Origin of the sequence: Glutamicibacter sp. 0426, assembly GCF_001906485.1 — a bacterium.
GTDB lineage: Bacteria > Actinomycetota > Actinomycetes > Actinomycetales > Micrococcaceae > Glutamicibacter > Glutamicibacter nicotianae.
On the sequence record NZ_MPBI01000003.1, the window covers coordinates 397,550 to 454,052 of the forward strand.

Annotated in this window: 57 protein-coding genes and 1 riboswitch (2 of these 58 cut by a window edge); of the genes, 17 read left to right on the forward strand and 40 right to left on the reverse strand. The window is 62.8% G+C overall.

Annotated features, from left to right (window positions below):
- Positions 1-237, reverse strand: partial view of a TetR family transcriptional regulator gene (locus BKX98_RS10155; protein WP_073707134.1) — the 5' end (the start) only. The gene continues 369 nt to the left of window position 1, outside the view; only the first 237 of its 606 coding nucleotides appear in the window; the start codon lies at positions 235-237; the stop codon falls past the left edge of the window.
- A gap of 193 nt (positions 238-430) precedes the next feature.
- Here BKX98_RS10155 and BKX98_RS10160 point away from each other — a divergent pair, with 193 nt between their 5' ends.
- Positions 431-1,459, forward strand: a complete 1,029-nt coding sequence (locus tag BKX98_RS10160; protein WP_073707135.1) for an aldo/keto reductase — start codon at positions 431-433, stop codon at positions 1,457-1,459.
- A 75-nt stretch (positions 1,460-1,534) separates the two neighbouring features.
- Positions 1,535-2,329 (forward strand): carbon-nitrogen hydrolase family protein, encoded by a 795-nt coding sequence (locus BKX98_RS10165; protein WP_073707136.1) that lies wholly within the window; start codon positions 1,535-1,537, stop codon positions 2,327-2,329.
- 13 nt (positions 2,330-2,342) lie between these two features.
- On the opposite strand, the gene BKX98_RS10170 is transcribed toward BKX98_RS10165, so the two are convergent.
- From BKX98_RS10170 to BKX98_RS10180, 3 genes are all read right to left on the reverse strand, one after another.
- The gene (locus BKX98_RS10170; protein WP_073707137.1) at positions 2,343-3,218 is read right to left on the reverse strand and encodes a serine aminopeptidase domain-containing protein; all 876 of its coding nucleotides are present in this window, start codon (positions 3,216-3,218) and stop codon (positions 2,343-2,345) included.
- A 58-nt stretch (positions 3,219-3,276) separates the two neighbouring features.
- Positions 3,277-4,638, reverse strand: coding sequence for an APC family permease (locus BKX98_RS10175; protein WP_073707138.1), 1,362 nt, complete (start codon positions 4,636-4,638; stop codon positions 3,277-3,279).
- Positions 4,639-4,983: 345 nt separating this feature from the next.
- Positions 4,984-5,649 (reverse strand): TetR family transcriptional regulator, encoded by a 666-nt coding sequence (locus tag BKX98_RS10180; protein WP_158024687.1) that lies wholly within the window; start codon positions 5,647-5,649, stop codon positions 4,984-4,986.
- Positions 5,650-5,760: 111 nt separating this feature from the next.
- Here BKX98_RS10180 and BKX98_RS10185 point away from each other — a divergent pair, with 111 nt between their 5' ends.
- Both BKX98_RS10185 and BKX98_RS10190 read left to right on the forward strand, forming a co-directional pair.
- Entirely contained in the window at positions 5,761-7,404 is a 1,644-nt protein-coding gene (locus BKX98_RS10185; RefSeq protein ID WP_073707266.1) for an amidohydrolase, read from the forward strand.
- 107 nt (positions 7,405-7,511) lie between these two features.
- Positions 7,512-8,540: a Gfo/Idh/MocA family protein gene (locus BKX98_RS10190; protein WP_073707140.1), complete on the forward strand. Its 1,029-nt coding sequence runs from the start codon at positions 7,512-7,514 to the stop codon at positions 8,538-8,540.
- Here BKX98_RS10190 and galE read toward each other — a convergent pair whose 3' ends face one another.
- From galE to BKX98_RS10245, 11 genes are all read right to left on the reverse strand, one after another.
- Positions 8,541-9,503, reverse strand: a complete 963-nt coding sequence (galE, locus tag BKX98_RS10195; RefSeq protein WP_073707141.1) for a UDP-glucose 4-epimerase GalE — start codon at positions 9,501-9,503, stop codon at positions 8,541-8,543.
- Positions 9,500-10,696 carry a galactokinase gene (gene galK, locus BKX98_RS10200; RefSeq protein WP_073707142.1) on the reverse strand — a complete coding sequence of 399 codons (1,197 nt, stop codon included), beginning with the start codon at positions 10,694-10,696 and terminating at the stop codon, positions 9,500-9,502. Before galK ends, galE begins: the two co-directional genes overlap by 4 nt.
- Positions 10,693-11,802 carry a galactose-1-phosphate uridylyltransferase gene (galT, locus tag BKX98_RS10205; RefSeq protein ID WP_198934361.1) on the reverse strand — a complete coding sequence of 370 codons (1,110 nt, stop codon included), beginning with the start codon at positions 11,800-11,802 and terminating at the stop codon, positions 10,693-10,695. Before galT ends, galK begins: the two co-directional genes overlap by 4 nt.
- Positions 11,803-11,868: 66 nt before the next feature.
- The gene (locus tag BKX98_RS10210; protein ID WP_158024688.1) at positions 11,869-12,813 is read right to left on the reverse strand and encodes an aldose 1-epimerase family protein; all 945 of its coding nucleotides are present in this window, start codon (positions 12,811-12,813) and stop codon (positions 11,869-11,871) included.
- Between the two features lie 93 nt (positions 12,814-12,906).
- Positions 12,907-14,088: a multiple monosaccharide ABC transporter permease gene (gene mmsB / locus BKX98_RS10215; protein ID WP_073707145.1), complete on the reverse strand. Its 1,182-nt coding sequence runs from the start codon at positions 14,086-14,088 to the stop codon at positions 12,907-12,909.
- Positions 14,085-15,623: a multiple monosaccharide ABC transporter ATP-binding protein gene (gene mmsA / locus BKX98_RS10220; RefSeq protein WP_038992820.1), complete on the reverse strand. Its 1,539-nt coding sequence runs from the start codon at positions 15,621-15,623 to the stop codon at positions 14,085-14,087. Before mmsA ends, mmsB begins: the two co-directional genes overlap by 4 nt.
- A 93-nt stretch (positions 15,624-15,716) precedes the next feature.
- Positions 15,717-16,886: a multiple monosaccharide ABC transporter substrate-binding protein gene (gene chvE / locus BKX98_RS10225; RefSeq protein ID WP_052253952.1), complete on the reverse strand. Its 1,170-nt coding sequence runs from the start codon at positions 16,884-16,886 to the stop codon at positions 15,717-15,719.
- A gap of 176 nt (positions 16,887-17,062) precedes the next feature.
- Positions 17,063-18,574 carry an L-arabinose isomerase gene (gene araA / locus BKX98_RS10230; RefSeq protein ID WP_073707146.1) on the reverse strand — a complete coding sequence of 504 codons (1,512 nt, stop codon included), beginning with the start codon at positions 18,572-18,574 and terminating at the stop codon, positions 17,063-17,065.
- A gap of 7 nt (positions 18,575-18,581) precedes the next feature.
- Positions 18,582-19,298 (reverse strand): L-ribulose-5-phosphate 4-epimerase, encoded by a 717-nt coding sequence (locus tag BKX98_RS10235; protein WP_073707147.1) that lies wholly within the window; start codon positions 19,296-19,298, stop codon positions 18,582-18,584.
- A 25-nt stretch (positions 19,299-19,323) separates the two neighbouring features.
- Positions 19,324-20,937 (reverse strand): xylulokinase, encoded by a 1,614-nt coding sequence (locus BKX98_RS10240; protein WP_073707148.1) that lies wholly within the window; start codon positions 20,935-20,937, stop codon positions 19,324-19,326.
- 163 nt (positions 20,938-21,100) lie between these two features.
- Positions 21,101-22,102, reverse strand: coding sequence for a substrate-binding domain-containing protein (locus tag BKX98_RS10245; RefSeq protein ID WP_233125341.1), 1,002 nt, complete (start codon positions 22,100-22,102; stop codon positions 21,101-21,103).
- A gap of 447 nt (positions 22,103-22,549) precedes the next feature.
- On the opposite strand from BKX98_RS10245, the gene BKX98_RS16850 reads away from it, so the two are divergent.
- Positions 22,550-23,089 (forward strand): hypothetical protein, encoded by a 540-nt coding sequence (locus BKX98_RS16850; protein WP_143181089.1) that lies wholly within the window; start codon positions 22,550-22,552, stop codon positions 23,087-23,089.
- Positions 23,090-24,356: 1,267 nt separating this feature from the next.
- Here the strand turns inward: BKX98_RS16850 and BKX98_RS10255 are convergent.
- The 4 genes from BKX98_RS10255 to uraD form a co-directional block, all read right to left on the reverse strand.
- A complete protein-coding gene (locus BKX98_RS10255) occupies positions 24,357-25,892 on the reverse strand; it encodes a nucleobase:cation symporter-2 family protein (protein ID WP_073707150.1) in 1,536 nt (511 codons plus the stop codon).
- Positions 25,893-25,967: 75 nt separating this feature from the next.
- On the reverse strand, positions 25,968-26,891 hold the full coding sequence (pucL, locus tag BKX98_RS10260) for a factor-independent urate hydroxylase (protein ID WP_073707151.1): 924 nt from the start codon (positions 26,889-26,891) through the stop codon (positions 25,968-25,970).
- 4 nt (positions 26,892-26,895) lie between these two features.
- A complete protein-coding gene (gene uraH, locus BKX98_RS10265; protein ID WP_038993376.1) occupies positions 26,896-27,252 on the reverse strand; it encodes a hydroxyisourate hydrolase in 357 nt (118 codons plus the stop codon).
- Positions 27,253-27,321: 69 nt separating this feature from the next.
- The gene (gene uraD, locus BKX98_RS10270) at positions 27,322-27,816 is read right to left on the reverse strand and encodes a 2-oxo-4-hydroxy-4-carboxy-5-ureidoimidazoline decarboxylase (RefSeq protein ID WP_073707152.1); all 495 of its coding nucleotides are present in this window, start codon (positions 27,814-27,816) and stop codon (positions 27,322-27,324) included.
- A 322-nt stretch (positions 27,817-28,138) separates the two neighbouring features.
- Here uraD and BKX98_RS10275 point away from each other — a divergent pair, with 322 nt between their 5' ends.
- A complete protein-coding gene (locus tag BKX98_RS10275; RefSeq protein WP_066142901.1) occupies positions 28,139-28,333 on the forward strand; it encodes a hypothetical protein in 195 nt (64 codons plus the stop codon).
- A 108-nt stretch (positions 28,334-28,441) separates the two neighbouring features.
- Here BKX98_RS10275 and BKX98_RS10280 read toward each other — a convergent pair whose 3' ends face one another.
- Positions 28,442-29,095, reverse strand: a complete 654-nt coding sequence (locus tag BKX98_RS10280; RefSeq protein ID WP_073707267.1) for a TetR/AcrR family transcriptional regulator — start codon at positions 29,093-29,095, stop codon at positions 28,442-28,444.
- 172 nt (positions 29,096-29,267) lie between these two features.
- On the opposite strand from BKX98_RS10280, the gene BKX98_RS10285 reads away from it, so the two are divergent.
- Positions 29,268-31,541 (forward strand): DUF3533 domain-containing protein, encoded by a 2,274-nt coding sequence (locus BKX98_RS10285; protein WP_073707153.1) that lies wholly within the window; start codon positions 29,268-29,270, stop codon positions 31,539-31,541.
- Positions 31,542-31,609: 68 nt separating this feature from the next.
- On the opposite strand, the gene BKX98_RS10290 is transcribed toward BKX98_RS10285, so the two are convergent.
- Together BKX98_RS10290 and BKX98_RS10295 are read right to left on the reverse strand one after the other, a co-directional pair.
- Entirely contained in the window at positions 31,610-31,945 is a 336-nt protein-coding gene (locus tag BKX98_RS10290) for a LuxR family transcriptional regulator (protein ID WP_038992804.1), read from the reverse strand.
- A gap of 106 nt (positions 31,946-32,051) precedes the next feature.
- On the reverse strand, positions 32,052-33,068 hold the full coding sequence (locus BKX98_RS10295; protein ID WP_073707154.1) for an AEC family transporter: 1,017 nt from the start codon (positions 33,066-33,068) through the stop codon (positions 32,052-32,054).
- Positions 33,069-33,267: 199 nt separating this feature from the next.
- Here BKX98_RS10295 and BKX98_RS10300 point away from each other — a divergent pair, with 199 nt between their 5' ends.
- Both BKX98_RS10300 and BKX98_RS10305 read left to right on the forward strand, forming a co-directional pair.
- Positions 33,268-34,032 (forward strand): SDR family oxidoreductase, encoded by a 765-nt coding sequence (locus BKX98_RS10300; protein WP_038992802.1) that lies wholly within the window; start codon positions 33,268-33,270, stop codon positions 34,030-34,032.
- Between the two features lie 29 nt (positions 34,033-34,061).
- Positions 34,062-34,445 (forward strand): nuclear transport factor 2 family protein, encoded by a 384-nt coding sequence (locus BKX98_RS10305; protein WP_073707155.1) that lies wholly within the window; start codon positions 34,062-34,064, stop codon positions 34,443-34,445.
- 3 nt (positions 34,446-34,448) lie between these two features.
- Here BKX98_RS10305 and BKX98_RS10310 read toward each other — a convergent pair whose 3' ends face one another.
- The 3 genes from BKX98_RS10310 to BKX98_RS10320 form a co-directional block, all read right to left on the reverse strand.
- Positions 34,449-34,898: an SRPBCC domain-containing protein gene (locus tag BKX98_RS10310; RefSeq protein WP_038992801.1), complete on the reverse strand. Its 450-nt coding sequence runs from the start codon at positions 34,896-34,898 to the stop codon at positions 34,449-34,451.
- A 45-nt stretch (positions 34,899-34,943) separates the two neighbouring features.
- Entirely contained in the window at positions 34,944-35,201 is a 258-nt protein-coding gene (locus BKX98_RS10315) for a hypothetical protein (protein WP_052253948.1), read from the reverse strand.
- An 85-nt stretch (positions 35,202-35,286) separates the two neighbouring features.
- The gene (locus BKX98_RS10320) at positions 35,287-35,748 is read right to left on the reverse strand and encodes a MarR family winged helix-turn-helix transcriptional regulator (protein WP_073707156.1); all 462 of its coding nucleotides are present in this window, start codon (positions 35,746-35,748) and stop codon (positions 35,287-35,289) included.
- A 169-nt stretch (positions 35,749-35,917) separates the two neighbouring features.
- Here BKX98_RS10320 and BKX98_RS10325 point away from each other — a divergent pair, with 169 nt between their 5' ends.
- Together BKX98_RS10325 and BKX98_RS10330 are read left to right on the forward strand one after the other, a co-directional pair.
- Entirely contained in the window at positions 35,918-36,919 is a 1,002-nt protein-coding gene (locus BKX98_RS10325) for a pirin family protein (RefSeq protein ID WP_038992798.1), read from the forward strand.
- A 17-nt stretch (positions 36,920-36,936) separates the two neighbouring features.
- Positions 36,937-37,269, forward strand: a complete 333-nt coding sequence (locus BKX98_RS10330; RefSeq protein WP_073707157.1) for a GNAT family N-acetyltransferase — start codon at positions 36,937-36,939, stop codon at positions 37,267-37,269.
- Positions 37,270-37,279: 10 nt separating this feature from the next.
- Here the strand turns inward: BKX98_RS10330 and BKX98_RS10335 are convergent, their stop codons facing one another.
- The 8 genes from BKX98_RS10335 to BKX98_RS10365 all read right to left on the reverse strand — a co-directional run bounded on the left by BKX98_RS10335 (position 37,280) and on the right by BKX98_RS10365 (position 45,981).
- Entirely contained in the window at positions 37,280-37,468 is a 189-nt protein-coding gene (locus BKX98_RS10335; protein ID WP_073707268.1) for a hypothetical protein, read from the reverse strand.
- Between the two features lie 13 nt (positions 37,469-37,481).
- A complete protein-coding gene (locus BKX98_RS10340) occupies positions 37,482-38,864 on the reverse strand; it encodes an MFS transporter (protein WP_073707158.1) in 1,383 nt (460 codons plus the stop codon).
- 23 nt (positions 38,865-38,887) lie between these two features.
- A complete protein-coding gene (locus BKX98_RS10345; protein WP_073707269.1) occupies positions 38,888-39,625 on the reverse strand; it encodes a ZIP family metal transporter in 738 nt (245 codons plus the stop codon).
- A 61-nt stretch (positions 39,626-39,686) separates the two neighbouring features.
- Positions 39,687-41,042: a replicative DNA helicase gene (gene dnaB / locus BKX98_RS10350; RefSeq protein ID WP_038992790.1), complete on the reverse strand. Its 1,356-nt coding sequence runs from the start codon at positions 41,040-41,042 to the stop codon at positions 39,687-39,689.
- 856 nt (positions 41,043-41,898) lie between these two features.
- Positions 41,899-42,399 carry a flavin reductase family protein gene (locus BKX98_RS10355; protein ID WP_073707159.1) on the reverse strand — a complete coding sequence of 167 codons (501 nt, stop codon included), beginning with the start codon at positions 42,397-42,399 and terminating at the stop codon, positions 41,899-41,901.
- A 94-nt stretch (positions 42,400-42,493) separates the two neighbouring features.
- Positions 42,494-42,611, reverse strand: a riboswitch (SAM riboswitch).
- Positions 42,612-42,898: 287 nt separating this feature from the next.
- Entirely contained in the window at positions 42,899-44,695 is a 1,797-nt protein-coding gene (locus tag BKX98_RS10360; protein ID WP_369826778.1) for an NAD(P)-binding domain-containing protein, read from the reverse strand.
- A 112-nt stretch (positions 44,696-44,807) separates the two neighbouring features.
- Positions 44,808-45,038: a helix-turn-helix domain-containing protein gene (locus BKX98_RS17265; protein WP_233125342.1), complete on the reverse strand. Its 231-nt coding sequence runs from the start codon at positions 45,036-45,038 to the stop codon at positions 44,808-44,810.
- A gap of 13 nt (positions 45,039-45,051) precedes the next feature.
- Positions 45,052-45,981, reverse strand: a complete 930-nt coding sequence (locus BKX98_RS10365; protein WP_233125343.1) for a hypothetical protein — start codon at positions 45,979-45,981, stop codon at positions 45,052-45,054.
- Between the two features lie 237 nt (positions 45,982-46,218).
- Here BKX98_RS10365 and BKX98_RS10370 point away from each other — a divergent pair, with 237 nt between their 5' ends.
- The 5 genes from BKX98_RS10370 to BKX98_RS10390 all read left to right on the forward strand — a co-directional run bounded on the left by BKX98_RS10370 (position 46,219) and on the right by BKX98_RS10390 (position 50,406).
- On the forward strand, positions 46,219-47,826 hold the full coding sequence (locus tag BKX98_RS10370) for an AMP-binding protein (RefSeq protein ID WP_038992786.1): 1,608 nt from the start codon (positions 46,219-46,221) through the stop codon (positions 47,824-47,826).
- 15 nt (positions 47,827-47,841) lie between these two features.
- Positions 47,842-48,258, forward strand: coding sequence for a PaaI family thioesterase (locus BKX98_RS10375; protein ID WP_083586744.1), 417 nt, complete (start codon positions 47,842-47,844; stop codon positions 48,256-48,258).
- 172 nt (positions 48,259-48,430) lie between these two features.
- Positions 48,431-48,655, forward strand: coding sequence for a hypothetical protein (locus tag BKX98_RS10380; RefSeq protein ID WP_233125344.1), 225 nt, complete (start codon positions 48,431-48,433; stop codon positions 48,653-48,655).
- Positions 48,656-48,749: 94 nt separating this feature from the next.
- Positions 48,750-49,340, forward strand: a complete 591-nt coding sequence (locus BKX98_RS10385; RefSeq protein WP_073707162.1) for a dihydrofolate reductase family protein — start codon at positions 48,750-48,752, stop codon at positions 49,338-49,340.
- A gap of 7 nt (positions 49,341-49,347) precedes the next feature.
- The gene (locus BKX98_RS10390) at positions 49,348-50,406 is read left to right on the forward strand and encodes a sorbosone dehydrogenase family protein (protein ID WP_073707163.1); all 1,059 of its coding nucleotides are present in this window, start codon (positions 49,348-49,350) and stop codon (positions 50,404-50,406) included.
- Between the two features lie 93 nt (positions 50,407-50,499).
- On the opposite strand, the gene BKX98_RS10395 is transcribed toward BKX98_RS10390, so the two are convergent.
- Positions 50,500-52,017, reverse strand: coding sequence for an acetyl-CoA hydrolase/transferase family protein (locus tag BKX98_RS10395; RefSeq protein ID WP_198934362.1), 1,518 nt, complete (start codon positions 52,015-52,017; stop codon positions 50,500-50,502).
- A gap of 205 nt (positions 52,018-52,222) precedes the next feature.
- Positions 52,223-52,528 (reverse strand): helix-turn-helix transcriptional regulator, encoded by a 306-nt coding sequence (locus BKX98_RS10400; RefSeq protein ID WP_073707164.1) that lies wholly within the window; start codon positions 52,526-52,528, stop codon positions 52,223-52,225.
- A gap of 307 nt (positions 52,529-52,835) precedes the next feature.
- Between BKX98_RS10400 and BKX98_RS10405 the strand changes: the two genes are divergently transcribed.
- Positions 52,836-53,201 (forward strand): SPW repeat protein, encoded by a 366-nt coding sequence (locus BKX98_RS10405; protein WP_073707165.1) that lies wholly within the window; start codon positions 52,836-52,838, stop codon positions 53,199-53,201.
- 180 nt (positions 53,202-53,381) lie between these two features.
- Here BKX98_RS10405 and rplI read toward each other — a convergent pair whose 3' ends face one another.
- The 5 genes from rplI to BKX98_RS10430 all read right to left on the reverse strand — a co-directional run.
- Complete coding sequence (rplI, locus tag BKX98_RS10410; protein ID WP_038992777.1) at positions 53,382-53,840, reverse strand: 50S ribosomal protein L9; 459 nt, start codon at positions 53,838-53,840, stop codon at positions 53,382-53,384.
- Between the two features lie 17 nt (positions 53,841-53,857).
- Positions 53,858-54,097, reverse strand: coding sequence for a 30S ribosomal protein S18 (gene rpsR, locus BKX98_RS10415; RefSeq protein ID WP_013350683.1), 240 nt, complete (start codon positions 54,095-54,097; stop codon positions 53,858-53,860).
- Between the two features lie 62 nt (positions 54,098-54,159).
- Positions 54,160-54,729: a single-stranded DNA-binding protein gene (locus BKX98_RS10420; RefSeq protein WP_013350684.1), complete on the reverse strand. Its 570-nt coding sequence runs from the start codon at positions 54,727-54,729 to the stop codon at positions 54,160-54,162.
- Positions 54,730-54,784: 55 nt separating this feature from the next.
- A complete protein-coding gene (rpsF, locus tag BKX98_RS10425) occupies positions 54,785-55,081 on the reverse strand; it encodes a 30S ribosomal protein S6 (protein ID WP_038992775.1) in 297 nt (98 codons plus the stop codon).
- 170 nt (positions 55,082-55,251) lie between these two features.
- Positions 55,252-56,503, reverse strand: the 3' portion of a protein-coding gene (locus tag BKX98_RS10430; protein WP_233125345.1) for an acyltransferase family protein. The gene runs 845 nt beyond the window's last position; the window shows 1,252 of its 2,097 coding nt (coding positions 846-2,097); the start codon falls outside the window, past its right edge; the stop codon is at positions 55,252-55,254.

Here is a 56,503-nt window from a genome sequence, read left to right on the forward strand (position 1 = left end):
CGACATGGACGTAGCCACATCGGAGAAGTGCCCGGTCGTGGAACGCAGCGCGGTAACGACCGCGTCCTCTTTCGAGGAGAAGTAGCGGAAGAACGTCGCGCGGGAAATTCCGATGGCTTGGGCTGCCTGCTGGACGGTGACACTCTCCACGCCTCGTTCAGCGAAAACGGCATAGGCCCGTTCCGCCAACTCGGCTTTCATCTTCTCGCGAACCCGATCGCGAACCACGCTCCCCATGGCAAGAATTTTACTCTGAGATCAATTCACGAAAGTGAGACTCAGTCTCTTTATACAGGTCAAAACGAGATCTTCAGGGGTGTGTCGCAGCGGAATCGGTTCACGGGGCTCAATATTTCCTCGAGCATGAGGCCATGCCGTTTCCGCTTCGCTAGGCTCGGGTACAGAAAACCGACTATTGATGAGGACAAGCATGGCACAGCAGATTCCAAACCGCATCGACCTCGGCCAAGGACTGGAAACCACTGCGCAGGGTTTTGGCTGCATGTCGCTGAGCGGGCCCTACGGCGCGGCCGACGATGCCGAATCCTTGCGCACACTGAACCACGTCATTGATCGCGGCGTGACGTTCCTGGATACCGCCAACATCTACGGCGATGGGCACAACGAAGCCCTGCTGTCCCAGGTGCTGAAAACCCGACGGGACGAAGTCACGCTGGCAACCAAGGCGGGTATCGTCCGCCCGAAGAACCCGGGAGATCCACGCGCCAACGGCGACCCCGCCTTCATCAAGAAATGCATGGACGAGAGCCTGCAGCGCCTGGGCGTGGACCACGTGGACCTGTACTACTACCATCGCGTGGATTCCCGGGTCCCGATTGAGGAGACGGTCGGCGCCTACAAGGAGCTGGTCGAAACGGGGAAAATCCGGTACATCGGATTATCCGAGGTGACCTCCCAGGAGCTGCGCCGAGCCCACGCGGTGCATCCGATTGCCGCGATCCAGATGGAGTATTCGATTTTCAGCCGCGACATCGAGCGCTGGCTGCTGCCCACCGCCAGCGACCTGGGCGTGGGCCTGGTGACCTACGCGTCGCTGGGCCGCGGATACTTCACCGGAGAAGTGGATTCACTGGAACAGCTGGAGGCCGGGGACATCCGCCGCAACTTCCCGCGCTTCGAGGCATCCCGCATGGAGCACAACCAGCCGCTGCGCCAAGTCATCAATGATGTGGCCGAACGCGAGAACATCTCCACTGCCCAGGTGTCGCTGGCCTGGGTCTATGAAAAGGCGCGGGCACTCGATGTGGCCGTATCCCCGATACCGGGAACGCGCTTCAGCGCGCACTTCGATGACAACCTGCAGGCACTGGATGTCCGCTTGTCCGCGGAATCCCTGTCGGCACTGGATGCCTTGGCCGCCCAAGTGGACGGCGAGCGCCAGAAGGACGTGATGTCGGTGTCCAAGGGCCGCGAAGAGGTCCAGATGGCCCAGATGTAGCTTCGCTGATCGCTACTGCGTAGAGTCGTGAGCGTAGCGCATCGCCACCCGTTCGCCACAGGAAAGGACTATCCCATGAGAATCGCTTTGGCGCAGGTGCTGAGCACCGCTGATCCCCAGCGCAATCTGGTGACGGTGCGCGATCATGCCCGCCAGGCGAAGGAGGCAGGGGCAACGCTGGTGGTCTTTCCCGAGGCGATGCAGGTGTCTTTCGGCCATGATCTCGCCAAATACGCGCAGGCTCTGGATGGCCCCTGGGCTACGCTGATTCGCCAGCAGGCGCGGGAGATCGGCATCACCATCGCCGCGGGCATGTTCACCCCTGGCGAGGGCGGACGGGTACGCAACACCTTGCTGGTCGCCGGCGACGGGGTTGATACCCACTACGACAAGATCCATCTCTATGATGCCTTCGGCTATGCGGAGTCGGATTCGGTGACGCCCGGTCAGTCCCCTGTGCAGTTCAAGCATGAGGGCACGATCATCGGGTTGGCCACCTGCTATGACCTGCGGTTCCCGCGCTTGTTCACCCGCCATGCGCAGGCTGGCGCGTTGATCTGCATTGTCAGCGCTTCGTGGGGCCAGGGCGAAGGGAAGGCCGAGCAGTGGACCACTCTGGCTCAGGCCCGTGCCCTGGATTCGACGACCTTCGTGGTGGCGGTGGACCAGGCTGATCCGCAAAGTGTTGGCCGCACGGTCACCGGCACGGCGCCTTTGGGCGTCGGGCACTCGCTCGTGGTTGATTCGCTGGGCCGTGTAATCGCCCGGGCCGGCGCGGAACCCGAACTGCTGGTCGTGGACCTGGACCTCGATCAGGTCGAAGTCGCGCGCCAGCAGCTGCCGGTGCTGGCCAACGCGGTCGACCTGTAGCCAGGCGGCTGGCTCAGCAGTTCCGGCTCTCCAGCCACTGCAGCATGTCCGGCCAGGCGGCATCCCCGACCCCGCGCCGCATCAGCCCGTGATGCCCGATAGCTGGCACCCCGAGCTCATCTGGCGTGCAGGTCCGGCGCTGTACCGGGGCCGAGACCAGGTGCCCGGTCAGCTGGTCCATCTGCCGCGGCGTTGCCCACAGGTCATCACTGGCACCGACGGCCAGGATGGGAATCCGGGTTCGGGCTGCACGCGTCCGGGCCTGCATGCTCGGGTCATCGAAGAAGTAGTTGGGTTTCCGGATCCAGCGGCTCCATTCGAGCAAGGCAGCTGCCGGGATATCTTCGCCCAATCCGAGTTTCTGCCCGGGCATGTACCCCATGGCCCGGCTGAGCACCGGGCCCAGGACGTTCAGTATTGCGGTGACCCGGGCCCGTTCCTGCCACGGGGTGATGGTCCGCGAAGCGGCCACATGGCTGGCGACGATAACCGCTGCCGACAGCGCTTCGGTGCCGTAATCCAGGATCAGCCCATGCCCTCCGATGCTGTGGCCCACTGCGTAGTGCGGGAGGTCGGGGTAGCTCTCGGCCGCCCACCGCGCGACGGCTGGGATATCCTGCTGGATCCAGTCGCGCATCCGCAGGCTGCTGTGTTCCTTGGGCGAGCCGGACAGCCCGGTGCCGCGATAGTCGTAGGTCACGGCAATCATTGAGGAGCGCGTCGCCATTTCAGCCAAGGCGCGATAGAAGCGCTGCGGGGTGGCGGTCGCCGGATGAATCACCAGCACGCCGCGCGGGTCTCCGGCTGGCTTGAACACCGTGGCCTGGACACTGTCCTTGGCTGTGACGAGAATGCGCACTGCTTCGCTGATGATGCTCTGGGGTTGCATACCGCCATCCTAGCCACATGTTACTCACCAGTAAACGGGCTTTTTGCGGCACAGGATACTAATCAGCAAGATCCAGCATTGGTGCTTTACGCTTGAATCCACCAGTCACGTAGGCGAGATACACCAGGCCCAGCCCGATCCAGGCCAAGCCGATCACCAGCGAGAGAGCACTGAGGCTCGTCCATAGCCAGATTGTCAGCGCCAGGCCAATCAGCGGAAGCACCAGATAATTGACCGTAGCCGCCATTCCGCGTTGGCGGTGGGCCAAGAAGAAGTACTTGATCACGGCGAGGTTCACTGCAGAGAAGGCGACAAGTGCGCCGAAGCTGATCATCGCGGAGACCATTTCCAGGCTCGCGAACAGGGCGGTCAGCGAAATCAGGGAAACAATGATGATCACGAACGTCGGCGTCTTGAAGCGGGGGTGCAGGTACCCGAAGACCCGTCGGGGAAGGACGCCGTCGCGTCCCATGCTGTAAAGGATTCGCGACACAGATGACTGCGAGACTAGTGCCGATCCCATTGCGCCGCAGATGAATCCAGCGGTGAAGAAGATGGAGAGGAATTGGCCGCCCGCTGTGAAGACCACATCGATGGAGGCCGAATCCGCGTTCGCGAATTCATGGCTCGGGTAAACCAAATGCGAGAGGTAGGCCAGGGCCACGAACAGGAAACCGCAGATCAAGGTCGTGAGCAAGATGGCGCGCGGCAAATCGCGCTTCGGATTGCGGGCTTCCTCGGCGAATGTCGTGATCGAGTCGAAGCCGAGGAAGGAAAGGCAGAGGATCGCGGCGCCCGCGGCCAGTGAAGCGAATCCGCCCGCCTCCCCGGAACCGCGCAATGGCGCGAAGAGATCAACGGTGGCCTGCCCGCGGAGGTAGGCAATGGAGAAGCCGACGAACAGGATGATGAACAGGAACTGGAAGCCGATAATAACGATGTTCGTTCTGGCCACAGATACAATGCCAACGATATTAAGGACTGTCACCAGCACCATCCCAGCCAGCATGAAGGCCCAGGGCGGAATCGCCGGGAAGAACTCGTTGAGGTAGATCCCCAAGAGCAGGTAGTTGATCATGGGCAGGAAGAGGTAATCCAACAGAAGCGCCCAGCCCGCCATGAAACCGATGTTCGACCCGAAAGAGCGCTGGGTGTAAACGTAGGCCGATCCGCCTACCGGGAAAGCCTGCGACATCAAGCCGTACGATCGTGCCGTGAAAAGCATCGCGACCAAGGTGATCGCGTAAGCTACCGGAAGCCGGCCGCCGGTAATTTCGGTGACAATGCCGTAGGTGCTGAAGATGGTCAGCGGCACCATGTACACCATGCCGAAAAGCACCAGGTTAGGCAGCCCGAGCACCCTGTTCATCTGCGCGGGTGCTTCCGCTGCGCTTCGCACGCCTTGCTGGACCTGCTTCATCGTGGCTCCTTCTGTGCAATTGCCCCATCGCCACTCCATGACGAGTCAGACGTTCCAGGGCATCCGCACTCACTGCCCTAAATAATGAATATCGTTCACTTAATGTAGTGACATAGCTCACCGAAAACAAGGGGGATCTGCCCGCAAGGCGATGTTTCGGGCAGGTGAACCGGGGCGAATATTTGCCGTGGAACCCGCACGGGCAAGGCGGATCACTTGCATGACTTGGAGCTTGTTGATCACGGCATGCGGTGGAGGCATCCCGCTTCGGAAACGACGGCAGACCAAAATAAATTTATATTATTAATTTCAGGGAAACATCCGCCTGCAGAAATCAACGGGCCGCTAGGACTGGGAGACTTCCCGCTCGACCGCGGAAATGATCGCCCGGAGCCCGAACTCAAATGACTGGTAGCTGACGCTGGTGCGAGCCTGCCGCGCATAGGCCTCACCCAGATCCATCACCTCGCCGTGGCTGCTGCGGACAGTTCCCCGGTCGTCTGCCGGCACGGTGGCAACATGGGCCCCCGGGGCGACGATATCCAGGGCAGCCCCGACAATCAGCGACTCGATCGCCACCATGACCATGAGAATGCGCGGCACGGCCACGCCGGCGCGGCGCAGGATCCGGCCCATTTCCTCATAGATGACACCGGATTCCGATTCCTCGGAAATGGGCGTGGCGACAATCAGTTCCACTGCCGCGGGAACCCGGAGCAACGCTTCGCGGAAGAGCACCGCGAAATGGAACAGCGCTTCGGTCCACGGCAAATCAGCCAGCATGTTCCGCTCAATGGATCGCACCATGTCGCGGCGCATCAGGTTCACCAGGTGCTGGCGGTTGTCCACGTGGTTGTAGAGCGCAGGCGTACGCACACCCAAGGAGCGCGCCAGGCGCCCCATGGAGAACTCCTCTGGCCCGGCTTCTTCAAGCAGGGCAAAGGCCGCATCGACAATGCCCTGCTGGGTCAGGATCGGCGTAGCCGGCCGGCCGGCGACTCTTTGCGACATGAAAACCATCCTGCGTCGTGGGTTAATCCGCTTCCATCCAACCATGGACAGCTGGCTCGGCTCCGTTTAGACTCAAAAATAATTAACGCTATTAATTTAAGGAGACGAATGATGACCGGTCCGCAGACTGTGCTTTACGCAAGGACCATCCACACACTGGCCCAGGAGCACCCTGCCAGCGCCTTGGGGATCACCGATGGCCGTATCTCGCATGTAGGCACCAGGGAGCAGGCCCAAGGCTGGATCGCAGACGGAACGACGGTCATCGACTATGGCGAAGCCGCGATTACCCCGGGGCTAGTAGATGCGCACATCCATCCGGTCTTCGGGCAGTCGGTGGCCCGAGGCGTGTTTCTCGGCGATGCCAGGACGCTCGATGAAGCCAAACGCCTCATCGCAGGGCATGCGCAGGCCTGTGCTCCCGGGGATGTGGTGCTCGGCCATGGACTGAACGTGGCGATCTTCGGCACCGCGGAGCCCAGCGGGCAGTTCCTCGACGAGGCCGCCCCGGGGCGGGCCAGCTATGCCACCTGCTTCGATGCGCATTCAGCCGTGGCCTCCTCGGCGATGCTCCAGCGCGCGGGCATCGACGGCACCGAGAGCTTCGCCGACGGCTCCAGCGTCGTAGTGGACTCCGATGGCCGGCCCACGGGCTTCCTCCGGGAATTCGCGGCCATGGCGCTAGCCGAAAAGGCCCTGCCGGTGCTGGGCATCGACGACAAGGTGGAAGCCGTCTATCGGCTGCTGCGGGACATGGCGGCCAGCGGGCTGACCGGCGGGGAAATGCTGGATCTGGCCGATCCTGATTCATTGGAGATCTTCCGGCGCCTGGAGCTGCGCGGCGAATTGCCCATCAAGCTGCGCATCGCCCCGTGGATCATGGCCAGCGATCCGGCAGAAACCCTCGACCAGGTCATCGCGCTGCAGGCAGAACGCGGACGGCGCTGGCAGGTGCGCGGCGCCAAGCTGATGATCGACGGCACCGTGGACAACGGCACGGCGTGGCTCTACGAGCCAGACACCGAAGGCGAATCCACCGAATCCCTTTACCTGGATCCAAGCCGCTATGTGGCCAATCTGCGCACCCTTGCCCAGGCAGGCGTAACCACCACGACCCATGCCATCGGCGACCAGGGCATAGGTTTCGTCATTTCCGCCATCGCATCGCTGCCCCGCAATGGGCTTCGCCACCGGATCGAGCATCTCGAAGAACTCAACGACGAGGATTTCGCCCGGCTCAAGGCTTCCGGGGCCACCATCAGCATGCAGCCCACGCATTGCACGCACTTTGTCCGCGCCGACGGATCTGATGCCTGGTCCCGGCGGCTGGGCCAGCATCGCGCAAGCTTCGCCTACCGCCTGCGTGATGTCAAGGATGCCGGCATGGTGCTGGCGCTGGGCTCCGACTGGCCCATTGCCCCCTTCGATCCGCGGCTGATCATGGCGGACGCGCAGACCCGCAGGCGCACCGAAGTGCCCGGCAGCGACAGCGTGCAGCCACGACATCGCTTGTCGGCTCGCGAAGCGCTGGAAGGCTACACCGTGAACGTCTACGAAAGCACCGGTGCCACCGGCGGCCGCTTGGAAACCGGGATGCCCGCGGACCTGACCATCTTCGCAGCAGATCCGCTGTCGGTATCCCCGGAAGAGCTAGGCACCCTGGCCGTGCTGGGCACCTATGTCGATGGCCGGCTGGTGGATCTGGGAGCCGAGCTTCGGTCCGTCGACGCGCAGCCGGCGAGCGCGGGCCAGTAGCGGGGCAGACGCCTGCTGCCTGGCAGCTGGCATGGCTCTTCCACCAGGGCCATCCTCCGCTTAGGGTAGAAACAGCCATCTGACCTTGCCTGCCATCGGAGCCTGACGTGCCACTAGCCCTGCCCGAATCCACACTGCCCCATCCCTCCTCCGCTCCCGCGCTGAATTGGGGCATTCTCGGGCCGGGGTGGATCGCCTCGCAGTTTGCCCAGTCGCTGAACAACTTGACCTCCAGCCGGATCGGAGCCGTCGGTTCGCGCACCTTGGCCCGCTCCGAGCAGTTCGCGCGCACCTACGGGGATGGGCGAACCCGGGCCTGCGGCTCCTACGATGCGGTACTCGACGACCCTGCGGTGGATGCCATCTATATCGCTGTCCCGCACAGCGGCCACGCGGACCTGGCGCTCAAGGCCATCGCCGCTGGCAAGCATGTCCTGGTGGAGAAGCCGATGAGCCTGGATGCCCGGCAAACCTCCCGGATCATCGAGGCGGCCAGGGCTGCCGGGGTGTTCGCCATGGAAGCAATGTGGTCGCGGTTCCTGCCGATCGGCAATGTGCTGTCGCAGGTCATCGAGTCCGGAATGCTCGGGCAGGTGATCACCATCCAGGCTGATTTCGGCGCCAGGTTCGAGGTCGACTACGGCTCGCGCATCTTCGATCCGGCACTGGGCGGCGGGGCCCTTCTGGATGTCGGCGTCTATCCCATCGCCTTCAGCGCCATGGTCTCCCCTGCCAAGCAGCTTCTGCACGCTTCGGGACGCATGGCCCCCACCGGTGTCGATGCGTCCTTCACCGCGGTGCTCGCCAATGAGGACGGCTCCACGGCAACGGTCTTCAGCAGCATCGAAACCGATTCGCCGCAGGGCGCGTGGATTGCCGGCACCGAAGGCACCCTGGAGCTGCAGCGCCCGATTTGCTGCGGTTCCGCGCTGGTGCTGCGCAGTGCCGACGGCAGGATCGCCGACAGCCGCGAGTTCGCCGAAACCTCGCCGGCTGCCGGCTTGGGCTTCGAAGCGGCCCACGTAGCCCGGTGCATCGCCGATGGATTGACCGAGTCGCCGGTCATGCCGCTGGACGAGTCGCTGGCGATTGCCCAGACCATGGACGCGATCGCCGCAAAACTGCGCACCGGCTAGTCAGCGGCGCTGCGCCGAGGCCTCCCAGGCGCTGTGCACCATCTGCGCCAGGCTGTGGCGCATCCTCCAGTCCAGGTCGCGGGCGGCCAGCTTGCCGTCGGCAACGATGCGCGCCGGATCGCCCGGACGGCGGGCTTCCTCAATAGCGGTGAAGCCGATGCCGGTCACCTCGGCGACCGCGTCCATGATCTGCCGCACCGAGACGCCATCACCTGAACCCAGGTTGTAGACCGGCTCCAACGCCTCGCCCGCCTCCAGCTTCCTGGCCGCTTCCACATGCGCCAGCGCGAGGTCGGCGACATGCACATAGTCGCGCACGCAGGTGCCATCGGGGGTGCCGTAGTCGGTGCCGAAGACCTTCGGGGACTTGCCGGCATTCAACGCCTGGAACACCAGCGGGAACAGGTTGTGCGGGCTCGCGTCATAGAGTTCTTCGCTGCCCGATCCAACCACGTTGAAGTAGCGCAGCGAAGTGTGCTTCAGCCCGGCGGCCACCGCCTGGTCGCGGATCAGCCACTCCCCCACGAGCTTGCTCTGGCCATACGGGGATTCGGGGAAGGTGCCGGTGGCTTCGGTGACCACATCTTCGGACGGGGTGCCGTAGACGGCGGCCGATGAGGAGAAGACCATATTGTGCACGCGGGCTGTTGCCATGGCATCGAGCAGGTGCGCGGTGCCGGTGGCATTCTGCTCGAAGGCCAGCAGCGGGTGCTTCACCGATTCGCCGGCGTACTTGTAGCCGGCCAGGTGGATGACCCCGGTAACCTCGTGGCGCTTCATGATTTCCACGAGCTTCTCGGTCTGCAGGATGCTCAACTGGTAGAACGGCACCTGCTCGGGAACGAAGGAGCGCACCCCGCTGGACATCGAGTCCACGACGACCGGTTCGAACCCCGCCGCCTGCAGCGAACGCACCACGTGCGATCCGATATACCCGGCTCCGCCGGTCACTAGCCAACTCATGCCCGGCCTGCTCCTTCATCTGCAATGACGGTGAAAATGGCCGGCTCGACATAGCCGGCGTGGTCAAAGGCCTCGCGGACGGCCTGGCTGACCGGCTCGATCCGCTCGCGCTTGACCAGGGCAATGGCGCTGCCGCCAAAACCGCCACCGGTCATGCGGGCGCCGATGGCTCGGGCCGCCATGGCCGCCTCCACGGCGGCGTCCAGTTCCTCGCTGGAAATCTCGTAGTCGTCGCGCATGGATTCGTGGGACTGGCACAGCAGCTTGCCTACCGCATCCAGGTCCGAGGCGCGCAGCGCTGCGACGGCATCGAGCACCCGCTGGTTCTCGGTCACGATGTGCTTGGCGCGGCGCCGGGCCACCGGGTCGGCGATGGCCTCCAATTCCGCGACGCTGTGCACTTCCCGCAAGGATTCCACCCCCAGTGCCGCGGCGGCCTGCTCGCAGCTGGCACGGCGGGCGGCATAGCCGCCATCCACATGCGAATGCTCGACGCGGGTATCGATGACCAGCACCACCGCGTCGTGCTGCGCCAACGGCAACGGCACTGCCTGGGTTTCCATGGAACGGCAATCCAGGAAGAGCGCGTGCTGCGCATGGGACATCAGCGAGGCGCTCTGGTCCATGATTCCGGTCGGGGCGCCCACGAACTCGTTCTCGGCCCGCTGGGTCAGCTGGGCCATCTGCACCTTGGACAACCCAAGGCCGTAGAGGTCATCCAGCGCCACGGCAGTCGCCACTTCCAGGGCATGCGAGGAGGACAGCCCGGAACCCACCGGGACATCGGAGTCGACCATCAGCTCCAGCCCGCCAATTTGCACGCCATCGAGCTGGTTCAATGCCCACAGCACGGCGGCCGGGTAGGCAGCCCAGCCGGGCACCGCCCGGGGCACCAGCTCATCGACGGTGATCGAGGTGATCGGCGGCTCGTCGCCTGCCCCGTAGGTGGAGGCGAAGTCCAGCACCTGGCTGCCCGGCTCCAGCTGCGACTTGCGGCGCACGGCCACCAGCGCGTTCTTGTCGATGGCGAAGGGCAGCACATAGCCCAAGTTGTAGTCGGTATGCTCGCCAATCAGGTTCACCCGTCCCGGGGCGCGCCAGATGCCTTCGGGCCGGTGGCCGTAGGCTTTGCCGAACTTCTCGCGCAGGGCATTGACCCGTGCCGCGGTTTCCCCGCTTCCGCTGCGGCTCATGGCATGACCTCGCGCAGCCGGGCGGCGGCCTGCTCGGCCGGAACGTCGTTGATGAAGGCGCCCATGGCGGCTTCCGAACCGGCCAGGTACTTCAATTTGCCAGCTGCCCGGCGCGGGCTGGTCAGCTGCAGGTGCAGCCGTGCCGCCGCACGGGCTTCCGGTTCCAACGGAGCCTGGTGCCAAGCGGCAATATAGGGTGTGGGGGTGTCGTACAGCGCGTCGACTCCGCGCAGCAGATCCCGGTACATCACTGCCAGTTCGGCTTTCTCGCCGTCGTTGAGCGCTGCGAGATCCGGCACGTGGCGGTGCGGGACCAGATGGGCTTCCAGCGGCCACCGGGCGGCATAGGGCACGAACACGGAGAAGTGCTCGCCTTGGCGCACCATGCGCGTGCCTTCATTGCGCTCGAAGTCCAGGATGTCTTGCACCAGGGGGCGTCCGGTGTTCGCCAGGTGCGCCACCGCCTGGCCCGCCATCTTGGCTGCGGTCGGGGCCAGGTACGGGTAGGCGTAGATCTGCCCGTGCGGGTGGTGCAGGGTCACGCCGATGTCCTGGCCGCGGTTCTCGAAGACGAAGACCTGCTCGATGCCTTCCATCGCGGATAATGCGGCGGTGCGCTGCGCCCAGGCCTCGATGACGGTGCGTGCCCGGGCGTCATCCAGCGAGGCGAAGGAGCCGGTGTGCTCGGGGGTGAACACCACGACTTCGCAGCGCCCGTAGGCCGGGGCTGGAACCTGCACCGGTGCGGCGGATGGAATCGAACCCAGTGCCGGGCCGAGCGACGGGAAGCGGTTCTCGAAGACCACCACGTTGAAGTCCTCGGCGGGGATTTCGCTCATGCGCCCGTGCGCGCTGGGGCATAGCGGGCATTCTTCCTTGGGCGGCAGGTAGGTGCGCGACTGGCGGTGGGCCGCTACGGCCACCCAGTCTCCGGTCAGCCGGTCGTAGCGCAGCTCGCCGGGTTCCCCGCGCGGATCCAGCGGCCGGGTATCGGCCGCCGGTTCGGGCACGGCGGCGTTGGCATCGGCGAAGAAGATCGCTTCGCGGCCATCGGCCAGGTGATGCACCCGGTGGGCTGCTTCATATGCTGCGGAGCCTTGCGGCATGGCCATCTCTCCAATGGGCTAGTGGTGGTGCAAATATGTAGGCGGCGCGGCGGGCGCGCCTGCGGGTTAGCTCGGCTGGACCGGGCCGATCAGCCAGCTGGCTTCATGGCTGGCGCCCGGGGCCAGCGCGATGACGTCTTGGCCGGAGTTGAAGCCGCCGGGCGGGCAGGTCATCGGCTCGATGGCCAGCCCGGTGCGGTCAAGCGCCGGGTCATCACGGTCTGCCGTGTGGATCTGGACCCACGGGCAGGCTTCGTCCCAGGTGATCTGCGACCCGAGGCCCTTGGTGTCGGTGATCGATGCGCTGAACAAGCCGTCCGCGCCGGCGGCCAGGGAAGTGTAGGCATGATCGATGAAGAGGTCCCCGATCGGCTTCGGGGTGCGGAAATCCAGCTCGGTGCCAGCCACCTGAACCACCTCCTGCGGCAGCAGGCGCGCGCCGTCGGTGAGCTGCACCTTGCCGGCTGGCAGGGTGAAAGTCCATTCATCCGCCTTCTTGCCCGGTGCGACCAGGTAGGCGTGCGAACCCCAGGCGAAGGGCGCGGTGCCCTGCCCGAGGTTGGTGGCGGTGGCGATGGTGCGCAGCCCGCCGGCTTCCAGCCGGTAGTCGATCACCAGCTGCACCTCATAGGGGTAGCCGGGGTTCGGCGCGATCACGGTGCGCAGCTGGGCGGAGCTGCCGCTGCGCCCGGTGATCTCGAAGCTGGTATCGGCCACCAGGCCGTGCAGCGCGTGGCCGCGCTCCGGCTCGGTGATCGGCAACTGCAACTCCATGCCTTCCCAGTGGTAGGCCCCGTCGATCACCCGGTTGGGCCAGGGAGCCAGGATCGCTCCGGAGAACACCGGGCGCTCACCGCGCGGATCGAAGGCGCGCACCAGCGGGCGGCCGTCATATTCCAGGGACACCAGGGTGGCGCCCACCGTGGCCAGCTGCGCGGTGAAGCCGTGGGCTTGCAGCGTGAGCACCGTTCCGTTGGCGGTGTCCTGCTGCGGCATTGATTGGCAATCCATTTCGTCATCCTTCGTGCTGTGCTGGGAAACCATCGGGCATGGGCGGGCCCTCCCGCCATCGCGTGCGGGAGGGCCGTGGCAGCAAGCCGCAGCCTAGTTGCCGGCGCCTGCGCGGCGCTTGTTGTAGATGTCGAAGGCCACTGCCAGCAGCAGCACCACGCCCTTGACGATCTGCTGGGTGGAGGCGCCGACGCCCATCAGCTGCATGCCATTGGAGAGCACCGCCATCACCAGTCCGCCGACGATCGCGCCGGTCACCCGGCCTACGCCGCCGGTGGTCGAGGCCCCGCCGATGAAGCAGGCGGCGATCGCATCCAGCTCGAACATGTTGCCGGCACCTGGCTGGGCGCCGTTGGAGCGCGAGGAGAAGACCACGCCGGCCACGCCTGCCAGCAAGCCCATGTTGATGAAGATCCACATGTTGATCTTCTTCACGTTCACGCCCGAGAGCTTCGCGGCGGAGAGGTTGCCGCCGATGGCGTAGACGTGGCGGCCGAAGACGGTCTTGGTGGTCAGCACGTGGTAGCCCAGGATCAGGGCGGCCAGGATGATCAGCACGATCGGCATGCCGCGGCTGGTGGCGATCTGCCAGAAGAACCAGAGGATGATGGCGCCGGAAATGATGTTCTTGGCCAGGAACATGGCCATCGACTCGACACTCTGGCCGTACTTTGCCCGGCCTGCGCGATTGCGCCACTGCGAGTAGAACAGGCCCACGACGGCGATCACGCCGATGATCACGGTGAACAGGTCGAAGCCGTTGCCGCCAAGCAGGCCGTTGAGGAAGCCGCCGGCGATCTGGCCGTATTCGCCGGGGAACGGCGAGAGCGAAACGTTGTTGAGCACTTCGTAGGTCAGGCCGCGGAAGAGCAGCATGCCGGCCAGCGTCACGATGAACGCGGGAATGCCCACGTACGCGACCCAGAAACCCTGCCACACACCGCACAACCCGCCGACCGCGATGCCGGCGAGCATGCCTGCCCACCATGGCATGTCGTTCTTGATCACCAGCACCGCGGAGACCGCGCCGGTCAGGGCGACCAGTGAACCGACGGAAAGGTCGATGTGCCCGGCCACGATCACGATGATCATTCCCAGTGCGAGGATCAGCACGTAGGAGTACTGCAGGATGATGTTGGTGATGTTGATCGGGCTGAGCAGCAGGCCGTTGGTCAGGATGGTGAACAGCACCACGATGAGCACGAAGGCAATGTAGATGCCCGAGGTGCGCAAGTTCTTGGTGAAGATATCCTTCAGCTCGTTTGTGATGGTCATCGGGTGCTTTCCTTCTCGATGGTCATGAGTTCCATGAGGCGTTCCTGGGTGGCTTCGCTGCGCGGCAGCTGGCCGGTCATCCGGCCGTAGGCCAGGGTGTAGATGCGGTCGCAGATGCCCAGCAGCTCGGGCAGTTCGGAGGAGATCACCAGCACTGCCTTGCCGGCCGCGGCCAGCTCGTTGATGATCGTGTAGATCTCGTATTTGGCGCCGACGTCGATGCCGCGGGTGGGCTCGTCGAGGATCAGCAGCTCGGGGGCGGTGTGCAGCCACTTGCCCAGCACGACCTTCTGCTGGTTGCCGCCCGAGAGGTTGCCGACCTTCGCCATGACGTTGGGGGTCTTGATGCGCATGGACTTGCGGTAGTGCTCGGCGATCTGGATTTCCCTGTTGCCGTCCACGAAGCCCTTCGAGGAGATCTTGCCCAGTCCGGCCGCGGTGGTGTTCACGCGGATGTCCTCGATGAGGTTCAGCCCGAACTTCTTGCGGTCCTCCGAGACGTAGGCGATGCCGGCGCCAATGGCCTTGCCCACCGTGGAGGTGTCCACCGGCTTGCCGCCCATCAGCACGGTGCCGGTGATGTTCCGGCCGTAGCTGTGGCCGAAGATGCTCATCGCCAGTTCGGTGCGCCCGGCGCCCATGAGCCCGGCAATGCCGACGATTTCGCCGGCGCGCACGTCGAGGCTTGCGTGCTCCACCACGGTGCGGTCCTGCTGGACCGGATGCTGGACCGACCAGTCGCGCACCTCGAAGACCACGTCGCCGATCTGCGGCTCGCGCTGCGGGTAGCGGGCGGAGAGCTCGCGGCCGACCATGCCGCGGATGATGCGGTTCTGGTTGGAGGCGGGGTCAGCCATGTCCAGGGCTTCGATGGACTGGCCGTCGCGGATGATGGTGGTGGTGTTGGCGATGTCCTCGATCTCGCCGAGCTTGTGCGAGATGATGATCGAGGTGATGCCCTGCTCGCGCAGTTCGCGCAGCAGGTTCAGCAGGTGCTCGGAGTCGTCGTCGTTCAGCGCGGCGGTCGGTTCGTCCAGGATCAGCAGCTTCACGTTCTTGCTCAGCGCCTTGGCGATTTCCACCAGCTGCTGCTTGCCGACACCGAGCTGGCCGACCGGGGTGACCGGCTGCTCGTGCAGGCCCACGCGGGCCAGCAGGTCGGCGGCGCGATGGTTGGTTTCGTTCCAGTCGATGAAGCCGCCACGGGAGGTCTCGTTGCCGAGGAAGATGTTCTCCGCCACCGAGAGGTAGGGCACCAGGGCCAGCTCCTGGTGGATGATCACGATGCCCTGGGCCTCGGAATCCTTGATGTTCGAGGCCTTGAGTTCCTCGCCCTCGAAAATGATCTTGCCCTCGTAGCTGCCGTGCGGGTAGACCCCGGAGAGCACCTTCATGAGGGTGGATTTTCCGGCGCCGTTCTCTCCGCAGATGGCGTGGATTTCGCCCTTGCGAACCGATAGGTTGACGCCGTCCAGCGCCTTGACTCCGGGAAAAGTCTTGGTGATGTCCTGCATGTGCAGGATCGTGGTGTCCATAGTGCAGACGTCCTTGGTGTGTGCTGTGAGCGGTGAACCGCGGCGGCGGGAGCGCAGGTTGTCCTCCCGCCACCGCGGTTGCTGCCTGCGCGGCTACTTGGCCTGTCCGGCCTTGACTTCCTCGGCGGTGTAGTACCCGGAGTCGACCAGCAGCGAGGTGATGTTGTCCTTGACCACGATGTCCGAATTCAGCAGGTACGAGGGAACGACCTTCTTGCCGTTGTCGTAGCTTTCGGTGTCGTTGGCTTCCGGCTCGCCGCCGCCGGCGTAGGCTTTCACTGCCTCGACAGCCTGGGTGGCCAGCTTGCGGGTGTCCTTGAAGATGGTTGCGTACTGCACGCCGTCGTCGATCAGCTTCACCGAGGCGATTTCGGCGTCCTGGCCGGAGATGATCGGCAGGCCGTCCTTGATGGACTTGCCGTAGCCGGCGTTGGACAGCGCGGTGATGATGCCGCGGGAAATGCCATCGAATGGCGAGAGGATGCCGTCGATCTTGGTCTTGCCGCCCTGGTAGTGGGCGGTGATCAGGTCTTCCATGCGCGATTGGGCTTCTTCCTGGCTCCAGCGCAGGGTGGCTGCCTGCTCGATCTTGGTCTGGCCGGACTTGACCGTCAGCGTGCCGTCGTCGAGGTATGGCTTGAGGGTGTCCATGGCGCCCTTCCAGAAGAAGTGCGCGTTGTTGTCGTCGATCGAACCGGCGAAGAGCTCGATGTTGAACTTGCCCTTCTTGTCGGTGCGCTTGCCCTGGTCATCGGCCAGGCCCATGCCGGCCAGCAGCGAGGTGGCCTGCTGGACGCCGACGTTGTAGTTGTCGAAGGTGACGTAGAAGTCGACGTTCTCGGTGCCGTTGATCAGGCGGTCGTAGGAGATGATCGGGATGTTCTGGTCCGCGGCGGCCTGCAGCTGGGTGGACAGCGCGGTACCGTCGATGGAGGCGACCACCAGGATGTCGCTGCCCTTGGTGATCATCTGGTCGATCTGCTGCTGCTGGGTGGGGATGTCGTCATTCGCGAACTGCAGGTCGACTTCGAAGCCGGCTTCTTCCAGCTGGGACTTGACCGCTTCACCGTCGGCAATCCAGCGTTCGGACGTCTCGGTTGGCATTGCGACGCCCACCTGGATGTCCTCGGGGGCGGTCGATTCCCCGCCGCCAGCCCCGGCTCCGCCTCCGGCGCCGCTGCCGCTGCAGGCTGCCAAAGCGCCGACCAGCGCGAGCGATCCCATGGTCGCTACGGCTTTGCGGGTCCAATTATTCCATGCCATCTTTTCCTCCTTGAAAGGTTGCCATATCTGCGAATGAGACTGGACTCACACTATGTTAGCGCTAACACAGTGACTTCGACCACCCTCTGATGAAAATAAATTAAGATCCCTTACCCAGTGGCCTTGCGCGCCCAGCACAGGGCGCGCAGGGTCCATTAAAGGGGCCCGCCTGGCTGCTAGAAGCCCTGCGCCAAGCGGTAGTAGCTCTGGTTGACGCGGATCTGCTGCGCGAAGTTCCGGCGCGTGGTCTCCTCGTCGATGACCAGCAGTTCGGCACCGGCGATCTCCGCGAAGATCTCGAAAGCCTCGATGCCTGCGGCGGTGGACATCACCGTGTGGTGCGCCCCGCCGGCGGCAAGCCAGGACTCGGCAGAGATATTGAAATCAGGCCGCGGGCTCCAGACCGCGCGGGCCACCGGCAAGTTCGGCAGGTCAGCCGGCGGGGTCACCACGTCCACCACATTGGCGGTCAGCCGGAAGCGCTCGCGCATATCGGCCATGGAGACGACCACCGCGCCCTCGGCGGCATCCGCACTGAACACCATGCGCACCGGATCCTCGCGGCCGCCAATGCCCAGCGGGTGGATTTCCACCCGCGGCTTCGAGGTGGTCAGCGACGGGCAGACCTCGAGCATGTGGGCACCGAGGATCAGCTCCTTGCCGGGGGTCAGGTCGTAGGTGTAGTCCTCCATCAGCGAGGCTCCGCCCGGCAGGCCCTCGCCCATCACCTTGGCGGCGCGCACCAGCACCGCGGTCTTCCAGTCGCCCTCGGCGCCGAAGCCGTAGCCCTTGCCCATCAGGCGCTGCACGGCCAGGCCCGGCAGCTGCTTGAGCCCGCCGAGGTCCTCGAAGTTGGTGGTGAAGGCCATGGCGCCGGCCTTGGACAGGAACGCTTCCAGCGCGATTTCCTGGGCGGCGGCATAGCGCAGCGACTCGTGGCGGGCACCGCCGGCACGCAGTTCGGGAACCACGTCGTACTCGCGCTCGTACTCGCCGACCAGCGCATCGATGTCGGCCTCGGCCACGGCCTTCACGGCCTCGACCAGGTCATTGACGGCCCAGGTGTTCACCGAGACCCCGAAGCGGATCTCGGCTTCGGTCTTGTCGCCCTCGGTCACCGCGACATTGCGCATGTTGTCGCCGAAGCGGACCAGCTTCAGGTTCTGCACGGCGTTGAAACCGGCAGCGCCGCGGATCCAGGTGCCCACGCGGCGGGTGACCGCGGGATTGGAGACGTGGCCGACCACCGTGGTGCGCGCGGCGCCCAGGCGGGTGGCCAGGTAGGCGTATTCGCGGTCGCCGTGCGCTGCCTGGTTCAGGTTCATGAAGTCGAAGTCGATCGTATCCCACGGCAGTTCGACATTGGCCTGGGTGTGCAGGTGCAGCAGCGGCTTCTGCAGGGCTTTCAGGCCGTTGATCCACATCTTCGCCGGGCTGAAGGTGTGCATCCAGGTGATGACGCCCAGCACGTTCTCATCCGAGTTCGCTTCCAGCATCGCGCGGCGGATCGATTCGGAGTCCTTCAGCACCGGCTTCCAGATGATCTTTGCCGGAACGTCGGCGGACGCATCCAGGGCCTGCGCCACCTCGGTGGACTGCTGCGCCACCTGGCGCAGGGTGTCTTCGCCGTACAGGTCCTGGCTGCCGGTGAAGAACCAGATTTCCTTGTCACTATATGCCTTGGCCATGATGTCCTTACTGTCCGTAAACGTTCTGGTAGCGCTCGTAGAGCGAGTCGATTTTCGCGGGGTCGATGGGCTGCGGATCCCCGAGCTGCTGGGCGATATGCACGGTGCGCGCCACTTCCTCGCACATCACCGCGGCCTTGACTGCCGCACGGGCGTCCTTGCCGATGGTGAACGGCCCGTGGTTGGCCATGAGCACCGCAGGGCTGCGGGACTCGCTCAAGGTCGAGACAATGCCGCGGCCAATCGAGTCGTCGCCGATGATGGCGAGGGGACCCACCGGGATTGGTCCGCCGAATTCGTCGGCCATCATGGTCAGCACGCAGGGGATTTCCTCGCCGCGCGCCGCCCAGGCGGTGGCGTAGGTGGAGTGGGTGTGCACCACGCCGCCGACCTCCGGCATGTGCTCGTAGGTGTAGGCGTGGGCGGCGGTATCCGAGGACGGCGCATGCTCGCCCTCAAGCAGCTTGCCGTCGATGGTGCACACCACCATCGATTCAGGGGTCAAGTCGTCATAGGAAACCCCCGACGGCTTGATCACGAACAGATCTGCGCTGCCATCGGTGATCTGGGGATGGCGCACGCGCTGGGAGACGTTGCCTGCGGTCCAGACCACCAGCTCGTAGCGCGGCAATTCGGCGTGCAGGCTGGCAACTGCCTGCCGGACCGCGGCCACCTCGTCTTGCATCGATTGCGGATAATCCGCCAGCGACTTGAGCTCACTCATGTTTTCTTGGCTTTCTGCTGGGAACTTAAAGGGCGGCGATGGCCGCACGCTGGATGGCCAATCCGGATTCATAGTTCTGCAGCCAGGCGTTGTAGCCGACCACATCTTCAGGCAATGGGGCCGCGCCCTTGGTCTTGGCCTCGGCGAAGACCAGCTCGTCCAGATAGGAATCCAAGCTGGCCTGCGGGTTGGCTTCGATGAACTGGCGGAAGCTTGCCAGCACCGCGATGCCCCACGGCCCGCCGTGGCCAGCAGTTTCCGAGACGCTCACTTCGGTGTCCAGCGCGGCGGCCAGGAAGCGCTGGGCCACCCCGGCGGTGCGGAAGATGCCGCCATGGGCATTGAGCTTTTCCACCCGCACGCCCTGCGCGGCCAGCACCTTCATGCCCAGGCTCAGGGTGGCGAACATACCGTAGACCTGGGCGCGCATCAGGTTGGCCAGGGTCAATGCGGAGTCCGGGGTGCGGATGACCAGCGGCCGCCCTTGCTCCAGGCCGGTGACCGGCTCGCCGGACAGGTTGTTATAGGCCAGCAGGCCCGCCCCATCGGCCTGGCCGTCCAGCGCCGAGCCGAGCAGCGCCTCGAAGATACGGTCGCTGGAGGCATCCACGCCCAGCGCCTTGGCGAACTCGCCGAACACGGCGGCCCAGACGCCGATCTCGCTTGCGCCGTTATTGCAGTGGACCATGGCGACGCTGTCGCCGGCCGGGGTGGTGACCACATCGATTTCGTGGTGCACTCCGGCCAGCGGCCGCTCCAGCACCAGCATCGCGAAGATCGAGGTGCCGGCCGAGACGTTGCCGGTGCGCACGGCCACCGAGTTGGTGGCCACCATACCGGTTCCGGCATCGCCTTCGGGCGGGCAGAACGGGGTGCCGGGCTGCAGCTGGCCGGTGGGATCGAGCAGGCGGGCGCCGGCTTCGCTCAGGTTTCCTGCCGCCGCGCCGGCTGGCATGACTGCCGGCAGCAGCTCGGCCAGGGTGCATGTGGCCTGGTAGGACGCTGAGATCTCGTCGAAGGCGTCGAGCATCGCGGCGTCGTAGGTGCCGGTCGCGGTGTCGATGGGGAACATGCCCGAGGCATCACCGATCCCCAGCACCTTCTCGCCGGTGAGCAGCGTGTGGACATAGCCAGCCAAGGTGGTAAAGTGCCGGACCTGCGGCACATGCTCCTCGCCATCGATCATGGCCTGGAAGTAGTGGGCAACGGACCAGCGCAGCGGGATGTTGACACGGAAGGCTCCGGTCAGCCGCTCGGCGGCCACCCGTGTGTTGGTGTTGCGCCAGGTGCGGAAGGGAACCAGCAGTTCGCCGTCTTGGCCAAAGGCCAGGTAGCCGTGCATCATGGCCGAGACGCCCATCGAGGCGAAGCTGCTGGGCGCAACGCCGTAGCGCTGGCGGCAGTCGGCAAGCACGGCGGCGAAGCACTGCTGCAGGCCGGTGCGGATGGCATCCAGCGAGTAGGTCCACAGCTGGTCTTCGAACTGGTTGTCCCACTGGTGGCTTCCGCTGGCCAGCTGCTGGAAGTCCGGGCCGATCAAGCTGGCCTTGATGTTGGTGGAGCCCAGTTCGATGCCGAGCACGGCTTGGCCGCTGGTGATGAGCTGGGCAGCAGTTGCATCCTGGGGCGCGGTGGCCATGAACTCTCCGTCCTGAGGCCCAGCTTGTGGGCAGCGTCTTCGCATCGCCAGCAGCACTCCGAGGTATTCGGAATATTGCCGGCAGGAACTTCGAAGTAATGTTAGCGCTAACATTTCGTGATGCGCAACACCCGCTGTCGAGATGCGGGCAACTAGAACAGAATTACTGGGACTTCAGCGGGGCCGTGCTCGCCCGCATGACCAGCGTTGGAGCGATCACCTTTGGAGATTTATCCGCGGTGTCGCCTTCGAGCAATTCCGTGAGTGCCGCATGCCCGACGTCCCTGAATGGCTGCCGAACGGTGGTCAGCGATGGAATGAGGAAATTCGAAATCTGCAGATCGTCGAAACCGATCACCGAGACATCGGTTGGCACATCCAGCCCGGCTTCCCAGAAGGCGCGCAGGATGCCAGTGGCGAGATAGTCATTCGCGGCGAAGACTGCCGTCACTTCCCCGACGCGCACCGAGTCAACCAGTCTCTTGCCCGCCTCGTACCCGCTGGGCGCCAGCCATGATTCGGCGGGCACTTCAATAATCGGCGCCTTGGCTTCGAGCATTTTTTCCTGCCAGCCGATTTGGCGCTCGGTGGCGTCGAACCAGCCGGTTGGCCCGGAGACATGGGCAATTTTGCGATGACCTAAAGCTAGGAGGTGTCCGGTAGCCAGGCGTGCGCCTTCGCGCTGGTCTACATAGACGTAGCGAGCCGGATCCGAGACGGGAACGCTGGTGCGGGCGGCGACAACTACCACTGGGATCGTGAGCGCCGCATCATCCAGGGCGTCAATGACCTTTTCGAACGGCGCGACCATCACCACGCCGTCAACTCCTTGGTCAACCAGGTGGTTCAAGGCTTCGGTTGCACTGTGAGCGTCGTAGCGATCCAATGCGGTCACGCTGACGAAATAGCCTTGCGCGCGGGCTGCTGCTTCGATGGCCAGCACAGTTGACTGCGGTCCGAAGAACTCGCTGCCGATGGTCAGAATCCCAATGGTGCTGGAGTGCGATGTCGCCAAAGCACGGGCAGCTCGATTGCGGCGATACCCGAGTTTGCGGATTGCTTCCATGACCTGGTCACGCGTTCCGGACCGGACATTGGGGTGGTTGTTGAGCACTCGCGACACAGTCTGGTGCGACACCCCTGCCATGGCCGCTACATCCGCCATTGACGGAGGCCTTTTATTCGGGTGCCCTTCACCGGGCTGAGCAATGTTCACAACGGTCATTATTGCAAAGATGACTGGAAGCACCAGAAAGAACCCACATCTCCGCCCGCACACCAACAGAAGGTCGCGAAGTCGTGGAATTTGACAAACTGTCATCGATTACCCGCGTCAAGCTTCAGCAGGCCGTCGTTGGCAACTACGAAAAATCCACTAGCTCAGGCATCACAGAATCCCCACGAATCACACATGAGATAAATTATTAATTTACATGACTGGTCTATAGGTACTGCACAAATTACTAATTTGACATGCCCTTATACGCGTAAATAGATTCAATACAAGTATTGCATTTATTTCAAAACCTCGATCAACACGACAGGAAACTTGTTGAGTAAAACTATATCTTCAGCACTAGTTCTAGCTGCACTCGGGAGCCTAACTCTCGGCTTGACGGTACCGGCATCTGCTGCCGAACTAAGAAACGATCTACATGAGAATCAGGTCTCAGATGCCTACGCTTCTCTGGCTTCCCTTGCTGCCCACAATCGCATCGATGCTTCAAGTGCCGCTCTTCCAACCGTGGCAACCGACGGCACATCATCGGAGCTTCAGAACGGCTCCGTCGGACTAAAGACTGAAACCGGCGGCACTTCATACACTGATAACAGCATTGCGACCACATCAGACTCTCACCAGATTGTTTATCAGGCGTTATCTAATGGTGACGCTCGGGCAGTGATTCACATCGATTCGCCGGAATCCCCAAGGGGATACCCCTTTGAATTGACGGGAAACTTTGACCGCATCGTTAAGAAACACGATGGAGGTATCGAGGCATTAGACAAACATGAAAATATTGTTGCTTCTATTGACCGCCCCTGGGCCTATGATGCTGATGGGACCGCAGTACCTACACACTTTGAGGTTCATGGAAAACAATTACGCAAGTCGTCGAGCATATTGAGTCCTTTAAATACGGGATCGTAGCAGACCCAACACTCCGCGAACACAATAAGAAAGTAATAGCGGGCTGCCTAGGGATTCAGCCAGGAACGTTCACCGTATGGGGTGTCTTGGAAGCAACTTTCTCGAGCTGGGACAAAGCGGTCAAATTCTTAGTTCGCCGAATCGGCGTCCTTGCCGCAGTCACGTGCCTCGGTGGCATCGTGTATCAATACCTATAAACCCGGAAGGAGTGGAACCATGTTCACTTGGCTCGGAATCAAAAACTCAGGCAAGCGAAGCCCAAATACGCAATTCTTCGGTCTTGCCTCGCGCCGTAGCATCACAATTGTGTTGCTCACGTCGATCGCCGTGTTTTCAATCGTGAGGTTTACTCTCGCTTATCTTATGCCTTCGGAATATGACAAGGACATTTTCCTTTCAGTACTACCTTCAACGTTCGGTTTAATCGTGACGTTGCTATACATCACTGTTCTGGAACGTATTATTCGAGATAGAAATTTGCGCCAAAAGTGACACCTCTTGCGTGTATTTCAGGTGACAATGCCTAAGAGACCACGAAACTCAGGCGAATATTAGTGGCCCAGAATTTCCATTGGAGGTAGCGTGCGAGCACCAAGCTCAACATGTCGATGAGATGTATGAATATAACCTCAACGAACATTCAGGCACTATCTAAACTGAAGTTTCGCTAGGGAAAATGCTTGGATCTTCGGAACCACGTGGATCCAAGCATTTCATCAATGCCTCAGACACTCAATTCCCCGCGTTCACCCCTTACCTGCCTCCGTCATCGAGCACAACAGGCCTCAGACTTATCTCCGGGCTCCCAACCCGAAGTGATTCCGTGGCAGGTACTATGGCCTCCGCTGACTTCTGTCCCATTGTTCCCGCCCTCACGGACAAGATCGCTTCATCAACACAACTGGGGACACACTAGGACAGACCTCACTAAATAAGAACATCAATTTTTACCCTGTCTCTGCCACTTTTACGCATCTTCCGATTGTCGATGGAATAAAACGGGTTGGACTGGCTTCTCCATCTCTTGCTGTCTTACCCCGGCAGAAATACCTTCTATGTGATTCGTGTTCCACAGTGCAGAGTTTGCCTCAGCTTCCTTCCCGCCCCACCTCACGGTGACGCAGTTACCAGTGGCTAGGAGCTAAGCCGCCCATGCTGGGAGTACAAAGAACTACCCGCAAACCTTGGTTTACGGGTAGTTCCTTAGAGTTACTTCGTCTCGTCATCTGCTTCTTCGACGGCGTCGGCTTCTGGCGCCGTCGCCGAGTCAGTGTTCAGATGACCCGGCAAGCCTGGGTACAGGCATCTCGATGGCCCCTGTCTGGATCTGCTCGAACTCATCGGGCGTGACTACAGGAATCTCGTAGCCTTCCTTGTCGATGAGCTTGCCGCCCACGTAGTGGTCGCCCTCGAGCAGTCCGCAGATCTCCTCGGTCTTGACCATCCGCGGCGGAGCTGCCGAGAAGACTGATGCATTCTTCGTGTTTCCGAACTTGAGCTCGTTGAACAGCAGGTTCAGCAGCACGGCCATCACGGCTGCCGAGGAAATTCCGGAGTGGAAGATCGTCTCGAACCAGGTGGGGAATCCTGCATAGAAGTCGGGCTTCACGATCGGGATGCAGCCGAAGGCAATCGAGGCGGCGACAATCACCAGGTTCATGCCGTCGTACTTCACCTTGGACAGGGTCCGGATTCCGGAGGCGGCAACGGTGCCGAAGAGCACGATGCCAGCACCGCCGAGCACCGGGGTGGGGATGGCCGCGACCACGCGGCCAAGGATCGGCAGCAAGCCGAGCACCACGAGGATGCCACCGCCGGCAGCGACCACGAAGCGGCTGGTGATTCCGGTGATGGCCACCAAGCCGACGTTCTGCGCGAAGGCCGACTGGGTGAAGGTGTTGAAGATCGGGGCTACCGCGGAGGAAGCCATGTCGGCGCGCAGGCCGTCGGCGATGCGCTTGGAATCCACCTTCGAGCCGGCAATCTCGCCCACCGCGAGGATGTCAGCGGTGGTTTCGGTGAGGATCACCAGCACCACGATGGTCATCGAGATGATGCCGCCGATTTCGAAGACCGGCATGCCGAAGGCCAGCGGCTGCGGGAAGGCGAAGATGGCGCCGTGGCCGACCTGCGAGAAATCTGCCATGCCCAGCAGTGCCGCGGCGACCGTGCCCAGCACGATGGCCAGCAGGATCGACATGCGGGAGATCGCGGCATTGCCGACCTTGGAGAGCAGCAGCACCACCAGCAGCGTTCCGGCGGCCAGGCCGATGTTGGCCAGCGACCCATAGCCCTCGGCCTTGGCGTCCCCGCCCATGGCCCAGTTGGCCGCGACCGGGGTCAGCGAGATGCCGATCATCGTGATGACTACGCCGGTCACTACCGGCGGGAAGAATCTGATGATGCGGGCGAAGAACGGCGCGATGAGGAAGCCGATCAGCGCAGCGACGAGCACGGCGCCGAAGACCGCCTGGATGCCGCCGCCGCCATTGACGATGGCCACCATGGTGGCCACGGAGGCGAAGGAGGTGCCCTGGACCAGCGGCAGCTGCGCACCGAAGAACGGGATGCCCACGGTTTGCAGGATGGTGGCCAGCCCGCCGACAAACAGGCAGCAGGCGACCAGCAGGCCGATTTCGTCCGGAGCCAGCCCTGCGGCGTTGCCGATGATCAGCGGCGGGGCGATGATTCCCCCGTACATCGTCAGGACATGCTGCAAGCCATAGGCAAAGGACTTCCCCAGCGGAAGCTTGGCGTCCTCGGGACGATTGCCTTTGATAGATTCATCTTGTGTAGCGCTCAAGGCTGACCTCCTACGTCAGTCGCTGCCAAAGGTGTGCCGGTGTGCCAGCACCGGCACACCTTCAACGCTGTTCGTTTAGATAAATGCCGGAATATTTGCCCAGATCGGGTGATTCGCCTCGGTGCCTTCTCGGGTGACCGTCGCTTCGATCAGTCCGTACGGGCGGTCAGCCGCGAAGAAGACCTCATTCGGGTTGTCCTGGCCGAAGACCTCGAGGTCCACCAGGAAGTGGTGCTTGTTCGGCAGCGACATCTTGATCTCGGCGATTTCCGGATGCGCTTCGAGCACTGCCTGCCCCATCTGGAACATGGTCTGCTGCAGCGCGTACGAGTGGGTGTCGGCGAAGCGGGTCAGCAGCAGCTGGCGCACCGAGGTGTAGACCGCGTCGAAGTCGATGCCCTCGGCGATGGCCTGCTCGGTGTAGCGCCAGCGCGCGGTCACGTCGGTGGCCAGGATGCGGTCGGTGGTTTCCTTCAGTGTCGTGTACTTGTCCCGCGGGAAGCCGTGGAATTCGCTGCCCGTGGACTTCAGCACGGTGAGGTCTTCCAGGCCTGCAACGATCGATTTCTTGCCGTCGGCGCCGATTTCCAGCACGGCGGTGCGGATCTCGGACTTGTTCTGCGAGAAGGCGTGGTCGTGGTCGTTGATGCGGTCCCAGAAGAACTGCTGGGCTGCCCAGCGGCCACCGGTGATCCAATCGAATTCCCCGGTGAAGTGCTCGCCAAGCTGCACCAGGAACTCCTCGATGGCACCCACGCCGTTGCGGGCCAAGCCATAGACGGTGTTCTTCTGGGTGTCGGTGGCGACAACGCGGCCATTGTCGCCATCCTGGTGCGCGGCGGTGAAGTCGCCGTGCAGCTGGCTGGTGACGTTCAGATCCTGGATCTGGTGGCGAACCGTGTCGCGGGTGATCTTGACCAGGCGGACTTCGGCCTTGCCGTACTGGTTGGAGCCCAGCACGATCTTGGTGTCTGCCGGGGCGGTGATTTCGGTAGTCATGGTTCTAACTCCCTCGGTACGTGGAATATGCAAACGGGCTGATAAGAAGAGGTACGTGGTAGTGCTCGTCGACGTCATTGACGAAGAAATCGATGCTTACCGCGGGGAAGAAGCTTTCCGTTCCCTGCTTCCCGAAGTAGCCGCCGGTTTCAAAGGAAATCCGGTAGCGGCCGGCTTCAACCTGTACCGGTCCGAGGTTCTTGATGCGGCCATCGGCATCCGTGGAACCTGAACCGATTTCTTGCCAGCCGGATGCCGTCTTGGCTTCCAGCGTGGCCTTGACACCGGAGGCAGGCCTCCCGGTCCCGGTGTCGAGTATGTGGGTGGTGATGTGGCTGCGTTCGCCGTTGCCATCTGCCATGTTCATCTCCTGGCTGTCGGAGGGATAAGGGGTCGGTAAATGCGCGGGGTGTGCACCCCGGGCATTGGCTTAGTTGTCCACCGCGTTCCTCAGCCGCAGCAGCGCGATCTGGCGCAGCTGCTCGGCAACCTCAAGAAGTTCTTCCTGCTCGCCATTGGCCAGCCGGCGTTCGCATTCGGCGAGGATTTCTTCGGAGCTGCGGCCAGCGGCGCGGATGAGGAAGACCCGGTTGAAGCGCTGCTCGTAGGCCTTGTTGGCCGCGGCCAGGCGTGAGGTGACATCGCCATCAAAGTCCAGGCCTGCCTGTTCGCCACGCGAGAGGTCGGCTTCCTTGCTGCTGCCCTGCGCTTGTTCGCCGATGCGCGGGTGGTGCGCCAGGGCGGCGGCGATTTCCTCGCGGTTGAAGGGGGCGACGTCCTGCAGCGCATAGCTGGAAAGCTCATCGAAGCTGTTGAAAGGACGGGCGGAAACAAGTGCATCGATCCAGCGCTCGACATCCACGCAGGGGCGCAGGACATCTGCCGCCTCGGCTGCGGGCAATTGATTGAATACGTCTAGTCGCATCGGGTGATCAGCTCTTTTCTAACGGTCGTTCTTTCCACGGACCTTGGCTGAACACCCTTACCACCGAAGGAGACTTCGGCTTCGACTCGATGCTGGTTTCGTGGAACCTTGTGCCACCACTGTAATCCACCTCACAGCGTCGCCGTCAAGTCAAAGCCGGAAAATCTTTAACAAGTGTGATTTATGAAAGTTTTCCGCATTGCGGATAGAAAATTTTGCGCCCAGCTATTGCCAACAATCCACCATGATGCACATAATGGTTTCGCAAGGCAAAACATAATTTCCATATTATGGAAATAGAGAATCGCGAAGGAGGGTCGCAATGACCGCTATCAACACTGGCAAGATCAACTGCTCACCGGAGGGCCAGCGCCTCGTTGCCACCACCGACGCGTTGCGCACCGGGCTGTTCCAGCCAATCGAAGGCCTGGATCCCGATATCGCCCGCCAGCCGCGGATCACCCGCGAGGTCCCCTCGCTGTTCAGCCGCCTGTTCGGCCAGCACCAAGGGCGCTAGGCGCTCCTCAAGACCACGCAGAGGCCAACCCCTGAGGCGTCGGGACCTGGCCTCTGCGTTTTTTAATTCAGCTTTCCGATCCGGAGAGCGGCCACGCACCAGCTTCCGCTAGTCATCGCCGAACGCCATGAAGTCGGCTGGTGCAGTGCTCGGCGCCGCCAGCATGCCCACCATGGAATCGACCAGGAAGTAGCCCACCGATTCCCAGTTGCCCCGCTGCCTGCCGTCGTTGACCGTGCGCTCGTACTGCGCGCACAACCCCAGGAACATCGGACCGAGAATCAATGCACGCGACTTGACCACCACTTCGGGAATGCCCTCGAACTCCCTGATCGCCCGGCCCTGGGCCGCGGCGTCCAGCACCTCTGCACGCAGGCTGTCGCCGACGATCGATGGCAGCTCCGGATGCAGGCGGGCCTGATAGAGGAATTGCGCCCGCCAGGAAGGGTGATCCAACGCGTCGAAGGAATACACCCAGGGAAGCGCCTGCACGGTAACCAGTTCGCGCAGGCTTGCCTCGGGCCCGCCTGCCGCCGACGGGAGCGACGCGCGGCAGCGGCGCATGCCATCCAGCGCCCGCTGCAGCATGGCTTCCAGCAAATCCTGCCGGCTCCCGAAATGGTACTTGATCGCCGAGTGGTTGGCCGTGCCGGCATGTTCGGCAATTTTCCGATTCGATACGGCGTCGATTCCATAGCGCGCGAAAAGCTCTTCTGCCGCATCAAGCAGAATCTCCCGCGCCTTTTCGCCATGTCGACTCACCGTCTCCACCCTTCGCTCGCATTACGCACCAGTTGCCCAGGTAGTGAACCTCGGCACAGTTATAGATAATTTTACGCCATGTGGCGTAAATTGGTTGCCAGTATTCAACTAATAATCTTGCCGGGGTGCCGAGCATCCCGCCGCTGACCGAGAATCCAAGGAGCATGCGTAGTTGAGCAACGACGCCGCAGTCACTGAAAACCCGCCGCCCTCCCGCAGGGCCAAGCACGAGAAGCAACCGCTCTCCGAGCAGGAAACGGCCGCCAAACGCGCCAAGGCCGAGAAAATCGGTAGGACTGTCGCAGTCTTCATCATGCCATTGATGATCGTGGGCATGATGATCTGGGGCTACCTCGGCGCCATGCACCAGCAGGAAGCCAAGAACATGCCGGTGGCCATTTCCGCCACCAGCACTGAGAAGGCAGAGGACTTCGTCCGCACGCTCGAAGCTGGCAACGGGGATGCAGTCGACCTGCGCATTGTCGATTCGCCGCGCGAAGCCCGCGAGCTGGTCTATGACCGCGAAGTGACCGCCGCCGTTGACCTCGACGGCAAGACCGCCACCATGTACACCGCAAGCGGTGCAGGCGTCTCAGCATCCTCGGCCATCAAGGCAGTGCTCACGCCGGTGATCCTGGAAGACGGGCTGAAGCTGGCGGCAGAGGACCTGAAGCCGCTCCCGGCGGATGATTCCATGGGCATGGGCGCCATGCTGCTGGCCACCGCGATGATCACCGCCGGCTACATGCCGTGGTCCCTGGCCTACTCCAACTCCCCCGAGCTGCTGCGGCGCCGCAGGGCGCTGCCGCTGCTGGGCGGATGGTCGATCCTCCTCTCGGGACTGGGCATCCTGGTCGGCGGCCCGATCCTCGGCGTGCTCCCCGCAGCCACCATCCTGCCAGCGTGGGGCACCTTGGCCCTGGGTGTCTTCGCCGTGGGCGCAGGCCAGCTGCTGCTGACCCGCATCTTCGGTGCCATGGCTGTCATCCCGGGCATGTTCCTGTTCATGGTGCTGGGCCAGCCGGCCTCCAATATGGGAATGTCGGTCTACATGCTGCCGAAGATCTTCCCGTTCCTGCACCAGTTCCTGCCGATGCCGGCCCTGGGCGAAGCCATGCGTTCGGTGCTGTACTTCGATGGAGACGGCGCGGGCGTGCATATCCTGATCCTTGCCGGCGGGGCCGTGGCAGCGCTGCTGCTAGTCGCCCTGATCGATGCGCTGCGCACCGCCAAGGGCAAGAGCGATATCCCGACCCAGATCAATGTCCCTTCCCTGCATGGCGGCCCGCGCCCGAAGAACAAGGCATGGCGCTACATCACCCTGGGCGCGGTGCCTTTCGCCATGATCGCCATCATGCTCAGCTCCATGCTTGGCTCCATGCAGACCCCGGCTCCGCGCGAGATGCCGGTAGCGGTCGTGGGTTCCTCCATGGAGCAGGCCCAGCAGACGGTGGATTCGCTGAAGGAATCCATGGAGGACAAGTTCACCTTCACCGTCATGGACAACGCCGGCGACGCCCGCTATCTGGTCGAATCCCGGGAACTGGCCGGAGCGTTCGTGCTGCCATCGAAGCAGGATCCCGAGGCAACCATTTACACCGCCCAGGCTTCCGGCAACGCCGCCTCGCAGGTAGTTGTGCAGGTATTCACCCAGATCAGCCAGGCCCAGGACATGTCCGTGGACCACCGGGAACTGGCGCCGCTTCCGGAGCACGACAATATGGGCACCGTGGTCATGTATCTGGGCATGGGTTGGGTGATGGCAGGCTTCATGGTCATCATGGTTGCTTCCACCGCGGCACCGCACCTGCGCCCGCTGCAGAAGCTGATCCCGCTGGTGGCGGTGTACTCGGCCTTCATGTCAGCCGTGCTCTACCTGATCGCCGGACCGTTCACCGGTGCTGTCGAAGGCCACTTCTGGCAGCTGTTCGGCACCGGCGTGCTGGCGATCTTCTCGGTCGCCATGCTGACCACGGTATTCAACCGCCTGATGGGCATGGTCTGCCTGCTCCCGACCATGCTGGTCGTGATGTTCCTGGGCGTCCCGGCCTCCAACGGCGCACTGTCCATCTACATGGAACCGCGCATCTTCGCCATCCTGCACGACATCTTGCCGATGCCTGCGGCCGTTGAAGCGATCCGCGCGATCATCTACTTCGACGGGGCCGGCCTCTCGTCCCATCTGGTGGTCCTGGGCATCTGGGCCCTGGCCAGCCTGGCGCTGACCCTGGTCATCGACCAGCTCAAGCCGGTGCATGCCGAAGCCCACCCGGTGTCCGCCGAAGAGCTCGCGGCCCTGCAGGGCCGCCAGCGCGACGCCAAGGCGAGCGAAGCCGCTGCATCGGCCAATGGCATCGATGCCGAAGCCGGGGAACTGGCTGACGCGCAGGCCGCGGCCGGCGCAAGCGCCAACGAAGACCGGGAGAAGGACGCGGTCAGTGTCTAGCCAGTCCTCCTCCCCCGGCAAATGCGGGCCAGTCCATTGATGTGGACTAGCCCGCAGTTCGCTTCCGCCTAGCGATCGGTCTTGGCCACCGTGAGCAGCACGCTGGAATCCTCGGTAGCGCTGATTTTCAGCCGCCCTTCGGGCAGCACGATCAGATCCTGACTGCGCCCCTCCCACTGGTTGCCCATCGATGAGACGGTGACCCTTCCGTCGAGGACCAGCAGTGTCGCTTCGCCGGGGTTCGCATGCTCCTGCAGCTCGGTGCCGGCCTTGATCCCGATGACAGTTTGGCGCAGCGTGTGCTCATGGCCTCCGAACACCGTGCTGGCGGCGCGGCCATTGCCGGCGTTCTCGGCATCGCGCAGCTGGGCCCGGGCGATGGCGGTCAGCGAAAACTTCTTCATTTAATCCCTGCATCTCATCTCTGCGGCTGGAAGCTCCTCGCCGGTTGGCATGTGGTGCTACCAGCCTGTCCCCGGTCGGGGCAAAGGTCAAGGACTGCGCGGAAGGCTACTTCAGCGCCAGCTGCGCCAGCACCGGCAATGCTATGACCGACAGGACGCAGGTGATGACGATGGCTACCGCGGTCGGTTCGCCATCCCCGGTGTCGTTTTGCGCCATGATGTAGGCGGTCGCGCTCACCGGCATGGCCGCCATGAGCACCGCCGAATTGAACCAGATGCGGTCCAGCTCAGGGGCGAAGGCAAGCAGCATGGCCACCACCAGCACGGGGAATGCCACGAGCTTGCCCACGACCATGGTGGCGATGGAAATTTTCGCCCAACGGGCTGCTGGCGCGGTACCGTCCGCGGCCGCCGGCGCCCGGCGCCTGGAACGTGCTCGGTCAATGGTCCGCTTCAGCGACATGCCGATGACGAAGAGCGCGCCCGGAGCAGCCGCGGCGGCCACCAGGTCGATGGTGTCGTCCACCGGCTGCGGCACCGGCACTGCGAAGATTGCTACCGCCCCGCCGACGAGCATCGCCCAGGTGACCGGGCTGCAGACCAGGGCGTTGCGCACGGTTCGGGCAATGCGCGCAGCACTGGCCTTGTGCTCTCCTCCGCCTACGTGGGGCAGGACGATTTGGGCGAGGATGGGGAACCCGACCATGAAGATGATGTTGTGGACCAGTTGCCCCATGCCCGCCGCGAAACCGGCTTCGGTTCCCATCACGCCCAGGACGATCGGGATGCCCAGATACGAGACGTTGCCAAAGCTGGTGGCCAGCATGCCGGCGAGCGCCCGCGCCCGGTCTGCGCGCAGCAGATAGCGGAAAGCCAGCCAGCTGATTAGCGCGAACACGAGTGCCGAGACGATGCTGATCCACAGGAATGCGAACGGCACGCCGTCGCTGATGTCCGCCCGGGCCACCACCTTGTAGAGCAGGGCCGGCAGGGCCACATAGAAGACGAATACGTTCAGTGCTGGTTCCACGTTGGCCGGGAACTTGGGAGCATGGCTGGCGGCGTAGCCGATGAGCATGACGAAGAACAGCGGCAGCACGCCATAAAGCACGTCGAGGAACACAAGACTCCTTCGGGGATATTCGGCCCGGATTGCGCGAACCGGCCACTTCAAGGTTAGTAGCCGGCCAGGCTGATCCGGGAAACGCGGCCGGGGATGCGACGCAACATGCAGAAGAAAACTGGGGTTTCGCGGCCCGAATTCCTAGGATGGGACCACGCGCCTCACCCTAATGCCGTTGAGATTTCCGCAAGGAGAATTGATGTCCCAAGCATCTAACGCCCCGCACGCCCCGCGCACCATCGTCATCACCGGTGCAGGATCAGGCATCGGCCGCACCACCGCCCGCCTGCTGCTGGAGCAGGGATGGAATGTGGTGCTCGCCGGGCGCACCGCGCAGAAGCTGCACGAGACGGCGCAAGGACATGGCTCCGCCCTGGTGGTCCCCACCGATGTCAGTGATCCGCAGGCCGTGGATCAGCTGTTTGCCGCAGCCGCCGAGCGTTTCGGATCGGTCGACGTGCTGTTCAATAATGCAGGGATCTTCGGTCCCCCGGCAGCCATCGACGAGCTGGACCCTGCCCAGTGGGATGAGGTGTGCCGGATCAACCTCACCGGAGCCATCAACGCCGCCCGGGCGGCGTTCACCCACTTCAAGGCGCACGGCGGGGGACGCATCATCAACAACGGGTCGATTTCGGCGCAGGTGCCGCGCGTGAACTCCGTTGCCTATACCGTCACCAAGCACGGCATCGCCGGCCTGACCAAATGCCTTGAACTCGATGGGCGCGAGCACCGGATCAGGGCCACCCAGATCGATATCGGCAACACCGCCAGCGACCTGCTCGATGATTTTGGCGCCACCGAGGGAGCCTTGCAGCCCAGCGGACATCGGCTCGTCGAGCCGACCTTCCCGCTGGCCGAAGCCGCTGAAGCCGTTGCGTACATCGCCGGGGTTCCATTGGGCACGTCCATCAACCAATTCACCATCACCGCTGGCGGCATGCCCTACATCGGGCGAGGCTAGGCCGCCGGCATCATCGAGGAGGACCGGGCATGGAAATTGAGACCCCGGCGACCTGCGGCAACGCCCCGCGCCATCAGATCATCATGGGGCTGCTGGCTGCGCTGCACGGCAAGGACCTGGCAGAACTGCGCCAGTGGCTTGCCGAGGATGTGGTGTGGGAGTTCCCGGGCGAGCAGGCCCTGCATGGACGCGACGCGGTGGAACAGTGGGTCCAAGCTCGCCCCGAGACCAGCAGGGTGCTCTTCCTGAGCATCCTCACCCACGGCAAGGAAGGCAGCGCGGACGGGATCTTCACCAGTGGCGGCAGGGAAACTCCCTTCAGCCATGTGCTGCGGTTCGCCTCGGCCGGCAAGGCAGCGAAGCTGGTCGGCGTGCGCAGCTATTTCGCCGCTTCTTCCGCTGCTGCGCAGTAGGGCCTAGAAGTATTCTGCCAGCAGCGCTTCGAGCTTCGCGAAAGCCGAGTGCCATGCCTGGGTGCTGGACTCGATCACCTCATGCGGCAAGGGGGTTTGGGTCAGCGTGAGCATGGTCTGGCCGGCGAATTCCTTGAATTCGATGCGGGTCTCGATTACCAGGTCCAAGGTCATTTCGTGCGGGCCGTCGGCGCTGGCCAGGCACTCGTACTCGTCGAAGGCGGTCAGCACCGCCTTGAGCGGCACCCTGGCTTCCGGGTTCCCTGCCTGCACCATGTTCAGCTCATGCCGGCCGCCGACCTTGGCTTCGAAGACGACGGAATCTTCCTCGACCAGCCAGCCCTCCGGCCCCCACCATTGGGCGATGATTTCCGGTTCGACAAAGGCAGCCCAGACGGCGTTCTTCGGTGCGGAAAACTGCCGGGCGACTACAAGCTCAGTCATCGATTCCATGGGTTCAATTCTATCGCGGCCCGCTTTCGGGCTCAGCTGCGCGGGCTAGCCTTGCGGGCGGCGGGGCTCCATGCGGCTCACGGTGTACAGCGTTTGCTCATCCGGCAGGGTTCCGGCGGCTTCATGGGCGCGCATGACCTTCATGGCGCGATCCCATTTGATGCGTTCGCGCGGGCTGGCCAGGACGCGGCGCTCGGCGGGACCGAAGATCGACAATCCCAGGTACTTCAGGCGCCAGAAGATGCGGTAGCCGACGCTCAGTCCGGTGGTATCGGAAATGATCGGCAGGGGTGATTCATCCATGATCGTCGTCCTCTTCGGTCATCTGACGTGCAAGTGCTGGCACATCAATCATACGTCATTAGTTGGTGCACCAACTAAATAGGGCCTAGCTCTTCGGAGCGTTCGCACCAGCGGCGATCATGCGGTCCAGGATGCTGCGCAGTTCCAGGACATCCTTCTCCGAGAGGGCAAGCCGGGCCATCATCTCTCGGGGCACCTTCACCGCTTCGGCACGCAGCGCTGCGCCCTTCTCCGTGGGCTGGATGACCACTGCCCGCTCATCGTCCGGGTTCTTCGTCTTGGCTACCAGCCCGGCGGTTTCCAGCCGCTTGACCAGCGGCGAGAGCGTTCCCGGATCCAGATGCAGGTGCCCGCTGAGGGTACTGGCGCTGATCGGTCCCAGATCCCAGAGGGCCAGCATCACCAGGTACTGCGGATGAGTCAGTCCCAGCGGATCCAGCACGGGCTTGTATGCCGAGATCACCGAGCGCGAGGCTACGGCCAGGCCGAAGCAGACCTGCTTTTCCAGCTTGAGAAGATCTTCGTCGCGAAGAATTGCACTGTCCACGTTGCTGCAAGCTCCTTGAAAGATGCCTAATACCACTGCATCGATCGTACCCCGGCCGAAAATTTCGCGACCGGGCCCAAGCGCGCACAGTGGAATGGCATGGCTTCCGGCGATATGGAAAATAGCGGAGCGAGTAGTCAAAACGGGCGGCAGTGAATAGCCTTGGCCTATGAGCAATCTTGAGCAGAGTCCGCAGGAGATCGACTGCCATGCACTGCGCTCCGGGGCAGAGGTTGAAATCCTCGAGCCACGCGAAGTGCCGCTGGGCGGCCCGCGGGCCATGACTGTCTTCCGCACGCTGCCGCAAAAGCAGCGCAGCCTGATTGGCGCCTGGTGCTTCCTTGACCATTACGGTCCGGACGACGTCAAGGTCACCGGCGGGATGAACGTGCCCCGGCACCCGCATACCGGATTGCAGACCGTCTCCTGGCTCTTCACCGGCGAGATCAACCACATGGATTCTGCCGGCTTCAAGGCAACCGTGCGCCCGGGCGAGGTCAACCTGATGACCGCCGGCCACGGAATCAGCCATTCGGAGATCCTCACCGAGGACACCACCATCCTCCACGGCGCCCAGCTATGGACCGCGCTGCCCGATCATGCGCGGGACATGGAGCATACCTTCGAGAACTACCGCCCGGAACCGCTGACCGCCGAGGGCTGGTCGCTATCGGTATTCCTGGGAACCTACGCGGTAGCTGGGCAATCTTCCGCCTCCCCGGTGAAGACCCACACCGAGCTCGGCGGCGCGGAATTGCGCCTCGAGCCGAATACCGAAATCCACGTCGTGGTTCCCGAGCACCATGAGCACGGGATCCTCTTGGACTCCGGCAGCCTCGAAGTCAACGGCCATGAGCTCGCCCCGCGCGATCTGGGATTCGTGCAGGCCGGGTGCAAGACCCTGCACCTGAGGTCCGGCGACCAGCCGGTGCTGGCGCTGCTCATCGGCGGTGAACCGCTGAAGGAAGACATCCTAATGTGGTGGAACTTCGTGGGCCGCACCCATGAGGAAGTCCTCGCCTTCCGCGCGCAGTGGCAAGCCGAAATCGGGGCGGAGCCCGGGGACGCCTCCGAGGACCGCTTCGGGCCATTCCCGCCTGATACCCCGGCAGCCCTGCCGGCCCCGGCGCTTCCTACCGTTCGCCTTCGCCCGCGGGTGAACCCCGCCTAGCCACCAAGGAGCTTTCCATGAGCGATATCAAGCCAGTTTTCCTGCCCGAGCGCCAGCGTTTCGCCCTCGATGATGACGGGAAGATGATCGGCGCGGCGCACTACCGCGATTTCGACGGTTCAGAAGGAGTCGAGCGGATTTTCTTCCACACCACCGTGGATGAGGAATATGGCGGGCAAGGGCTGGCCGGCATCATGGTGAAATACGCGCTGGAGAACACCATCGCCAGCGGCGCCAGGATCGTTCCGGTCTGCCCGTACGTGAAGGCCTACGTTGCCAAGCACACCGAGTATGCGAAGCATCTGGTGGAACCGGAAAAGCACCATCTGGAGATCCTGCCGCGCGGCTGAGCCGGGCAGTTCAAGGATTCATCTCCAGGCCGCGCGCGGCCAGCTCTTCGCTCAGGATGCGGATGGCTTTCGGGCCCACGCCGTGCAGTGCGAGCAGCGCCGCGGCGCCGGCCTGCCCCGCCTGCTCGAGGCTGGTGATGCCGGCCTGCTCGAAGGCCCTGGCCGCGGGGTTGCTGGTTTTCGGAAGCTTGGTGTCCATGACCCCAGCGTAGTCAGGCTGCCGGCCGCGCAACAGCTTTGGTTCGTGGCGAGATCGCGATCAGGACGAGCACCAACAAGAGGCTGAAGCTGAATACCGAGATGAACCCCATGCCGGTGGCGGCCATTGCGAAGATGACGCCACCGATGGCGGTGACCCCGGCATTGCCCAGGGAGTCGGCCACGGTCATTGCCGATGAGTTGAATCCCTGCTCGTCCTTGGCGGACAGGGCCAGCATGTTCACGTTTTGCCTCGGGAAGATCATGCCCATGCCGAAGCCGCCCACAGCCCATCCGCAGACCAGCACGAGCACCGGCGGATGGAAGACCGCGGTAGCCAATGCAGTTGAAATCGCTATGCAGCCGGCAATCGCCCCCACGGTGATGCAGGTGGAGGATTCCACCTTCTCCCCCAGCTTTCCCTGCAGCCATGAGCCCACCGACCAGCACAGTGCCGACGCCGTCAGGATCAGGCCGGCCCGGTCGGGGCCCAAGTGGTAATCCTCGCGCAGCAGGTAGGGCAGGTAGACTTCCACGCCGAAGAAGGCACCGGCCACGAAGATGCGGGTCATGATGGTGGACGGCAGTCCCCTGGCCAAGCTGAATGTGCCCTTGGGCAGCAGCGGGCGAACCGCGGCCAGGGCTACCGCCAGCGCCAGGATCAGCCCGAGCAGGGACCAGCGGCCCTGCGCATTTCCGAGCAGGTTCATGCAGATGACAGACAGCCCGGTCAGGCCTGCCAGCACCAGCCGCTTGGCGGAAATCGGCCCCAGGTCAGGATTGCGCGTCGAGCTCAACGACTTCAATGCCGGCACGACCCCGCAAAACGCGAGAACCACCAGCACTGCCACGCCGGAGAACACCCAGCGCCAGCCGAGGTGCACGGCGATCAGGCCTGCTATCCAGGGGCCGATCATCGCCGGGATCACCCAGGCGGTAGCGAACAGGGCGAAGATCTTCGAGTGCAGGTGCCCGGGGTACGCCCGGGCAATGAGCACGTAGATGGCGACGGTGATCGCGCCACCGCCGATTCCCTGCAAGACGCGCCCGGCAATCAGCGTCTGCATGTTCTCGGCCGAACCGCAGATCAGCAGCCCAACGCAGAATACGGCAACGGCGATGAACAGCGGGTGCTTCGGGCCCCACCGGTCGGTGACTTCTCCGGCGGCCACCATCCCCAGCATGCCGCTGGCGATCGGTGCGGCAAAGGCCAGCGCGAAGTAGCGTTCACCGTCCAGCAGCTCGCTGACCAGCGGCATCACCGTCGTCACGGCCATGGATTCGAAGGCGACCAGGAAGACGAGCACGAACATGCCAAGGGTGGTGGCAAGATACTGCGGAGCATAGATGGTGGACTCGGCACGCTCGGTTGATTGGCTGCTGCGGTTCAGGGGCATGCAACCATGATCTCAGGTTTCTCCTAGCCGCCGATCACGTGCAGGCTGAACGCCGCGAGGAAGCCCAAGGTCACCAGCAATCCGGTGTAGTCGTGCTCCACCTTGTAGGCTTCGGGAACCATGGTGTCAGCGATCATCGTCAAGATGCCTCCGGCAGCGACGGCGGTGGCGAAGGCCAGCACCTCGCCGGGCATGGATTCCAACAGCAGGGCTCCGAGGAAGGCCGCGATGCCGCAGGAAATGGCGATGGCGCCCCAGAGCAACGCGATCGAGGATCCCTTCTTCCCGGACGCTTTCATCTGGGCGGTGCTCGCCAGGCCCTCGGGGACATTGGAGATGAAAATGGCGATCAGCATTGCCGGATTAATGCTTGCGCTGGCAACAACGGTCAGTCCCAGGGCCACGGATTCTGGAATGCCGTCGATGAGCGCGCCGACCGCGAGCGCGGATCCGGACGAATCCTGCTCGTCTGCGCGCTGCGCCTGCCTTTTTCCGGTCCGCCAGTCCAGCAGCCGGTTCGCACCGAAATACAAGGCAGCGCCCACAATGACACCGCCCAGCGTCGCACCAAGGCCACCGGTGCCATAGGCTTCGAGCACCAGCTCGAAGGCCAGGGCGCTGATCAGGACCCCGGCGCCGAAAGCCATGATGGCGCTGACCCAGACCTTGGGGATCTTCAGCCACCAGGCAGCACCGGACCCCAGCAGCAGGGCGGACCCGGCCACGGTGCCCCAAAGCAAAGCCTGCAACGAAGCGAACATGGCACCCACTATAGCCAGCAATGAGCCGGGTTAGTAGGTGCCATATGAGTTCTGACTGGGACTAACCCTCGTTGGACATGTTATTGAAACGCGAATAGTGGCCCTGGAAGGCCACGGTGATGGTCTTGGTCGGACCTGCACGGTGCTTCGCGATGATCACGTCGGCCTCGCCCGGACGGTTTTCCTTGTCGTACACGTCGTCGCGGTGCAGCAGGATGACCATGTCGGCGTCCTGCTCGATCGAACCCGATTCACGCAGGTCCGAGACCATGGGCCGCTTGTCGGTGCGCTGCTCGGATCCGCGGTTCAGCTGCGACAGCGCGATCAGCGGCACGTCGAGCTCCTTGGCCAGTAGCTTGAGGTTACGCGAGAACTCCGAGACTTCCTGCTGGCGCGATTCCACGCGCTTGCCCGAGCTCATCAGCTGCAGGTAGTCGAGGATGATCATGCGCAGCTCGTTGCGCTGCTTGAGCCGGCGGCACTTGGCGCGGATTTCCATCATGGACATGTTCGGCGAATCGTCGATGAACAGCGGGGCTTCGTTGAGCCGGCCCATGGTCGTGGCGATCTTGGTCCACTGCGCATCTTCCACCGAGCCCTTGCGCAGGTCCTGCAGCTGGATAGACGCTTCGGCCGAGAGCAGGCGCATCGCAATTTCGTTGCGGCCCATTTCCAGGGAGAAGAATACGGTGGCCATGTTGTGCTTGATGGCAGCCGAACGGGCGAAGTCCAGCGCGAAGGTCGACTTGCCGACGGCGGGACGGGCAGCGATGATGATCATCTGGCCGCCCTTCAGGCCCTGGGTCAGCTCGTCGAATTCGTAGAAGCCGGTGGGCACGCCGGTGATGCCGTCGCCCGCGTTGGCCGCGTTCTCGATCTCGTCGACCGTGTCTTCGATGATGTCCGAGAGGCGCACGTAGTCCTCGCTGCTGCGGTTCTCGGCAACCTTGTACACCTCGGCCTGGGCTTCGTTGACGATTGCGTCGACCTCGCCATCCGGCGAGTAGCCCATCTGGACGATGCGCGTACCGGCGTCAACCAGCCGGCGCAGCACTGCGCGTTCGCGCACGATTTCTGCGTAGTACCCGGCATTCGCCGCAGTGGGAACCTGCTGGATGAGGTTGTGCAGGTAGGCAGCGCCACCCACGCGCGAGATTTCGCCGCGCTTGGTCAGCAAGTCGGCTACGGTGACCGCATCGGCTGGCTCGCCGCGGCCGTAGAGGTCAACGATTGCCTCGTAGATGGATTCGTGGGAGGGACGGTAGAAGTCGGTGCCGCGGATGGATTCAACGACGTCGGCAATCGCATCCTTGGAAAGCATCATGCCGCCGAGCACCGACATTTCGGCCTCGATATCCTGTGGCGGCTTGCGCCCTGCGTCGGATTCCCGTCCTTCGTAAACCGGCTCAGCACTCATTGCAGACACTTCCATCCCCTATTGACCCGCTGGGAAAATTCTCCTTGCCCTCATGGCAACGCTTCATCATGTCAGTCGATACGGACATTTAGCTGTAAAGCGCCTGTGGATATTTCTCTCCCGAAGCCAACACTAGGGCTGTTATTAACAGGCGTAAACCTCATTATCCACAGAATATGTGGATAACACACCGCTACCTGTGGACTCCCCTGTTCACAGTCTGGGGAGAACCCTGTGGATTACCCCACTCTACACACCGGTAACACCGATTGACTAGGCTGTTTGCATTTTCACACTTGTGGAAAGAAAGTTAATTCATTGAAGGTCATGCCAACCACATCGAGGTTATCAACACCCACAATCGCCCAGTTTCCGGGGTTTTTGCTCCTTTGTTCACATTTCCCCACACTTCATCCACAGTTTTGTGGATAACACTGTGGATACTGTTAATTCTGCAAAACCCTTAGTCACCACGGATTATTGTTCGCTATCAAGACTCCGAGCCCGAAGTAGTTCACAACCGACAAGAATTTCATCGCTCAGGGCCGTGGATAACTTGATGTCGCCGACGTGGCGTTGCGTGAATTTGAAGCCGTAACTGGGCTCTTGGCGCACTGCCGCCGATTTACCTCCGCAATCAGCTGCAGTGGAAGTGCAATTACACGTCGAACTTGCCCGCAGTGCATGGGCTGCATGTAGTCCAGGGTTGCTGCCGGTGCGCCCGGAGATCAAGAGGCATCGCGCCTAGTTTTCAGATTGGCGCAAGGATAAAGTGATTCCGCAGGCCTCGAAATCAAAAAAGCTTCGGCCAGATCAATACGTTGATCTGGCCGAAGCTTTGGAAGTTCAGAAGGGCTTAGACGAGCTCGGGAACCGGCAGTGAATGGAAGCGCGAATCGTGGAAGATCTGCGGTGAGTGCTTCGAGATGCGGTGCCCGTGCACTTCCATCAAGATCACCCAGTGATCCCCCGCTTCGACCTCGTTGTAAATCGAGGTTTCCAGCCACAGCGTGGACTCGTTAATGAACAGTGCGCCCTGCTCCGAGGAATAGGTGTCGATCCCGCGGAATCGGTCGCCGTTCTTCGACGCGATCTGAGCACACACTCCTTCATTGCGTTCGCTGAGCACCGAAACGCCGATGCGGCCAGCGTTGCGCAGTTTTGGCCACGTATTCGATGATTTCTGCACGGCGAACATCACCAGTGCTGGCTCGAGGGAAACACCCACGGTAAATGACGAAGCCACAATGCCGGTCTTCTCGCCATCCAGTTCTGCACAGAGGGCGGCTACGCCTGACGGATGCTGAGCGAAAACCTTGCGCAGGGTCAACGGGTCAAGTTCAAGATTCAATGACATGGCTCGATTCCTTCGGGTCTTGCCCACCGCGCAGTAGTCCGCACGCCGGAGCTTCTTGCTTCTCGAAGCCGCCAGAGTTGGAGTTCCGCGCCGTGTGCGGTACTTGTTCCAGCACGTTTTTGCGTGGAACCGAATCCTCACCTGGAGCACCCCACTACCGTTGAGAGGGTTGCCGATCAGCAAGCCAGGGCTTATAGCTGATGCTCTTGATTCTGCTTAAAACAATATGGGTGATTACGAAGCAGCGTCAAACAATTCACTTCTTAAATCGAAATACTCCGTCATTCATTCGGTGAACCGCGGTCATTTCTGGTCGCAATCGCTCATTTGTTCGCCACACATCATGTCCTGCTCGCCTTAATGCTGAGGAAGCGGCTTGCAACGGAATCCCTGACCGGTTCGGCCCCCAGTACCTGTTCTGCCGGTTGGCAACGAGCCTCGGCCCGCCCGGACCAATCACGGTCCAGGCGGGCCGGGAAACCTCAGGTACTTCCGCGCTTCAGAGCCGGTGGAAGCTTTCGGCGAGTGCGTACACCGGGGTGTCCAGCCCCTCGTAGCGGGCCTTGAGCTGCAGCCCGAGGTACTTGGAGTAGTGGCGCGACTGGTGCAGGTTGCCGCCGTGGAACCACAGGTTCTTGACCCTGGTCGGCTTCCACATGTTGCGCAGCTCCCCCTCCCACGGTCCGGGATCCTTGGTGGTGCCCGACCCCAGTCCCCAGCACTTGCCCACCTCGTCGGCGACCTCCTGGGATATCAGCTGCGCGGCCCAGCCATTCATGGAGCCGTAACCGGTCGCGTAGACCACCGCATCGGCGGGCAGCTCGGTGCCGTCGGCCAGTACCACGGAATGCTCGGTCAGGTGCGAGACTTCTCCCTTGGCAAGGGCGATGGAACCATCGGCCACCAGCTCCGAGGCGCCGATGTTGATGTAGTAGCCCGAACCGCGGCGCAGGTACTTCAGGAACAGGCCCGAGTCGTCGTCCCCGAAGTCCAGATCGAACCCGGCATCGGTCAGCGACTGGTAGAACTGAGCGTCATCCTCGCGGATCTGGGCGAAGGCCGGCTTGTGGAACTCGGGCAGAACCTTGTACGGGATCGAGGCGAAGATCAAGTCCGCGGTATTGTGGTCGATCGCGTTGGCCAGCGCCTCCTCCGAGTACAGCGGGCCGAGCACGGTCTTCATCAGCGATTCGGAACGCACGATATGGGTGCTGGAGCGCTGCACCATGACCGGCTTCGCTCTGTTGTTCACCAGGTCGGCGCAGATGTCGTGAGCTGAATTGTTCGACCCGATCACCACCACGTTCTTGCCCCGGTAGGCCTCGCCGCCAGGATGGGTCGAAGAGTGGTTCTGCTCGCCGGCGAAGATGTCCTGCCCCGGGTACTGCGGCAGGTTCGGGATGCCTGACATGCCGGTGGCCAGGACCAGATGGGTGGGGCGCAGGGTCAGCGGCTGGCCGCCGCGGATGACGTCGACGATCCAGCCCTCGCCTTCGGAGTCCTTGCGTGCGCCCACCGCCTCAGTCAGGGACCAGTAGTCCAGCTCCATGAGCTTTGTGTAGCACTCCAGCCAGTCCCCCATCTTGTCCTTCGGGGTGAACACCGGCCAGTGGTCGGGGAACTCGATATACGGCATGTGGTCGTACCAGACCGGGTCGTGCAGGGCCAGGGAGTGGTAGCGCGAACGCCACTGGTCGCCGGGCTTGGGATGCTTGTCGATGATCAGCGCGGGCACGCCCATGCGCTTCAGCCGCGCACCCAGGCCGATGCCGCCCTGGCCGCCGCCGATGACCAGGACATAGGGCTGCTCAGTGATTCCCAAGGATTCCTGGGCCTTCTTCCGCCGGTCCAGCCAGTTCTCCGAGACCATGTCCGCCCCGTGGTCCGCCCCCAATTCGCGGCGCGCCCCGGAAGGCTCGGGGAAGTCGCGCAGTCCTTGCGCGGTGGACAGCATTGTCCAGCCCAACCCGTCGCGCAACCGGAACAGGCCCTTGCCCTGCACCGCATCGTTCTCGAAGGTGAACCAGGCCTCGATGACGCCCTCGGCTTCCGTGGCGTTGGTCACCTGCAGGTTGCGCGGCCAGGCCCCGGCATCGATGCCCAGCAGCATGGACTGGATGCCGTCGCGCCCCTCCGCGGTATGCAGGTTCCAAGTCAGCGAGGTCAGGTCGCGCCAGTAGGATTCCTCGCCGAACATTTGCACTGCGGCGGCGGAATCACTGGCCGACAACGCCTGCTGCAGCTTCGCCAGCCATGATCGTGCCTGGGTTTCCGGGGAGTTCTCGGCCATCGTCATCACTTCATTTCTTTCTGGAACCGTCTAATTGGTGCGTCAGGTGCCCTGCCGCGTGGAATCCAGATTATGACGTGGATCACAAGAAGAAAGGGTTGCAAAAGGTTGCGCGATGTCAGCAGGAGAAGACCACCGGCACGGTCAGCCGGTATGGGCGCGCGGCGATGATTCCGCCGAGCTTGGCACGCAGCCGTGACACCTCGGCGCGCACCGTCACCGCACTCACGGGCCTAGGCCACAGCTCAGCGAGCCCGTCCGCATCGACACCCTGGTGCCGACGGGCTAGAAGCTCCAGGATCTGCCAATGCCGCCACCCCAGGGGCACTTCGGTGCGTTCCGAGCCCACGCTGATCACCACCTTAGGCACCGGGCCGGAGCACAGTTCCAGCACTACCCGCTCCGCAACGGGACGCAGTAACCATCCCCCGGGGACCGGTGCGGCGTGCATGGCGCCCAGACCGCGTACCCAGACGTTGCCCTCCTGCAGCCCCCCCAGGCACAGGGAGGCGTGCCGGGCAGTCGAATCCTCGGCTGGCGGCCACGGCAAGATGCCCATCCACCAGCACGTAGCGTCCGCCCGGGCCATCCACGGCACTGCGCAGCTCGTCCAGCTCCAGCTGGTGCAGCCGCAGTAGCTCACCCTCGGCCTCCCGCGCGGTCGCGGAAACCAGCGCGAGGGTGTGCGGATGCGCGGTACGGAAGGACCCAGCCAGAGTCACCGTGGCCGCCAAGGCGCCGGTGGCCGGGTTGACGATCGGCGCCGAGGTGCACACCCAGGCATGCTGCTCCTCGCGGGCATGCTCCGGGCCGAAGACCTGAATGGGAATCCGGTCGACCATAACCGTGCCGATGCCATTGGTTCCCACATCCGCCTCCCGCCAGCGCGCTCCAGGAATGAAGCCGATACCGTCACTTTGCCGGCGCACGGCGCGCGGGCCGCGCACCGAGAGGATGTAGCCTTCCCCGTCGGTGATGACCAGCTGGTTTTCTGCCTGCCCTGCCAGGGGCAGGAGCCGGTCGCCCAGCAGTTGGCCGAGAATCGACATTTCCTGGTTGCCCCGCCGGCGAGCAGCCAGCTCGTCCTCCGGTAGCAACCTGGATTCTCCACCGCGGCCCGGAGCCCGCTTCCAGGAGCGCGCAATGACCGGACGCACCTCGCTCCGGATGCGCGCGCCCTCGGACCAGGCGCGATGCAAGGGCAGCAATTGCCGGGCGTAACCCAGTGGATCCACACCGGCGCCGAGCGCAGCTTGCAGGCTCTGGGCAGCAGGAGTGCGGACAGGTGTCATGCTTAGAGAATGGCATGCATCCTGGTCTAGGGGAAGACTTGCAGTCCTTTCCTGCATGCCAGCGCCACTGCTGTGCATTCGGCGCTGCAATGCATCCATTCAACGAAATGAAACTTCGTTTCGTAGATAGAACTGCAGTTTCATGCCACGATATGAATCAGTGTGATCCACTCCATATTCCGAGCCGGCGAACCCGGCTGCAGCGGAACAGTAACAGAGAACAAAGGACGTCACCCCATGGTCATGACCCGTGCAAACCATTCAGAACTGACCCCGCTGCGTTTCCTTGAGCGCACAACCGAGGCCTATCCGAAGAAGACCGCCGTCATCCATGGAACTCGCAGCTACACCTACGCGGAACTCGAAGCACGCGTGCACCGCTTTGCCCAGGCGCTGAAGGCGCGCATTGAACCGGGCGACCGCGTGGCCGTGCTGGCACCGAATACTCCCGAAATGCTCATGGCGCATTACGCCGTACCGCTGGCTGGCGGCGTCCTCATTGCCCTGAATACCCGCCTTTCGGCCCACGAGCTGCAGTACATCATTGATCATTCGGCTACCAAGCTGATGCTTGCCGACACCGAGCTGCTGGAGAATACGAAGACCCTGCGCCGGGAGAACCCGACGCTGGAGGCGCTCATCGAAATCACCGATGACCAGTACTCCGGACCGCGTCCCGAAGTGCAAGTGGACGCCACCTTGGACGAGCTGCTCGCAGAAGCCTCGGATGAGAAGCTTCCCTATGCCATAGCCGACGAGCGGGCGCCGATCACCCTCAACTACACGTCAGGCACCACCGGCAAGCCGAAGGGCGTGCTCTACTCGCACCGCGGCAGCTACCTGAATTCCTTGGGCGAAGCGCACCACCAGGGCTTCACCGCCAAGACCCGCTACCTGTGGACCCTGCCGATGTTCCACTGCAATGGATGGTGCACCCCATGGGCCGTTACCGCAGCAGGAGGAACCCACCTGTGCCTGCGCGGCGTGCGCGAGGATGCGGTCTGGGACGCCATCGAGAATCTGGGGACCACGCACCTGTGCGGCGCCCCGACCGTTTGCTCCATCATCGCCGACTCCACCCGCGCCCACCAGCTTGATGCGCCATTGCGGATCACCACCGCTGGCGCTCCGCCATCTCCGGCCATCATCTCCAAGCTGCAGAATCTGGGCATCGAAGTAGTCCACGTGTACGGCCTGACCGAAGTCTATGGGCCGTACACGGTGTGCGAATACCAGGATGAGTGGGATGAGCTCGATGGGCCGGCCCGGGCAGCGAAGCTCGCCCGCCAGGGCGTTGGCATGATCACCGCCGAGTCCGCGCGCATTGTCGACGAGAACATGGACGATGTCCCGGCGGACGGGCAGACCATGGGCGAAATCGTGCTGCGCGGCAATAACGTCATGATCGGCTACTACCGCGACGACGCCGCCACCGCCCAAGCTTTCCATGGCGGCTGGTTCCACACCGGCGACCTCGGCGTCATGCACCCGGACGGCTACATCCAGGTGCGCGACCGGGCCAAGGACATCATCATTTCCGGCGGCGAGAACATCTCCACCATCGAGGTGGAACAGGCCCTCGCATCGCACCCAGAAGTGCTGGACCTTGCAGTCATCGGCGTCGCCGACGAGAAATGGGGCGAGCGCCCGGTGGCTTATGTCATCCGCACCAGCGGATCCACCCTGGATGCCGAAACCCTGATTGGCTTCGCCCGCGAAAAGCTGGCCGGATTCAAGGTGCCGCGCACCATCGTCTTCCCGCAGGATCTGCCGCGCACCTCCACTGGTAAGGTGCAGAAGAATGTTCTGCGCGCCCAGGCGCTTGAAGACAGCACGACGAACTAGCTCAAGGACCAGTAATTGGATAAGCCAGCACCACGGATTCCTGACAAGACCAGCCGATTCAGCGCAAGCATCGGATTGGAATTCGATGAAATCACTGCCACTGAAGTACGTGCCCACGCGCAGTTGGACGAGAACCACCACACTCCGTGGGGCGTGGTCCATGGCGGCGTATACGCCTCGATGATCGAGAGTGCAGGGTCGGTTGGCGCCAGCTATGCGGTGGCCGAACGCGGGCAATTCGCCGTTGGAGTGCACAATGCCACTGACTTCCTGCGCCCCTCCACCGGGGCGCGGGTCCAGGTGATCGCCACCGCGCTGTTCCAAGGGCGCACCCAGCAGCTCTGGGAGGTCATCATCACCGATGAAGCCACCGGCAAGCAGCTCTCCCGTGGCCAGCTTCGTACCCAGAATGTGGACTTGCCCAAGGAATGACGTCAAGCAGAAGATTCATAAGATGCGCATCATGTCCAGCACAGTGAGCGTGCATTTCATGTAGTGCGCCCGCAATGCACAGATGCAGTAGTGGCAAAGGCGGGAAGAAGGTGCGCAATTGAAGGTCTCCGCAAATATACTCGTCGGCAAATGTCCGCTATGGACTTGGGTAATGATGGGATTGGCGCTTGCTTCTGCCCTGGCCCTCATTGACTGGGCAGACACGGGGACGGCAAAACCACTCTGGATGTTCCTCCTGCCCACTGCCTTTGGCTTATTGGGAGGCATCGTGGCCGCGTTGAAGAAGAGCTTTGGATGGGCGCTCATCTCGCTGGCTTTCGGCCTGCTGGTTGTGCAACTGCTATCCGTCGTGGTCACCGTGGTCCAGGGTCCATAACGGTTCCCTGAGAATCCCGCGTCACTGCTTTTCCCTCTGCGAGCACCTGCGTACGGTAGGTGGCATCTAACGCCCGAGCTCCAGGAGGTTCGCCATGAGCGCGACCTATACCTTCGATGTGTTCAGCAGCCTTGATGGCTTCGGCAGTGCCGGAAGCGATTGGGGCGGCTATTGGGGAAAGCAAGGGCCTCAGCTGCTGGCCCATCGGCTCGAACTGTATACGCCAGCATGCCGAGTAGTCTTCGGAGCCAACACGTTCCGCCTCTTCAGCCGCTTCTGGGAAGAAATCGAAATGAATCCCGAGGTGGAAGACGCGTGGGGCGTAGCCTTGCACGACAAGCCCGCCACCGTCATCTCCACCACCTTGGAAGAGCCTTTGAACTGGCCCAACCCCACACTGGAGCGCGCTGATGCACTGGAAGTCGTCGCGCGGCTGAAGGAAACCTCGGATGTGCCGCTGCGCTCCCACGGTTCTCTCGCCATGAACCATTCCCTGCTCGCGGCAGGCCTGGTCGATTTCATCCAGGTGACCATCTTCCCCGTGCTGACCGGGCACAGCGGCTCAGCTCCTGTACTTGGCGGGGTGGACGACTACGACCTGGAACTTGTCGATTCCAAGCTGCTGGACGGCCGGATCCAGGAGTTGACCTATCGTCCGACGCGCCATCAACCAGCACACAGCTAGCAGCACCATGCCTCGCATCCTCTTTCCTTGGACGCTGGTTGGCATGCTCCTGCTCAATGGGTGCGCTGCACCGACCGCCAGCGACCAGCCTGCCAGCACGCCCACTCCCCTGGCCACCGGTCTGGAAGCCCCCTGGTCAATGGTCTACGCCCAAGGCAGCTTGCTGGTCAGCGAACGGGATTCGGGACGCATCGTGGAAATCCTGGATTCCGGGCAGCATCAGGAAGTCGCTCGGGTCGATGGCGTGGCAGCCCAGGGCGAAGGCGGGTTGCTCGGCTTGGCCTTCCTCGCCCCCGATCAGCTGTACGCCTACTCCACCACGGAATCAGGCAACCGCATCCAGCAGTTCACCGTGCAGGGCACCACGGGAAGCCTTTCGCTCTCGGCACCGCGCACGCTGCTCTCCGCCTTGCCGTCGGCGAGCATCCACAATGGCGGGCGGCTGGCAGTCGGGCCCGATGGCATGCTCTATGCCTCCGTCGGGGACGCGGCGGACCCCCAGCAGGCCCAGGACCTCCAGCAATTGGGCGGCAAGATACTGCGCATGGCACCGGATGGCAGCATCCCGGACGATAATCCATTCTCAGGAACCTATGTCTACAGCTACGGGCACCGCAATGTGCAGGGCATGGCGTGGAGCTCGGACGGGACCATGTATGCCAGCGAGTTCGGGCAGAACACCTGGGACGAGTTGAACATCATCGAGGCCGGAGGCAATTACGGCTGGCCGCTGGTCGAGGGATCCGGCGGCACAACGGATCAGTACACTGATCCGATCGCGCAGTGGGCGCCGTCCGAGGCGAGCCCCAGCGGCATCGCGATTGTCGACGATACCTTGTACCTGGCAAACCTGCGCGGAGCGCTCCTGCGCAGCGTCAGCCTGGATTCACCCGATAGCCAATCAGAACTGCTGGAGGGAGAGCATGGGAGGCTGCGCGATGCCTTGCTGTCCGAGAATGGGGACCTGCTGGTCTTGACCAGCAATACCGACGGCCGCGGCAACCCGACCCCGCAGGATGACCAGATCCTGGGCATCAAGCTCGTTCCGCAGTCACCCACTGGATAATCTCCGCCAAGCCGTCCCTGCGGCCGGATCCCATGGAAATGACGGAGGGCCGGAACCATGGTGCCGGCCCTCCGCCATCTGATCCAGTCCAGCCTAGTTGGCCGGGCGCATGTCTCCGGTCTGCCGGAAGCGCTCATGCCAGGACAGCGCCTCGCCCAGCAGGTGCGGGGTGTGCTTGCCGTAGCTCTCCTTGCAGGCACGGTCGAAGTAGTCCTGCAGCATCGGGCGGTACTCCGGGTGGGCGCAATTGTCGATGACGATCTGCGCACGCTGCTTGGGCGAATGGCCGCGCAGGTCGGCCAGGCCCTGCTCGGTAATCAGGATCATGGTGTCGTGCTCGGTGTGGTCCACATGCGAAGCAAAAGGAACGATGCCGGAGATCTTGCCGCCCTTGGCGGTCGACGGGGACATGAACACCGACAGGTAGCCGTTGCGCGCGAAGTCGCCCGAGCCGCCGATGCCGTTCATCACGTGCGAGCCGAGCACGTTGGTGGAGTTCACGTTGCCGTAGATATCTGCCTCGATCATGCCGTTCAGCGCGATGCAGCCCAAGCGGCGGATGATCTCCGGGTGGTTGGAGATCTCCTGGGCACGCAGCAGGATGCGCTTGCGGTAGTGGTCGACGTTGCGGTTGAATTCCTCGATGCCCTCCGAGGACAGCGAGAAGCTGGTGGCGGAGGCGAACTCGATGGTGCCGTCCTTGATCAGCTCCAGCATGCCGTCCTGGATGACCTCGGTGTAGGCGGTCAGGCCCTTGTAGCCGCCGCGGGACAGGCCGGCCAGCACGGCGTTGGCGATATTGCCCACGCCCGACTGCAGCGGCAGCAGCTTCTCGGACAGGCGTCCGGCGCGGATCTCGGAATCCAGGAAGGTCAGCAGGTGATCGGCGATCTTCTCGCTGGTCTCATCCACAGGCGCAAAAGGGCTCAGGCGGTCAGGGGCGTCCGTTTCCACGACGGCGACGATCTTGTTCACGTCGACATCCATGTACTGCTGGCCGATGCGGTCGCGCACGGTTCTCAGGTCGATCGGCTTGCGGTGCGGAGGAAGCGCGGTGCCGTAGTAGACGTCGTGCATGCCTTCCATGGCCGCGGACTGCTGGCTGTTGACCTCGATGATGACCTTGTCGGCCATCTCCAGCCAAGTCTTGTTGTTGCCTACCGAACTGGAAGGGATCAAGGCGCCCTCCGCGGTGACGCCGACAACCTCGACAATGGCCAGATCGATCTTGCCGTAGAAGCCGAACCAGGCGTGCTGGGCCACATGGGACAGGTGGATGTCCATGTACTCCATGTTGCCGTCGTTGATCCGGCGGCGCAGCTCGGGGTCGGACATGTACGGCAGGCGCAGGTTCATGCCCTCGGCCTTGGCCAGCACGCCGTCCAGTTCAGGGGCGGTGGAAGCGCCAGTCAGCACGTTGATCTTGAAGTCCTTGCCGGCAGCGTGCTGGCGCTCCATCTGGGCAGCCAATGCCCCGGGCACTGCTTTAGGGTATCCAGCACCGGTAAAACCGCTCATGGCTACGGTCATGCCCGGCTTGATGAACTCGGCAGCCTGCTCGGCACTCATCAAGCGATCAGCAAAGGCCCGGTGGTGAATACGTTCGTGCAAAATAACCCCTTTAGAACTTCCTTGTGATGCGGGTCTATAACCTGCATCTCACCGGAATACTTTAGCGGGTTCGCCGCAGTGACTCAGACCTCACCGGGCGCTTCTGCGCGATGGGTGGCATATTTATCGACGAGCTGGGGCCAATTTGCGTTGACCGGTCGGTCGGGAAAAGCCGCGTGGGAATTGTTGCGGGCGACTGGGATCGCTAGCCGATTTCGGCGTGCATGTCCTTGAGGATCGCCCGCACTTGCAGGCGGGCGCCCATGGCCTCTGCGTAGCGGCGCAAGGTCGCCAACTGGACCCGATCCAGATCGCCGGTCTCCATGCGGGCAATGCGGTCGACACTCAGCTTCATCGCGCCGGCCAGCTCAACCTGGCTCAGCTCTGCTTCTTCGCGCAGTGCACGCAACGACAGGCGCCGGGACTCGACCTGGACACGGCGCTGATGCTCAGCCACAGCTTCGCGTTGGGCCTCGGTCAAGACTTCAGGATCGGCATACGCAAAACCCATTTGTTCCACCGTTTCTCTCGATCATGCTGGCTTAGAACGCATTCACCTTCGAGGCTACGAGCCCGGGCATCCAATGCCAACGTTTAAGACGCGCCTTTCACAAGGCGATTTGGTGAATTATGCGCAAACCCGCGGTGGACCGGAAACAGGCTGGCATCGCCAAGTGGCCAGAGGGAAATACGGCAATGACGGCCAAGCCTTTACCAAAATGCTCCCGAAATCGGATTGTGCGTCGGCAACCGCGAACCTACATTTAAATCGACTCCCACCAAGGAGCCCTCTGCGATGGATGTTGGAGGTATTAGCAATGAAGAAATGGACTCGGTGGCAAGACTGGGTCGGCGTTGCGGCAGGTATTGTTGCCGCGGTTTCAACCACCTGGCTTGATGGAACCAGCACCTCGATGACGCTGATGCTGGTCTTCGGCTTGCTCATGGTGGTCACCGGTGTTTGGAGCGTCATGATGCCGCGCCTGGTTTCCATGGAATGGGCACTGGCCATCGCCAGCGCACTGCTGTTCGCTTCGCCGTGGATGGGATCGTTCACCGATTTCGCCGGCGCCGCATGGATGTCGTGGATCTGCGGTGGTGTCGGCATCGTCGCCGGCCTGCTCGCGCTTTCCCCTGCCATGGAGCTGCACCATGCAGCTGGTGGATCCCGGATGGCGCACTGAGTAACTGGAATCCCGATCGATGGCCGCGTTGCCCTGGCATCGCGGCCATCTGGCGTTAATCCCGGCACTCGGCGGATGCGACACGACCTTGGCTGGACCCGGAGGGTTAACGCCAAGAGGTGGCGTGCACTCCTTGCGGAGCGCACGCCACCTCTTGATCAGAAGCGGAGTCTGGAAGACTTACTTCTTGGCAGCAGCTACAACCTGCAGGCGCAGGTTTGCAACAACGTCCTCGTGTACGCGAACGGTTGCGGTGTAGTTGCCAGTCGACTTGATGTGGTCGTTGACCTCGATGTTGCGCTTGTCGATCTTGCCCAGACCGGCAGCCTCGACGGCAGCAGCAATGTCGGTGGTCTTGACGGTGCCGAACAGGCGACCGTTCGAGCCAGCCTTGATGGTGATCTTCACCGGCTGGGACTTCAGCTTGGCTGCAAGTTCCTGAGCTTCCTCAAGGTTTGCAACAGCGCGAGCAGCACGTGCAGCCTTGATCGACTCCACCTGCTTCTCACCGCCCTGGGTCCAGACGATTGCGAAGCCGCGTGGCAGCAGGTAGTTACGGGCGTAGCCGTTCTTTACCTCGACAATATCGCCAGCAGCACCGAGACCGGATACTTCGTGAGTCAGAATGATCTTTGCCATTTTGCTATCCCTCTTCCTTAGCCGCGGCCAGCGCCGGAGTAAGGCAACAGGGCAACTTCACGTGCGTTCTTGATTGCCTGTGCGATCTTGCGCTGTTCCTGGACGGAAACGCCAGTTACACGACGAGCGCGGATCTTACCGCGGTCGGAGATGAACTTGCGCAGCAGTGCGGTGTCCTTGTAGTCGATGACGGTGATGTCAGCGGCCTTCAATGGGTTGGACTTTGGTTTGGGCTTACGGATTTCAGCCTTAGCCATCGTGGAGCTCCTTTAGCTTTGGAGCCCGCAGAGTGATCTGCGGGATGGTGAATAAATATTGTTTAGAAAGGTGGTTCGTCTGCGCCCGGGTTGCCCCAGCCGCCACCGTTGTTTCCGCCGGTGCTCCATGGGTCAGCGGCTGGAGCATTCCATCCGCCACCCTGCTGCGGCTGCTGCTGACGCGGAGCCTGCGCTGGGGCACTTTGCTGCGGTGCGTTGGAGAAGCCTCCACCACCGTTGCCGAAGCCGCCGTTGCCACCGCCGGAGCGCTGGGTACGGGTGACCTTGGCCGACGCGAAACGGAGCGATGGGCCGATTTCATCGACTTCAAGCTCCATGACGGTGCGACGTTCGCCTTCCTTGGTGTCGTAAGAACGTGAACGCAGGCGACCCTGGGCGATGACGCGCATGCCCTTGGTCAGCGTCTCGGCAACGTTCTCTGCAGCTTCGCGCCACACCGATGCGCGCAAGAACAGGGCTTCCCCGTCCTTCCACTCATTGGACTGGCGGTCAAACGTGCGAGGAGTCGAAGCGATCGTGAAGTTCGCTACGGCTGAACCGGACGGCGTAAAACGCAGCTCCGGATCGGCAGTCAGGTTTCCGATAACGGTAATAACAGTCTCGCCTGCCATTGACTCTCCTTAGAAAGATTGAACGTTAATTCCTACGACGGAAGGTTGCGCGTAATTAAACGCGTGCCTCTTCCGGACGGGTGACCTTGTGGCGCAGGATCAGCTCGTTGATCTTCAGCTGGCGCTCAAGCTCAGCGGAAGCGGCTGGTTCTGCGGTGTAGTTCACCACTACGTAAGTGGCTTCTGCCTTCTTCTTGATCTCGTAAGCCATCTTGCGACGACCCCAGACATCAACCTTTTCGATGGTGCCACCGTTGGAGCGAACAACCTCGAGGTACTTCTCGATGGTTGGCTCTACGGTGCGGTCATCGACCTCTGGATCAATGAGGACCATAAGTTCATAAGCACGCATGTGAACCCACCTCCTTTGGGCTAAACGGTCGCGGTATTTCCGCAACAGGAGGTTCTTGCGTTATCTGCGCACCAGACACCCAACTTTCGGGCATGCAGTGGCACAGACCTTCCAATCCTACCCGAGAGACCCGAACTTGCATAAGGCTTGGTGTCCTAGATCATGCCCGGCTACTTGGAATCCAGGGCAGCCTCGATCCTTTCACCGAAGATCGGGGCCAAGGTGCGCATGTAGGTATCGCTGATGTGGTGCTTGTCCCGGTAGACCAAGACATTCCCCACCACTGCCGGGCACGTTCCGTCCACGCAGAAGTAGTCGCTGAAGTCGAGCACCTCGACGCGCGGTTCCAGTTCGGCGGCCTGCTTGGTGGCATCGCCCTTTTCGTAGGCTCCCGCTTCAGGGAAGGAGCACTTGCCTGGATCCTGCACGTTTTCCTCTACGCAGTCCCGCGCATAGGAATCCTCCGGTGGACGCGGGGTATCGACAATGGCATAGACCGGCAGGCCCGCATCTTCCAACCCGGACCACGTCGAGGCCAAGCCCTGTGCCGCGTCGGTAGTAAATGTGGCACCTCCCCAGTTCGCGGTGATCACCGCGTTGATGTCATCGCGCGAGGTCAACGCATCCATGGTCTGGTCGATGGCTTCTTCGCAGTTGATGCTGCCATCCCGGTCCGCCTTGCGCTGGGCGTCGGAGAACGGGCAGGAATTCTTCAGGTAGGTCACGACCTTCCAGCCCTTGCTCTGGGCGTAGCCACTGACTGCCTCGAACCAGTGGGCGGCGTGGGAATCCCCGACCAGCGCCACGGTGTAGCTGGCATCCTCGCTGCCGAATTCGCACTCCTTGATTTGCGTGGACTTCGGCTCCTGGACGCAATCCCCCAGCTCGGGCTGGTCTTCGGCGGCCGTCGCGGGCAGCGGGATTACCTGCCGGTGGCCGGCAAGGAACGCCGGTGCCCCCTGGTCGACGGAGGCCGCGCCGAAACCGGTTGGCGGGTCTTGCATCATCGCACCCAGCTCGCGCTGCTCCTTTGCCACAAGTTGCTGCTGCATGGCACCTGGCAAGAGCGCGATGGACGCCGCCAACCCGACCATCACAGCCCCGGCAAGCAGGGAGCGGGCCGGCGAACTGGCAATCGGGCGGAAGTGGCGCGCAGGCGTCTCGACCCACTTCAAGCTGGCCCAGGCCAGCAGCAGGGAACCTGCCAGCAACGCCAGCGACTGCACCGGCCCGGGCTCGCTGCCCGCCAGTTCGATGTAGAACACGATTAGCGGCCAGTGCCACAGGTACAGCGAATACGACGCGAGGCCTACCCACTGGACGGGAGCCCAGTTCACCAAGGGATGCAAGGATCCAGGGCCCCGCGTGCTGCCCGCGGCGATCACCACGGCGCAGCCAAGGACCGGGATGGAGGCCGCGATG

Coding starts and splice junctions, on each gene's coding strand:
- BKX98_RS10160 (WP_073707135.1), top strand. CDS start 431: ATGGCACAGCAGATTCCAAACCGCATCGACCTCGGCCAAGGACTGGAA.
- BKX98_RS10165 (WP_073707136.1), top strand. CDS start 1,535: ATGAGAATCGCTTTGGCGCAGGTGCTGAGCACCGCTGATCCCCAGCGC.
- BKX98_RS10170 (WP_073707137.1), bottom strand. CDS start 3,218: ATGCAACCCCAGAGCATCATCAGCGAAGCAGTGCGCATTCTCGTCACA.
- BKX98_RS10175 (WP_073707138.1), bottom strand. CDS start 4,638: ATGAAGCAGGTCCAGCAAGGCGTGCGAAGCGCAGCGGAAGCACCCGCG.
- BKX98_RS10180 (WP_158024687.1), bottom strand. CDS start 5,649: ATGTCGCAAAGAGTCGCCGGCCGGCCGGCTACGCCGATCCTGACCCAG.
- BKX98_RS10185 (WP_073707266.1), top strand. CDS start 5,761: ATGACCGGTCCGCAGACTGTGCTTTACGCAAGGACCATCCACACACTG.
- galE (WP_073707141.1), bottom strand. CDS start 9,503: ATGAGTTGGCTAGTGACCGGCGGAGCCGGGTATATCGGATCGCACGTG.
- galK (WP_073707142.1), bottom strand. CDS start 10,696: ATGAGCCGCAGCGGAAGCGGGGAAACCGCGGCACGGGTCAATGCCCTG.
- galT (WP_198934361.1), bottom strand. CDS start 11,802: ATGCCGCAAGGCTCCGCAGCATATGAAGCAGCCCACCGGGTGCATCAC.
- BKX98_RS10210 (WP_158024688.1), bottom strand. CDS start 12,813: ATGGATTGCCAATCAATGCCGCAGCAGGACACCGCCAACGGAACGGTG.
- mmsB (WP_073707145.1), bottom strand. CDS start 14,088: ATGACCATCACAAACGAGCTGAAGGATATCTTCACCAAGAACTTGCGC.
- mmsA (WP_038992820.1), bottom strand. CDS start 15,623: ATGGACACCACGATCCTGCACATGCAGGACATCACCAAGACTTTTCCC.
- chvE (WP_052253952.1), bottom strand. CDS start 16,886: ATGGCATGGAATAATTGGACCCGCAAAGCCGTAGCGACCATGGGATCG.
- araA (WP_073707146.1), bottom strand. CDS start 18,574: ATGGCCAAGGCATATAGTGACAAGGAAATCTGGTTCTTCACCGGCAGC.
- BKX98_RS10235 (WP_073707147.1), bottom strand. CDS start 19,298: ATGAGTGAGCTCAAGTCGCTGGCGGATTATCCGCAATCGATGCAAGAC.
- BKX98_RS10240 (WP_073707148.1), bottom strand. CDS start 20,937: ATGGCCACCGCGCCCCAGGATGCAACTGCTGCCCAGCTCATCACCAGC.
- BKX98_RS10245 (WP_233125341.1), bottom strand. CDS start 22,102: ATGGCGGATGTAGCGGCCATGGCAGGGGTGTCGCACCAGACTGTGTCG.
- pucL (WP_073707151.1), bottom strand. CDS start 26,891: ATGACTACCGAAATCACCGCCCCGGCAGACACCAAGATCGTGCTGGGC.
- uraH (WP_038993376.1), bottom strand. CDS start 27,252: ATGGCAGATGGCAACGGCGAACGCAGCCACATCACCACCCACATACTC.
- uraD (WP_073707152.1), bottom strand. CDS start 27,816: ATGCGACTAGACGTATTCAATCAATTGCCCGCAGCCGAGGCGGCAGAT.
- BKX98_RS10275 (WP_066142901.1), top strand. CDS start 28,139: ATGACCGCTATCAACACTGGCAAGATCAACTGCTCACCGGAGGGCCAG.
- BKX98_RS10290 (WP_038992804.1), bottom strand. CDS start 31,945: ATGAAGAAGTTTTCGCTGACCGCCATCGCCCGGGCCCAGCTGCGCGAT.
- BKX98_RS10300 (WP_038992802.1), top strand. CDS start 33,268: ATGTCCCAAGCATCTAACGCCCCGCACGCCCCGCGCACCATCGTCATC.
- BKX98_RS10305 (WP_073707155.1), top strand. CDS start 34,062: ATGGAAATTGAGACCCCGGCGACCTGCGGCAACGCCCCGCGCCATCAG.
- BKX98_RS10310 (WP_038992801.1), bottom strand. CDS start 34,898: ATGGAATCGATGACTGAGCTTGTAGTCGCCCGGCAGTTTTCCGCACCG.
- BKX98_RS10315 (WP_052253948.1), bottom strand. CDS start 35,201: ATGGATGAATCACCCCTGCCGATCATTTCCGATACCACCGGACTGAGC.
- BKX98_RS10325 (WP_038992798.1), top strand. CDS start 35,918: ATGAGCAATCTTGAGCAGAGTCCGCAGGAGATCGACTGCCATGCACTG.
- BKX98_RS10330 (WP_073707157.1), top strand. CDS start 36,937: ATGAGCGATATCAAGCCAGTTTTCCTGCCCGAGCGCCAGCGTTTCGCC.
- BKX98_RS10335 (WP_073707268.1), bottom strand. CDS start 37,468: ATGGACACCAAGCTTCCGAAAACCAGCAACCCCGCGGCCAGGGCCTTC.
- BKX98_RS10340 (WP_073707158.1), bottom strand. CDS start 38,864: ATGCCCCTGAACCGCAGCAGCCAATCAACCGAGCGTGCCGAGTCCACC.
- BKX98_RS10345 (WP_073707269.1), bottom strand. CDS start 39,625: ATGTTCGCTTCGTTGCAGGCTTTGCTTTGGGGCACCGTGGCCGGGTCC.
- dnaB (WP_038992790.1), bottom strand. CDS start 41,042: ATGAGTGCTGAGCCGGTTTACGAAGGACGGGAATCCGACGCAGGGCGC.
- BKX98_RS10355 (WP_073707159.1), bottom strand. CDS start 42,399: ATGTCATTGAATCTTGAACTTGACCCGTTGACCCTGCGCAAGGTTTTC.
- BKX98_RS10360 (WP_369826778.1), bottom strand. CDS start 44,695: ATGACGATGGCCGAGAACTCCCCGGAAACCCAGGCACGATCATGGCTG.
- BKX98_RS10365 (WP_233125343.1), bottom strand. CDS start 45,981: ATGACACCTGTCCGCACTCCTGCTGCCCAGAGCCTGCAAGCTGCGCTC.
- BKX98_RS10370 (WP_038992786.1), top strand. CDS start 46,219: ATGGTCATGACCCGTGCAAACCATTCAGAACTGACCCCGCTGCGTTTC.
- BKX98_RS10380 (WP_233125344.1), top strand. CDS start 48,431: ATGATGGGATTGGCGCTTGCTTCTGCCCTGGCCCTCATTGACTGGGCA.
- BKX98_RS10385 (WP_073707162.1), top strand. CDS start 48,750: ATGAGCGCGACCTATACCTTCGATGTGTTCAGCAGCCTTGATGGCTTC.
- BKX98_RS10390 (WP_073707163.1), top strand. CDS start 49,348: ATGCCTCGCATCCTCTTTCCTTGGACGCTGGTTGGCATGCTCCTGCTC.
- BKX98_RS10400 (WP_073707164.1), bottom strand. CDS start 52,528: ATGGGTTTTGCGTATGCCGATCCTGAAGTCTTGACCGAGGCCCAACGC.
- BKX98_RS10405 (WP_073707165.1), top strand. CDS start 52,836: ATGAAGAAATGGACTCGGTGGCAAGACTGGGTCGGCGTTGCGGCAGGT.
- rplI (WP_038992777.1), bottom strand. CDS start 53,840: ATGGCAAAGATCATTCTGACTCACGAAGTATCCGGTCTCGGTGCTGCT.
- rpsR (WP_013350683.1), bottom strand. CDS start 54,097: ATGGCTAAGGCTGAAATCCGTAAGCCCAAACCAAAGTCCAACCCATTG.
- BKX98_RS10420 (WP_013350684.1), bottom strand. CDS start 54,729: ATGGCAGGCGAGACTGTTATTACCGTTATCGGAAACCTGACTGCCGAT.
- rpsF (WP_038992775.1), bottom strand. CDS start 55,081: ATGCGTGCTTATGAACTTATGGTCCTCATTGATCCAGAGGTCGATGAC.